General features: G+C 40.1%; 48 protein-coding genes (1 of these 48 running past the window's edge). 22 read left to right on the top strand and 26 right to left on the bottom strand.

Annotation, left to right across the window (positions count from 1 at the left end; genetic code table 11):
* Window positions 1–293: 293 nt before the first annotated feature.
* From PTT44_RS06265 to ftsY, 4 genes are all read right to left on the bottom strand, one after another.
* Complete coding sequence (locus PTT44_RS06265; RefSeq protein ID WP_168159188.1) at window positions 294–956, bottom strand: DUF2057 family protein; 663 nt, start codon at window positions 954–956, stop codon at window positions 294–296.
* Window positions 957–1,153: 197 nt separating this feature from the next.
* Window positions 1,154–1,747: a nitroreductase family protein gene (locus PTT44_RS06260; RefSeq protein WP_168159189.1), complete on the bottom strand. Its 594-nt coding sequence runs from the start codon at window positions 1,745–1,747 to the stop codon at window positions 1,154–1,156.
* Between the two features lie 173 nt (window positions 1,748–1,920).
* The gene (locus PTT44_RS06255) at window positions 1,921–2,607 is read right to left on the bottom strand and encodes a nitroreductase family protein (protein WP_168159190.1); all 687 of its coding nucleotides are present in this window, start codon (window positions 2,605–2,607) and stop codon (window positions 1,921–1,923) included.
* A 194-nt stretch (window positions 2,608–2,801) separates the two neighbouring features.
* A complete protein-coding gene (gene ftsY / locus PTT44_RS06250) occupies window positions 2,802–3,908 on the bottom strand; it encodes a signal recognition particle-docking protein FtsY (protein ID WP_273795561.1) in 1,107 nt (368 codons plus the stop codon).
* A gap of 195 nt (window positions 3,909–4,103) precedes the next feature.
* On the opposite strand from ftsY, the gene PTT44_RS06245 reads away from it, so the two are divergent.
* Window positions 4,104–5,483: a M16 family metallopeptidase gene (locus PTT44_RS06245; protein WP_168159192.1), complete on the top strand. Its 1,380-nt coding sequence runs from the start codon at window positions 4,104–4,106 to the stop codon at window positions 5,481–5,483.
* Complete coding sequence (locus tag PTT44_RS06240) at window positions 5,483–7,075, top strand: M16 family metallopeptidase (RefSeq protein ID WP_168159193.1); 1,593 nt, start codon at window positions 5,483–5,485, stop codon at window positions 7,073–7,075. Before PTT44_RS06245 ends, PTT44_RS06240 begins: the two co-directional genes overlap by 1 nt.
* Before the next feature lie 376 nt (window positions 7,076–7,451).
* On the opposite strand, the gene PTT44_RS06235 is transcribed toward PTT44_RS06240, so the two are convergent.
* Window positions 7,452–7,811 (bottom strand): hypothetical protein, encoded by a 360-nt coding sequence (locus PTT44_RS06235; protein WP_004697078.1) that lies wholly within the window; start codon window positions 7,809–7,811, stop codon window positions 7,452–7,454.
* 217 nt (window positions 7,812–8,028) lie between these two features.
* Here PTT44_RS06235 and PTT44_RS06230 point away from each other — a divergent pair, with 217 nt between their 5' ends.
* The 3 genes from PTT44_RS06230 (at window position 8,029) to PTT44_RS06220 (ending at window position 9,346) form a co-directional block, all read left to right on the top strand.
* Window positions 8,029–8,262, top strand: coding sequence for a hypothetical protein (locus PTT44_RS06230; RefSeq protein ID WP_004697075.1), 234 nt, complete (start codon window positions 8,029–8,031; stop codon window positions 8,260–8,262).
* Between the two features lie 140 nt (window positions 8,263–8,402).
* Window positions 8,403–8,783 carry a DUF2750 domain-containing protein gene (locus tag PTT44_RS06225; protein WP_004984635.1) on the top strand — a complete coding sequence of 127 codons (381 nt, stop codon included), beginning with the start codon at window positions 8,403–8,405 and terminating at the stop codon, window positions 8,781–8,783.
* Between the two features lie 131 nt (window positions 8,784–8,914).
* A complete protein-coding gene (locus tag PTT44_RS06220) occupies window positions 8,915–9,346 on the top strand; it encodes a CBS domain-containing protein (protein ID WP_168159194.1) in 432 nt (143 codons plus the stop codon).
* A 128-nt stretch (window positions 9,347–9,474) separates the two neighbouring features.
* Here PTT44_RS06220 and trpB read toward each other — a convergent pair whose 3' ends face one another.
* The 9 genes from trpB to PTT44_RS06175 form a co-directional block, all read right to left on the bottom strand.
* Window positions 9,475–10,683, bottom strand: coding sequence for a tryptophan synthase subunit beta (gene trpB / locus PTT44_RS06215; protein WP_168159195.1), 1,209 nt, complete (start codon window positions 10,681–10,683; stop codon window positions 9,475–9,477).
* Between the two features lie 43 nt (window positions 10,684–10,726).
* Window positions 10,727–11,914, bottom strand: a complete 1,188-nt coding sequence (locus tag PTT44_RS06210) for a vWA domain-containing protein (protein ID WP_005401232.1) — start codon at window positions 11,912–11,914, stop codon at window positions 10,727–10,729.
* Window positions 11,915–11,927: 13 nt separating this feature from the next.
* Window positions 11,928–12,779, bottom strand: a complete 852-nt coding sequence (locus PTT44_RS06205; protein WP_004697065.1) for an AAA family ATPase — start codon at window positions 12,777–12,779, stop codon at window positions 11,928–11,930.
* 22 nt (window positions 12,780–12,801) lie between these two features.
* Window positions 12,802–13,185: a hypothetical protein gene (locus PTT44_RS06200; protein ID WP_125274856.1), complete on the bottom strand. Its 384-nt coding sequence runs from the start codon at window positions 13,183–13,185 to the stop codon at window positions 12,802–12,804.
* Between the two features lie 22 nt (window positions 13,186–13,207).
* Window positions 13,208–13,516 (bottom strand): YcgL domain-containing protein, encoded by a 309-nt coding sequence (locus PTT44_RS06195; RefSeq protein ID WP_004984643.1) that lies wholly within the window; start codon window positions 13,514–13,516, stop codon window positions 13,208–13,210.
* A 129-nt stretch (window positions 13,517–13,645) separates the two neighbouring features.
* A complete protein-coding gene (locus PTT44_RS06190) occupies window positions 13,646–14,788 on the bottom strand; it encodes a ribonuclease D (protein WP_168159196.1) in 1,143 nt (380 codons plus the stop codon).
* 206 nt (window positions 14,789–14,994) lie between these two features.
* Window positions 14,995–15,591 carry a recombination mediator RecR gene (gene recR, locus PTT44_RS06185; protein WP_004697052.1) on the bottom strand — a complete coding sequence of 199 codons (597 nt, stop codon included), beginning with the start codon at window positions 15,589–15,591 and terminating at the stop codon, window positions 14,995–14,997.
* A 16-nt stretch (window positions 15,592–15,607) separates the two neighbouring features.
* Window positions 15,608–15,937, bottom strand: a complete 330-nt coding sequence (locus tag PTT44_RS06180) for a YbaB/EbfC family nucleoid-associated protein (protein ID WP_125281492.1) — start codon at window positions 15,935–15,937, stop codon at window positions 15,608–15,610.
* Between the two features lie 28 nt (window positions 15,938–15,965).
* Window positions 15,966–17,153 (bottom strand): O-succinylhomoserine sulfhydrylase, encoded by a 1,188-nt coding sequence (locus tag PTT44_RS06175; protein WP_168159197.1) that lies wholly within the window; start codon window positions 17,151–17,153, stop codon window positions 15,966–15,968.
* Window positions 17,154–17,295: 142 nt separating this feature from the next.
* On the opposite strand from PTT44_RS06175, the gene PTT44_RS06170 reads away from it, so the two are divergent.
* On the top strand, window positions 17,296–18,387 hold the full coding sequence (locus tag PTT44_RS06170) for an alpha/beta fold hydrolase (RefSeq protein ID WP_168159198.1): 1,092 nt from the start codon (window positions 17,296–17,298) through the stop codon (window positions 18,385–18,387).
* Between the two features lie 15 nt (window positions 18,388–18,402).
* Window positions 18,403–19,275 (top strand): NAD(P)-dependent oxidoreductase, encoded by an 873-nt coding sequence (locus PTT44_RS06165; protein WP_168159199.1) that lies wholly within the window; start codon window positions 18,403–18,405, stop codon window positions 19,273–19,275.
* Window positions 19,276–19,340: 65 nt separating this feature from the next.
* Here the strand turns inward: PTT44_RS06165 and PTT44_RS06160 are convergent, their stop codons facing one another.
* Complete coding sequence (locus PTT44_RS06160; protein WP_168159200.1) at window positions 19,341–20,054, bottom strand: transglutaminase-like domain-containing protein; 714 nt, start codon at window positions 20,052–20,054, stop codon at window positions 19,341–19,343.
* A gap of 207 nt (window positions 20,055–20,261) precedes the next feature.
* Here PTT44_RS06160 and PTT44_RS06155 point away from each other — a divergent pair, with 207 nt between their 5' ends.
* Window positions 20,262–20,567: a putative quinol monooxygenase gene (locus tag PTT44_RS06155; protein ID WP_168159201.1), complete on the top strand. Its 306-nt coding sequence runs from the start codon at window positions 20,262–20,264 to the stop codon at window positions 20,565–20,567.
* A gap of 73 nt (window positions 20,568–20,640) precedes the next feature.
* Here PTT44_RS06155 and PTT44_RS06150 read toward each other — a convergent pair whose 3' ends face one another.
* On the bottom strand, window positions 20,641–21,360 hold the full coding sequence (locus PTT44_RS06150) for an SDR family NAD(P)-dependent oxidoreductase (protein ID WP_168159202.1): 720 nt from the start codon (window positions 21,358–21,360) through the stop codon (window positions 20,641–20,643).
* A 695-nt stretch (window positions 21,361–22,055) separates the two neighbouring features.
* On the opposite strand from PTT44_RS06150, the gene PTT44_RS06145 reads away from it, so the two are divergent.
* From PTT44_RS06145 to PTT44_RS06135, 3 genes are all read left to right on the top strand, one after another.
* Window positions 22,056–22,325 (top strand): YARHG domain-containing protein, encoded by a 270-nt coding sequence (locus PTT44_RS06145; RefSeq protein WP_004697032.1) that lies wholly within the window; start codon window positions 22,056–22,058, stop codon window positions 22,323–22,325.
* A gap of 30 nt (window positions 22,326–22,355) precedes the next feature.
* Window positions 22,356–22,769, top strand: a complete 414-nt coding sequence (locus PTT44_RS06140) for an HIT family protein (RefSeq protein ID WP_004697031.1) — start codon at window positions 22,356–22,358, stop codon at window positions 22,767–22,769.
* 272 nt (window positions 22,770–23,041) lie between these two features.
* The gene (locus PTT44_RS06135) at window positions 23,042–24,094 is read left to right on the top strand and encodes a porin (RefSeq protein ID WP_010326783.1); all 1,053 of its coding nucleotides are present in this window, start codon (window positions 23,042–23,044) and stop codon (window positions 24,092–24,094) included.
* Between the two features lie 104 nt (window positions 24,095–24,198).
* Here PTT44_RS06135 and PTT44_RS06130 read toward each other — a convergent pair whose 3' ends face one another.
* Both PTT44_RS06130 and PTT44_RS06125 read right to left on the bottom strand, forming a co-directional pair.
* Entirely contained in the window at window positions 24,199–24,819 is a 621-nt protein-coding gene (locus PTT44_RS06130) for a YidB family protein (RefSeq protein WP_168159203.1), read from the bottom strand.
* 108 nt (window positions 24,820–24,927) lie between these two features.
* Entirely contained in the window at window positions 24,928–25,395 is a 468-nt protein-coding gene (locus PTT44_RS06125) for a DUF6231 family protein (RefSeq protein ID WP_004697025.1), read from the bottom strand.
* A gap of 34 nt (window positions 25,396–25,429) precedes the next feature.
* Between PTT44_RS06125 and PTT44_RS06120 the strand changes: the two genes are divergently transcribed.
* Complete coding sequence (locus PTT44_RS06120; RefSeq protein ID WP_062032770.1) at window positions 25,430–26,299, top strand: DUF2797 domain-containing protein; 870 nt, start codon at window positions 25,430–25,432, stop codon at window positions 26,297–26,299.
* An 82-nt stretch (window positions 26,300–26,381) separates the two neighbouring features.
* On the opposite strand, the gene PTT44_RS06115 is transcribed toward PTT44_RS06120, so the two are convergent.
* The 3 genes from PTT44_RS06115 to PTT44_RS06105 form a co-directional block, all read right to left on the bottom strand.
* On the bottom strand, window positions 26,382–28,247 hold the full coding sequence (locus PTT44_RS06115; protein WP_168159204.1) for a SurA N-terminal domain-containing protein: 1,866 nt from the start codon (window positions 28,245–28,247) through the stop codon (window positions 26,382–26,384).
* A 131-nt stretch (window positions 28,248–28,378) separates the two neighbouring features.
* Window positions 28,379–28,651, bottom strand: coding sequence for an HU family DNA-binding protein (locus PTT44_RS06110; protein WP_004697018.1), 273 nt, complete (start codon window positions 28,649–28,651; stop codon window positions 28,379–28,381).
* A gap of 168 nt (window positions 28,652–28,819) precedes the next feature.
* Complete coding sequence (locus tag PTT44_RS06105; RefSeq protein ID WP_168159205.1) at window positions 28,820–29,287, bottom strand: phasin family protein; 468 nt, start codon at window positions 29,285–29,287, stop codon at window positions 28,820–28,822.
* A 193-nt stretch (window positions 29,288–29,480) separates the two neighbouring features.
* On the opposite strand from PTT44_RS06105, the gene PTT44_RS06100 reads away from it, so the two are divergent.
* The 8 genes from PTT44_RS06100 (at window position 29,481) to fdx (ending at window position 35,669) form a co-directional block, all read left to right on the top strand.
* Window positions 29,481–30,128: a hypothetical protein gene (locus tag PTT44_RS06100; RefSeq protein WP_087013627.1), complete on the top strand. Its 648-nt coding sequence runs from the start codon at window positions 29,481–29,483 to the stop codon at window positions 30,126–30,128.
* A 113-nt stretch (window positions 30,129–30,241) separates the two neighbouring features.
* Complete coding sequence (locus tag PTT44_RS06095; RefSeq protein ID WP_004697011.1) at window positions 30,242–30,715, top strand: Rrf2 family transcriptional regulator; 474 nt, start codon at window positions 30,242–30,244, stop codon at window positions 30,713–30,715.
* Between the two features lies 1 nt (window position 30,716).
* Window positions 30,717–31,934, top strand: a complete 1,218-nt coding sequence (locus tag PTT44_RS06090) for an IscS subfamily cysteine desulfurase (RefSeq protein ID WP_004697009.1) — start codon at window positions 30,717–30,719, stop codon at window positions 31,932–31,934.
* A gap of 104 nt (window positions 31,935–32,038) precedes the next feature.
* Window positions 32,039–32,425 (top strand): Fe-S cluster assembly scaffold IscU, encoded by a 387-nt coding sequence (iscU, locus tag PTT44_RS06085; RefSeq protein ID WP_004697007.1) that lies wholly within the window; start codon window positions 32,039–32,041, stop codon window positions 32,423–32,425.
* 36 nt (window positions 32,426–32,461) lie between these two features.
* A complete protein-coding gene (gene iscA, locus PTT44_RS06080; protein WP_004697006.1) occupies window positions 32,462–32,782 on the top strand; it encodes an iron-sulfur cluster assembly protein IscA in 321 nt (106 codons plus the stop codon).
* A gap of 119 nt (window positions 32,783–32,901) precedes the next feature.
* Window positions 32,902–33,417 (top strand): Fe-S protein assembly co-chaperone HscB, encoded by a 516-nt coding sequence (gene hscB / locus PTT44_RS06075; protein ID WP_148825999.1) that lies wholly within the window; start codon window positions 32,902–32,904, stop codon window positions 33,415–33,417.
* A gap of 37 nt (window positions 33,418–33,454) precedes the next feature.
* The gene (gene hscA / locus PTT44_RS06070) at window positions 33,455–35,314 is read left to right on the top strand and encodes a Fe-S protein assembly chaperone HscA (protein ID WP_148825998.1); all 1,860 of its coding nucleotides are present in this window, start codon (window positions 33,455–33,457) and stop codon (window positions 35,312–35,314) included.
* Between the two features lie 16 nt (window positions 35,315–35,330).
* On the top strand, window positions 35,331–35,669 hold the full coding sequence (gene fdx / locus PTT44_RS06065; protein ID WP_004697000.1) for an ISC system 2Fe-2S type ferredoxin: 339 nt from the start codon (window positions 35,331–35,333) through the stop codon (window positions 35,667–35,669).
* A gap of 75 nt (window positions 35,670–35,744) precedes the next feature.
* Here the strand turns inward: fdx and PTT44_RS06060 are convergent, their stop codons facing one another.
* From PTT44_RS06060 to PTT44_RS06045, 4 genes are all read right to left on the bottom strand, one after another.
* Complete coding sequence (locus PTT44_RS06060; protein WP_168159206.1) at window positions 35,745–37,208, bottom strand: adenylate/guanylate cyclase domain-containing protein; 1,464 nt, start codon at window positions 37,206–37,208, stop codon at window positions 35,745–35,747.
* 58 nt (window positions 37,209–37,266) lie between these two features.
* Window positions 37,267–37,701: an HIT domain-containing protein gene (locus tag PTT44_RS06055; RefSeq protein WP_004696995.1), complete on the bottom strand. Its 435-nt coding sequence runs from the start codon at window positions 37,699–37,701 to the stop codon at window positions 37,267–37,269.
* Window positions 37,702–37,932: 231 nt separating this feature from the next.
* The gene (gene mfd, locus PTT44_RS06050; protein ID WP_168159333.1) at window positions 37,933–41,391 is read right to left on the bottom strand and encodes a transcription-repair coupling factor; all 3,459 of its coding nucleotides are present in this window, start codon (window positions 41,389–41,391) and stop codon (window positions 37,933–37,935) included.
* A gap of 140 nt (window positions 41,392–41,531) precedes the next feature.
* Entirely contained in the window at window positions 41,532–41,897 is a 366-nt protein-coding gene (locus PTT44_RS06045; protein ID WP_081408263.1) for a hypothetical protein, read from the bottom strand.
* Between the two features lie 1,218 nt (window positions 41,898–43,115).
* Here PTT44_RS06045 and putP point away from each other — a divergent pair.
* On the top strand, window positions 43,116–44,639 hold the full coding sequence (gene putP, locus PTT44_RS06035) for a sodium/proline symporter PutP (protein ID WP_168159207.1): 1,524 nt from the start codon (window positions 43,116–43,118) through the stop codon (window positions 44,637–44,639).
* 63 nt (window positions 44,640–44,702) lie between these two features.
* On the opposite strand, the gene PTT44_RS06030 is transcribed toward putP, so the two are convergent.
* Entirely contained in the window at window positions 44,703–45,197 is a 495-nt protein-coding gene (locus PTT44_RS06030) for an Lrp/AsnC ligand binding domain-containing protein (protein ID WP_087528326.1), read from the bottom strand.
* A gap of 117 nt (window positions 45,198–45,314) precedes the next feature.
* Here PTT44_RS06030 and putA point away from each other — a divergent pair, with 117 nt between their 5' ends.
* On the top strand, window positions 45,315–47,541 hold the 5' portion of the coding sequence (gene putA, locus PTT44_RS06025) for a trifunctional transcriptional regulator/proline dehydrogenase/L-glutamate gamma-semialdehyde dehydrogenase (protein WP_168159208.1). It continues 1,529 nt past the right edge of the window; only the first 2,227 of its 3,756 coding nucleotides appear in the window; the start codon lies at window positions 45,315–45,317; its stop codon lies beyond the right edge, outside the window.

Below are 47,541 nucleotides of genomic sequence, written 5' to 3'. Positions count from 1 at the left end.
AATCCACACAAGTTGTTCTTCATAATCTCTTAATGATCTTCTTGCTGATTCGTCATCAGCAAGACCTTCGCTTTAAGTTATTCACTACATTGCGTTGGTGTGCTGCGTATTCTATACAATTTTATTTGCAGCGCAAGTGCATTTAAATAAATAATTCAAAAAAAACCATTCGACTGGTTATTTTTAAAACAAAACATACGTTTTGGGTTAAATTATAGTCAAGTTATCTGCCATGTAAATGCGCTATCTAAATAAAAAAAACAGCTAACGCTGTTTTTTTTAGAATGTACAAGCTACTGTGCTTGTTCAGCAAGCCAAGCCATAAAGGCTTGACGTTCAGATTTAGATGCACTTTTCCAAGTATTAATTAATTGTTGAGCATTACCAGAACTTGTTAAATCTTTTTGTTTATCTGTCCCAACTTTCGCAACAACAGCTTGTGACGTATAGACCGGTGCAGGTTGTACCACTGTCGTTGCTTTTTGAGTTAGATCGGTTGGTGCATCAGTAAATAGATTTTGAAGAATACCTGCATTTTGAGTTTTACTGCCCTTTTGCTCAACCAGTAACTGATTTTTGGCATTGTATAGACCAAAGATCGGCTGCTTAGCATAAGCCTTGGCATCATCATGGTTTTGCGGAGGATTGATCAGCGCCAAACGGTAAGACTGTTGGTCTTGTAAAATTGGAGTCTTAATATTCACAATCCCTGAGCGAACGATATCGTGTGAGCCAATACCCGGATGCTCTTCAAAAAACTGGGTGTAGCGAACACTGATAATATTTTCACCAGCATCAATCTTATATTTATTGTCAGAACTGAATAAACGACTCTTAACCTCTTGCCCATTTAAGCCTTCAATTTTTATTTCCTCCGGTGCAGTAATAGTTACTGCTGAAAATACTGAAGTACTCAACATCAATGCTGCTGTTGCAAGGGTTATGCGTAAGGTCATTTTTACACTCTATCGATGGTTTATTAAAGTTTAGTTGCACTATGCAGTGTATAAATGACAATTTTATGACAATTTCTGAGCTTAGAACCAACTCAGCACTACAATATATAGTGCTAAGCTTTGATATTTTAAAGATAAATCACTAAACAAAAAAAGAGCAGACTTACTCTGCTCTTTTTCATTTTAATGACTAGCGATTAATTAAATGTTTTAAAGCGATCCGCTTCCGCCATAAATGTTTTCTCACCCGCAGGTGCTTCAATCGAACCAAAAACAAGTTGTGCACGAAGTTTCCAATTCGCAGGGATATCGAAGATCTCTGCAATCTCAGCATCTACGATTGGATTGTAATGCTGTAATGACGCACCAATATTTTGTTCAGATAACGCAGTCCATACGGCAAATTGAGCAATTGCAGAAGAATGTTCAGACCAAACTGGGAAATTATCTGCATAAAGCGCAAATTGTTCCTGCAATGATTTTACAACATCTTGGTCTTCATAAAATAAAACCGTACCATAGCCTGCAGCAAAGCTATTAATTTTTGCATTTGTGCCTTCAAAAGCAGCTTCTGGAACAATTTTACGTAAAGTTTCACGCACCACATTCCAAAACTGTAAATGTGACTCACCAAACAAAGTCACAATACGAGAAGTCTGTGAGTTAAATGCAGAAGGACTGTGATTTACCGCTTCTTTAATTACAGATTCAATTTTTTCTGGTGTTAATGCTACATTTTTACCAACAGCATAAATGGTACGACGTTGTTTGATGTGGTCTAAAAATGACATGTTATTTTCCTCAGCGATCTCACGATCTTGTTATATGCAGATTCATATTCATCATAGCTATAATTTCAAATTTGAACACGCTTAATTCAGCGACATAGTGTCTTAAAAATAGAACAATATGCCATAACATTACAAAACTTGATCTAGAAACCACTAAAGACTATGTCGTGTCATTATGCATAGATCATAAAGCGCTCTTCATCTTTATAATGTTCTTTTTCAGCGACTTTTTCCTCTATCGAACCAAAGACCAATTGCGCGCGTAACAGCCAATGTTTTGGAATCTCAAAAACCTTTGAAATGTCAGCATCAATACTCGGGTTATAATGTTGTAATGACGCACCCAAACCCGCATCTGCTAAACAAGTCCATACAGCATATTGGGCCATACCAGAAACTTGCTCTGACCAAACTGGAAATTCTGCCGCATCGAAAGGAATTTTCTTTTGTAATTGTTGGATGATCTGCTGATCTTCATAGAATAGAACTGTACCAAATCCTGCCGAGCATTGATCAACCTTCAGTTCTGCACCAGCAAAAATATGCGCGGGGACTAACTTGCGCTGCACTTCTTTTACTATATTCCAAAAGTGATGATGCGCGTCACCCATTAAAATCACAATACAAGTACTTTGTGAATTATGTGCCGAAGGACAACTTCGCACAGCCTCTTGGATCAATTCAGCTAAATACACCTGACTTAAATGCACACGCTTCCCTAAAACATAAATACTACGGCGCTTTTTTAGTTGATCGATAAATGTGGTTTGTTTTAGGTCTTCTTCGTGATTATTTTTAAATTTTAAGTCTTTGGTTAAGTCCGTTGTTAGAACTTGTCCAATTTTATGTAATAAAGCCATACCGTGTTCCCCAAAATGTACAGTGATGCCTATTGTGTTAGGTACTAGTGTAATCTCAGGAGAATCACTTATATCCATTATGTGATTTCTAAATGCTTGTTTTTAAAACAAACAAATTGAATAAAAAAATAAACTCCGCATTTAGCGGAGTTTATGTGACTGATCTAACACTTTAAAAACAGTATTGTTGAGTCTTATTTCTCTGTTTCGAACAAAGCAGCAACAAAGGATTTTGCAGAGAAAGGACGTAAATCGTCAATTTTCTCACCAACACCAATGAAGCGAATTGGAACATGCGTACGACTGGCAATATTAAATAGTACACCACCTTTCGCAGTGCCATCGAGTTTAGTAATCGTCAGGCCTGTCAAGCCAACTGCCTCATCAAACATTTCTACTTGATTAATCGCATTTTGACCCGTTCCTGCATCGACCACCAACATAATTTCGTGTGGCGCGGTCGCATCGATTTTTTGCATAACACGTTTTACTTTGGTCAACTCTTGCATGAGATGACCTTTGTTATGTAAACGACCTGCGGTATCTGCGATCAAGACATCAACACCTTTCGCACGCGCACTTTCAAACGCATCGAAAATGACAGAAGCGCTGTCAGCACCATGGCCTTGGGCTACTACGGCAATATTATTACGCTCACCCCAAATTTGAAGCTGCTCAGTCGCTGCCGCACGGAAAGTATCTCCCGCAGCAAGCATCACTTTCTTGCCTTCACCTTGTAAACGTTTTGCCAATTTACCAATGGTTGTTGTTTTACCCACACCGTTTACACCCACCACCAAAATCACATAAGGCGTTTTGTTCGGATCGATGTGTAAAGGTTTCACACGTGGTGCAAGTAAAGCCACCAACTCTTCTTGAAGCGCTTTATAGAGCGAGTGCGAGTAAATTAAATCGCCACGTGCAGTACGTTCAGTCAAGTTAGTAATAATGGTTTTCGTTGCATCTACACCGATGTCGGCTACTAGAAGCTGCTCTTCAACTTCTTCAAGCAGTTCGTCATCAATTTCCTTACCGCCGATCAAAATATTGACCATACCATCGGCAAGGTTTTTACGGGTTTTGGTTAACCCTTCTTTCATGCGGCTAAAAAAACCACCTTTTGCAGATGTATCTGCTTCTTCTACGTTTGTTTCAGCAACCACAACTGGACTAACAACTGTTTGCTCTTTTGTTTCAACGATTGGCACATTGACCACAGGTAAACTTGGTAGTGTGACATCGTCATCCCCGATATCAGCATCAATCAAAAATTTGTTCTGCTCATTAGATTGCTGTTGCATGCCGAATCCTTGAAAAGCACTGCGTTAAAAAAGACGGATTCTACCATAAAAGATAGGCTTCCGCTTAGCAACAATACTTTATGTAAACACTTAACAAATCAATACTTCTGGCGCTTGATCTACTTCGCATTTTTCTTAAGAATGGTTATTTATTGAAATGCTTTAACTTCACTTCAACCTGAGCCCAAATTTTATATGCATCACTTATTAGTCACGCATTCTTATAAAAGAAGTTTAGTTGCACTGGGTTTTACTCTATTTTGTTTACCTATAACTACCCATGCACAAATACGCAGTGAACTTACCCGCAGTAGTTTTGAAACTACTTTAAGCAATGGCTTGCAGGTGATTATCCGTGAAGATCACCGCTCCCCGATGGTCATGACCCAAATTTGGTACAAAGTCGGTAGCACTGATGAGTCTGGAAATATAACGGGTATTTCGCATGTACTGGAACATATGATGTTTAAAGGCACATCCAAAGTTCCCAATGACGAATTCAGTCGCTTAAGTCGAATCTATGGCGGTACAGTAAATGCCGCAACATTTACCAATTACACCAATTACTATCAGCTTTATCCTAAAACCTACTTCCCGATGGCTCTAGAGCTTGAAGCAGATCGTATGCGCAATCTCTTACTACGGAGACAAGACTTTGACCCTGAAATTAAAGTGGTGATGGAGGAGAGACGCCTGCGTACCGATGACAACCCACGCTCACTCGCTTTCGAACGTTTCAAATGGATTTCGTATCCCACAAGTCACTATCGTCAACCCGTCATTGGGCACATGAAACACTTGCAAAACATCAGTCTAGATGACGTGAAGCAGTGGTATCAAAAATGGTATAGCCCAAACAATGCGATCTTGGTGATTGTGGGTGATGTCAATGCAGAATCCGCCCTCAGACAAGTTCAAAAATACTTTGGCGACATCAAAAGTCATCCAACACCTGTACGCAATGATGTGACTGAGTTTGAGAACATTGGTTACCGTCACATGGAACAAAATACCAATGTTGAAGTGCCAAATTTATATATGGCTTGGAATGTGAAATCGCTTGCAACAGCAAGCAATCCAGAAGATGTTTATGCACTCACACTTATTCGAAGCTTGTTAGATAGCGGGATCAGCTCTCGATTACAACAGCGCCTTGTACGCGACAAAAAATTAGCGACCGCACTGAGTGTCAGTTATGACCCTTATAACCGTGGAGATAGTCTATTTAGTATCTCCGCACTTCCTGTCACTGGCGTGGAACTTCCCGAACTACAAAAAGCCATTGAACATGAAATTGAGCGACTCCAAACAGAACTTGTTCAACCACAAGAGCTAGAACGGATAAGTACACGCTTCGTTGCAAACTTAATTTATGGTCAAGATGACATTATCGGGCAAGCAAAGATGATTGGAAACTTAGCCGTGAATGGCTTGAATTATCGACTGATGGATCAGCTTCCACAGCATTTTGAAGCGGTTACACCTGAAGATATTCAGCACGTTGCTCAAACTGCTTTTGTTCGTAATAACTTAAGTACGTTGTACCTTCAACCAGAAAAGAAGGCCACAAAATAATGAAAAATCAAAAGACCATCTTTCACCTATTATTTATTACCATGTCTACCTTTTGCACTACCAATGTAATTGCAGATGTAAGTACAAGCAGTATTAGCAATGATGACCCACGTACATTACAGTCTGTTGCTTCTCTACAAAGCTTAAAACAAGTTCAAGCCAGCGACTTTTATACAGCACCACATGTACACGAACTTAAAAACAAATACAAAGTTCGAAGTCTATTTGTCGAGTCACCCGCCTTACCTATGGTGGATATTCAACTTACCTTTAATGCAGGCTCTGCACGAGATATAGAAGTAGAAAAAGGCCTATATGGTGTTGCCAATATGGCGGCACAACTCATCGATGAAGGCACCACGCAACATGATGCAGTTGAAATCGCGAATGCCTTTGAACAAGTCGGGGCTCGTTTTACTGTAGCTGCACACCGTGACATGTTTGTGGTTCGACTGCGTTCGTTGTCTGACCCTAAAAAACTAGATGCTGCGGTAAGTACGATGCTTGAAGTATTAAAAGACTCTACTTTTAAAAATAACAGTATTAGTTTGATGGTGAGCAATACCCAAGTGGGTCAGAAGCAATTGAAAGAAAGTCCGAGTCGATTGATGAGTATTCGCTTTTATCGCGCGCTCTACGGTTCGCACCCTTATGCGGAACCGATTACAGGCACCAATGGCAGTATTAAAAAAATTACGACTCAGCACTTAAAAAAATTCAGAGATGAGTTTTTGGTTAGTCAAAATATGAATATTGCACTGACAGGCCAACTCAGTGTGAAACAAGCACAGAAACTGGCTGAACGAATAAGTGCAGCCATCCCACAAGGTGAAGCAGCAAAGCCACTTGCTATACCACAAGATAAACCTAACTTTGATATTCAACACATTCTGTTTAATTCAACTCAAGCCCATGTCACCATGGGACATCTATCAACCACGCGGGATGATCCGGATCGTTTAGCACTCGAACTGGCTAACCGTATGTTGGGTGGGGGGGGATTTAGCTCCATTTTAATGAAAGAACTACGTGTTAAACGTGGATACACCTATGGAGCAAACAGTGCTTTAACATTTAGCCAATCGGCTGGAAGTTTTAGTCTAAGTTATTCAACCCAGCAAGATCAGCTCATGGACAGCATACAAGTGGCGCATAAAGCCCTAGTTGACTTTGTCCATCAACCAATTGATGCACAGCAGTTAAAAGAAACTAAAGCCGGTATGTTACGCAGCCTACCTAACAGCTATAGCAGCAATGCAAACATCAATGCACAACTTGGCTCTATAGGGTTTTATCAGCAAGATGCGAATTATTTAGCCGACTACCCAAAACGTTTAACTGCGATCACGCCTTTAGATGTTCAAAATGCGATACGTAAACACATTCACCCTGAAAGTCTTACCCTTGTGATTGTCAGTAATGCTTTAGATAAAGAGCAACTTCGACATATTTTAGAATTGAATCTTGACCCGAATATTAAGCAAAGCATGCCGCATCCTGATCAAATTCCTGCGATTATTGAACCTCCGGAGCCAATGCCGGAAGCTGCTTCGCCCTATTCTGCTCAAACTGATGAGCCTGCATTAATCTAAAGTAATCAATATAGGAAATCTGGTTTTCCAAAACCAGATCTTGAGCCATCTCTTGTGTTTCTGGGAAAGTCGCTTGATGAGATAAGCGACTTACATTTTCAAATTGGCTTGGAGAAATGGGTCGAGATAAAGCAATACTCGATAAAATGACAATAAGCATAATGATCGATGCCATCAGACCATTATAAATTTGTACAAGTGTAATCTGTGATTTTAATTTAAGAATTTTTTGGATCGCAATGTGCATAACCTACCTCTAATGAAACTAGTGTAAGTAGCGAATTGCATAATCACAAGTTGAAATGCTGAAAAATGCCCCCATTAATGCTAAAGAGGACATAATTTCAGCAAGTCAGATTGTTTGTAAAGCAGAAGTCTAACCAACAATGCTACGAATAACTGCAAAATAGAGCACCAAGGCAATTACCCCCAATGCAATCATAATGGCGAAAGCCCCAACACCATTTTCTGCATCTGCAGGGTGTGCAGGATCGTCATCTGCAATACGTCTTAGCTCCCCATTGTATGTTTCATAAAAATCAGCCCGTTGATTTTCATCAAGCTGACGTGTGAAATCATAAACTCGTTTACGTTGTGCCAAACAAAAATCCCCAAGATGAATTTCTTGATGGAAAACTGCTTCATCTAATAGTGTTCGGTGATATTGCGCCAACGCTACAATTTGAGAAACAGTTGGAGGCATATCAAAATCAAAACCGTCTAATGTATTTGTCATGTTATTCTCCTTATAAAATACAGTTTCCTGTTTTATTATCATATTCAATCTTTTGATTGTTCATTGTTTAATCATGTAAACAAAATAAGATGAAGAATACTCGACAATATATTTGACAATTCCAGCAATTTGTAATAAATATTTAACATTAGCGTGATATTTATATCTAAAGGTAAAAATACCTTTAAGTGATCATAATTAGAATAAGGAGCTTAATATGATTCAACAAATCTCTCATCATGACTTAGAACATGCGTATGCGGATGCAGTAAACACCATTCAATCACAAATGAACTTCGTAGAAGCAGTACAACAGTTAGAAAGCGTTGCACGCGCAGGCCACGGTAAAGCAGCACTGTTTTTAGCAGAACTTTATTATCAAGGTTTCCGCGTAGAACGCGACTCGCTTAAAGCACAATACTGGCAACAGCTTGCCACCATGAAAGCATAATAAAACGTCACCTAGGTGGCGTTTTTTTTGAGCCTAACATTTTGATATGACATATTTATTTACATAGTTATGCAAAGCTTACACTGAACTTTCATCTTAATTATTTAAAATAGCGTCATGTTCCTTAATGACATAACGCTATGTACAAAATTTTGAAACTACAACCGATTTCAAATCATTTATATTTAAAAATCAATATTCTAAGAGGCATGATGTACTGCGGTATTCTTTGGGGGCTTTACAACGCTGAACAGCAAGGCTGGGCGATGACCTCAGATCACGATGACTATGTTTTCCCTTTTTGGCTCAATGGTTTACACGCACACCAATATGCTCAATTGCACTGGCCAAACTATATTCCTAAAAAAATCACGCCACAAGATTTCCAAAGCGCATTACTGCCTACTCTGTCACGCTTAAAAGTCACCCCCGCGCTATGTAATGGCACAAAGCGTATGAAGCTCAGTACGTCTCAAATGCGTCACTTTTTTTTCAATGACCGTATTCTGTCGCCAGCTTAAGGCTCATTAAGAACAATAAGACGTAATTAACTTATTATTTTATTGAGAGCTATGACTGTAAAGTATTTGCTTTTTTTTAAAATCGCGCTAATTTAAATATAAAACAATAACCACAACCGAGGATATGCCCTATGACCAATGTTGCTCAAGTATTAAAAGATAAAGTACATCAAGCAATCTACACCATCAGCCCTGAAGCCACGGTTCTTGAAGCAATTTCACTTATGGCAGATAAAGGCATTGGTGCACTTGTGGTCACACACGAAGAACGCGTTGTAGGTATATTGTCCGAACGTGACTATATGCGCAAAGTCATGTTGATGGAACGTAGTTCGAAGCAAACCACAGTCAATGAAATTATGACAGCCAAAGTACTGACAGTCACAACAGCCGTTACGGTTGAAGAATGTTTAGACCTTATGACAGACCGCCACCTACGTCACTTGCCTGTGGTTGAACAAGATAAATTATTGGGACTCATTTCGATTGGTGACTTGGTTAAAGCGGCAATGGATGATCAAAAGAAACTGATTGAGCAACTACAACAGTATATTTCAGGTTAAGTTTTAATGTTTAGGTGTTCAACCATAAACATATACTCAGCATTGGCTATTAATGATAAAAACAAGATCATAAAAAATCCCTGCTCTAAACAGGGATTTTTTATATGTAAATATGAAAAACTTGAACCTTAATTCAGACCTATTTTTTCAGCGACATAGTCTGCATCTTTGTCGCCACGTCCAGATACATTCACCACAATTTTAATATCTTTGGCCAACTTTGGAGCTTCACGAAGCGCCCATGCTACGGCATGTGAACTTTCAAGTGCAGGGACAATCCCTTCAACACGTGACAACCGCATAAACGCATCCAAGCACTCTTGATCAGTCGCAGTGGTATATTCGACACGACCCAAGTCTTTCAGCAGACTGTGCTGAGGCCCGACGCCAGGATAATCTAGACCTGAAGCAATCGAGTGTACTGGTAACGGTTCACCCTGATCATTTTCAAGTACATAACAGGCCATACCATGAATCTGACTTGGTTTACCTAAAGTTAAGGTTGCCGAGTGCATGTCGGTATCTAGACCATGACCTGCTGGTTCGACACCAATCAATTTCACATCTGCATCGTTCAAAAATGCGGTAAAAGCCCCCATAGCATTTGAACCGCCACCGACACATGCAACCACATAATCTGGGTTCGCACCAAAGCGCTCATGGGTTTGTTCTTTAATTTCTTTACCAATAATCGACTGGAAGTCGCGCACCATCATTGGAAATGGATGTGGCCCAACAACCGAACCAATAGCATAGATATAATGGGTTGGATCTTTTAAATACTCTTCAAAAGCACTGTCCACAGCATCTTTCAATGTTGCGGTACCACGTGTCACTGAAATGAGTGTTGCTCCAAGGATTTTCATTTTGACGACATTGGGATGTTCTTTTTCAATATCCACCTGCCCCATATGAATTTCACACGGAATCCCGACCAAAGCACAGGCTGTTGCTAATGCAACGCCGTGTTGGCCTGCCCCCGTTTCTGCAATCACTTTGGTTTTACCCATATATTTTGCAAGCAGCGCTTCACCCAAACAGTGATTAATTTTATGTGCGCCTGTGTGGTTTAAGTCTTCACGTTTAAGATAGATCTGCGCCCCGCCCAACTGTTCAGATAACCGTTTTGCATAAAACAACGGACTTGGACGACCAACATAGTGCGCAAACAGTTCAGCAAGTTCAGTTTGAAATTCTTCTGTTGCACGAATTTGCTCGTAAGCGACTTTAATGTCATCCATTGCCGCTTTTAAGTGAGGTGGAATAAACTGACCACCATAGTTACCAAAAAAGCCCGCCTCATTCGGCAAAGCAATACCATTAATTTGATGATCCATTCTTTTATGATCCTTATTCTTAAAATGTGCTTTCTTTCCAGCTTTATCGTGCTAAATACTTAGTCATATCCTCAACGCCTTTGAGGGTCATTGGGTACATATGGTCTTCAAAAATTTGCTTAATCAAACCAATCGTATGGGTGTAATGCCAATAACGATCTTCTTCTGGGTTCAACCATGCTGTTTTTTCAAAATGATTGCGTAAACGCTGTAGCCAGACATTGCCTGCTTCATCATTCATATATTCAACCGAACCACCCACAGAATTGAGTTCATAAGGTGCCATAGAAGCATCCCCAACCACAATTACACGATAGTCGCGTCCATAAGTATTGAATAAATCCCATGTATTCATTCGGGTGCTTGAGCGACGTACATTGTCTTTCCAAACATAGTCATATAAACAGTTATGGAAATAGAAATACTCTAAGGTTTTAAACTCAGTTTTCGCAGCACTAAACAGTTTTTCGCATTGCGCAATGTGTGAATCCATCGATCCACCCACATCAAACAACATCAGCACCTTAATACGATTACGACGTTCTGGCACGAGCTGCACATCAAGTATGCCTTGCTTCGCGGTTTCACGAATTGTACCGTCGATGTCTAACTCTTCAGCAGCACCTTGTCTCGCAAATTTACGCAAACGACGCAATGCCATTTGCATTTGGCGCGTCCCGAGAATTTGATCATCATCCAAATTCTGATATTTACGTTGTTCCCAAACTTTTACAGCAGAACGTTTACGTCCTGGCCCACCAATACGCACCCCTTCAGGATGATCACCATAAGCACCAAATGGAGACGTTCCTCCAGTGCCGATCATCTTGTTTCCACCCTGATGTTTCTTATGCTGCTCGCGCAAACGCTCTTCCAGCATTTTCATGAGTTCTTCTAATGAGCCAGCTTTCTTTAATTCTTCACGCTGCTCAGGGCTTAGATGCTTTTCTAAGAGTTCTAAATCGAACCAGTCTTTCGGTAACTTTTGAACTTTATTGAGTAAATCATCTAAATCAAAAGTTGAAATCCCATCAAAATAGTCTTTCATCCCTCGGTCAAATTTGTCAAAGAAGCGTTCATCTTTCACCATAATGGTTTTGGCGAGTTGATAGAACTCTTCTTGATCGGCAAAGACCAGACCTGAAGCAACAGCTTCATTCAGATCGATCAGTTCACGCGTCGAGACGGGAACACCGTATTTGCGTAAGGTATAAAACAAGCGCACAAACATGCGTGTTTCTCCTTTAGCGACGGGACATGAAGGCTAAACGTTCAAGCAACTGTACATCTTGTTCGTTTTTAATGAGTGCACCATATAAAGGTGGAATGGCTTTAGACTTATCATGATTACGCAGTACATCTTCTGGCATATCATCGGCCATGAGCAAGCTTAACCAGTCAATCAATTCAGAAGTTGATGGTGGTTTTTTTAGACCCGGAACTTGACGTAATTTGAAGAAAACTTGTAATGCTTCATTGACCAATGCCGTTGAAATTTGCGGGAAATGAACATCAATAATTTCACGCATGGTTGCGTCGTCTGGAAATTCAATATAATGGAAGAAACAACGACGCAAGAATGCATCTGGAAGTTCTTTTTCATTATTTGAAGTAATAATCACAATAGGACGTTGTGATGCAGTAATGGTTTCGCCCGTCTCATATACATAAAAAGACATCTTATCCAATTCATGCAACAAGTCGTTTGGAAACTCAATGTCCGCCTTATCAATTTCATCAATCAATAAAACACAACGTTCTTCACTGGTGAACGCTTCCCACAATTTACCCGGTTTAATATAGTTTTTAATGTCATAAACACGGTCGTCACCCAGTTGGCTGTCACGTAGACGTGAAACTGCATCATACTCATATAAACCTTGCTGGGCTTTTGTGGTTGACTTGATGTGCCAAGTCAATAATTTTAAGCCTAAGCTTTCAGCCACTTGTTCAGCCAGTAAAGTTTTGCCTGTACCCGGCTCACCTTTGACCAACAAAGGCTTTTGTAAGCTACGTGCAGCTTTTACAGCAAGTTTTAAACTATCGGTAGCGATGTACTGATCTGTACCCGTAAATTGTTGTGTTTCAACAGACATGATTAAACCTTATTTTTATTAATTACAGCGGTGAATGATTGTTACTGACAACTACTTTGGTTTTATTAGCCACATATTTTGACCAAAAGAAACCGATCACAAGCCCCACACCCATGACAAAGAGAATCAGTGACAAATTTGACCAAATGAGTGCTGATTCTTTCGTTAACACACCGAAAAGCAAGCCAAAAATAGCAGGTGCAATCGATGAGTTTGGCCCTTCGGAAACCGTTGGCGTCAATAAAATGGCAAAGATCATCATCCATGTGATGCCACCCAACAGCTTCGGAAGGCGTGTGGCAATCGAATACCAACACCACAAAATTAGCAAACTGCCCAAAAGGTAAACTGTGACAGCAATACTGTCTTCAGGAATTGAATCGAGCATTGAAAGAAAACTATCCACGGTGCAACTCCTGAATTATGCTTTATGCGCCACGAAGGCCTTCTGGTGCCGCAGCGTTCGGATTGATTAATCCTTCTGGCGGCATTTGTAGGAAGAAGCCCTGAGTTTGAATCGAATCCATGACATGCAATACATTTACACGGGCCAATTTACGCGCTTCACTCAGCTCTAACGACATCACAAAAGTCGCTCGACCAAATGCAACACGAACAGCTTCAGGTAAAACATTCAATGGGCTAAAATCTTCAGCGGCTTGATCAGCTTCAGTTGGACAAGCAATATAAAGATACATTTCATCTTTTTTGCTTGATTTATAAATAGAACATTGCATATCTAAAACAGCACTCAAATAACTCAAGCCACAGGATACATCAAATAAAAGCAGCTGACATTAGTCATGATTAACGCATCAGTCGTGATTTTGTATAAATATTCAAACTTCAGACCAATTGACTAATTATTAATCCATGACTTTCATTTGCGTTGAAAGATAGCTTTCATCACGGCGTAGGAGTTGAATTAAAGGTTGGGTTAACAAATCATAGCGCCAACCTAATAAATAATCAGGCAAGTCTTGCTCATCATTATGAAAAACCACATGTTGATGCAGCGCGTTCATCCACTTTTTGCGCATCAACACTTCTTTAGGAATGCTGGTTTCATTGACCACATTTTGAATTAAGTGATCAATCTTCTCCCCCACATCTTTTGAAGAATGACGGATCGGACGTGCCATACGTAGTGGCCAATCTGCTTGCTCAGGCAAGAATTTCACCAAATCTAAAATGGTTTTACCGTGCTCGCGGACGACGTTTTGACGTATGTCTTTTACACCCGATAACTGAAAAGCATTTTTTGGATTTTTCTCAACCAAATCAATCATGCTTGAGTTTTTCAAAATGAAACTACGTGGTGTATTTAGCGCTTTCACCATGTGCTCACGCCATACAGCCAACTGCTGCAACTGCATTAACTGACGACGTGAATGTCGATAGTTACCAATATCTTGATAGAGTAAATGCAAAGGCGTTTCTGTCGCGATCTCTTGCGTCAGATGCTGACAGTCCTCAAGTGCAAAATTTAAGAGTGACTGTGAATCAAGTTCTTGTTTAACTTTTTCTGAGAGATTCATCAAGTACAGCACATCGTTTGCCGCATAGCTCAGTTGTGCAGGGCTCAATGGACGCGCCAACCAGTTTGAGCGGGTTTCCCCTTTATCGATATCGACATCCAACATTTGTTTCAGTGCATTTTGATAGCTCACTTGTAGACCATGTCCTAAGAAAGACATGCCCACTTGGGTATCAAATACATTGTTTAAGGTTTTATGCTGTGCATAGTGATAAATCAGGTCGATATCTTCACTACAGGCATGAAAGACATTTTGCTGTGCGCGAAAAAGTTTATTCCAAAATTCAGTTAAATCGAGTGTCGTACCATCGAGTAAATAGACATTGTTTTCGACATTGATTTGAAATACGCCTAACTTTGGCCATAAGGTATCGACTTTGATGAATTCTGTATCGAGTCCATAGACTTCGTTACGATCCATTTTTTCTAAGACTGGTGTTAAGTCTTGTTGCTGCTGAATAAACTGAAACATATCCTACTGCGTCTAATGCTAGATGCTCTTTGGGCTATCTTACCTGAATAAGATCATTTAGCTATCAAGATTTCTAAGGGTTTTTTAATTATTTGCCGTTTTTTGTGATTTTTTTATACAACTAGATTCAAATTAATATTTTTTTTATCTTACTCAAGATTTCAATCTTGTAGCTCAACTAAAAAATGAAACAAGTATCGAAATACTTATTTCATTCGCATTCTGTTATGTACAGCTTGGCTTAAGGTATGGCTATCGACATATTCAAGTTCGCCACCCTGTGGTACGCCTTGTGCAATACGCGTCATTTGGATCGGTAAATGTTTCGTTGCCTCAACCAAATAGTGCGCTGTGGCTTGACCTTCTACCGTTGCATTGGTCGCCAAGATCACTTCTGTTACTTTACCGTCGCCTAAACGCTGGATTAGATAAGGAATGCCGATCTCTTCAGGCCCAATACCATCAAGTGGAGATAAATGCCCACCTAATACATGGTATTTACCGCGGAAACTGCCACTTTGCTCAATCGCCATCACATCTGCGGGTGACTCAACCACACAAAGAAGTTGATCGTCACGTTCATGCGAGACGCAAATGTCACAAACTTCGTTTTCGGTCAGTGAGTGACACAAACTGCATTCGTGAATATAGCTGGTGGCTTCGTTCAAAGCATGTGCAAGACCCACAGCCCCTTCACGATTTTTCATAATCAGATGAAGCGCCATGCGCTGAGCCGATTTCGGCCCAACACTTGGCAAAATACGTAAAGCTTGTACCAATTGATCAAAACGATCGCTAAACACTATACGTATTCCTTAATTAGAATAAACCAGCAAGACCCGGTGGTAAGCCTGCACCTGAGTTCGCAGCTTTCATACGCTCTTCAGTGATTACTTCGGCCTGACGTGCAGCATCATTCATTGCCGCAGCAATTAAGTCTTCAATCATATCTGCATCATCTTGCAATAATTCAGGATTGATTTCGATACGTTTTACCACATTACGGCAAGTCATCGTCACTTTAACCAAACCACCACCAGCTTCAGCATGCACTTCAGTTTGTGCAAGTTCTTCTTTGGCTTTTTTAATGTTGCCTTCCATGTCTTTTTGCATGCGTTGAGCTTGCTGCATTAACATATTAATGTTCATTAAAATCTCCGAACATAAAATTAAAAAATTAGATTAAGTCTAAACCACGTGTGATATCGCGAATAATATCATCAATATCTTCCAAACCAACAGAAACACGAATTAAACCTTCACGAATTCCTGCGGCTTGTTTCGCTTCTGGTGAAAGTTTGCCATGTGTAGTCGTTGCAGGATGGGTAATGGTCGATTTAGCATCGCCCAAGTTGCCTGTAATTGAAATAAATTGGGTATTATCAATAACAGTCCAAGCCCCTTCGCGCTCGCCTTTCACTTCAAAAGAAACGATCCCACCAAAGCCTGTTTGTTGCTTCACTGCAAGTTCATGCCCAATATGCTCTGGTAAACCTGCGTAATACACTTTTTCGACTTTCGGGTGTGTATTTAAGAATTCTGCTAGCTTTTGCGCACTTGCTGAATGCTCACGCATACGTAAACGTAAAGTCTCTAAGCCTTTTAAGAATACCCATGCATTGAAAGGACTCATTGAAGGCCCTGTAGTACGCACATAACCAAACACTTCTTCGAGTAGTTTATGACTACCCACTACTGCACCACCAAGAGCACGACCTTGACCATCCAAATACTTCGTCGCTGAATAAATCACCAAGTCCGCACCAAACTCAATTGGACGCTGTAATACTGGCGTACAGAAACTATTATCAATTGCTAAAAGTGCGCCATTGGCATGTGCGATATCAGCAAGTGCTTGAATGTCTGCCACTTCAGCCAAAGGATTTGACGGAGACTCAACAAAAAGTAATTTAGTTTCAGGCTTAACGGCATTTTTCCATGCATCTAAATCTGTTAAATCGACAAAGTCGACAGTTACACCAAACTTAGCCACATATTTTTCAAACAAAGATACGGTCGAACCGAATACCGCACGTGAACAAATCACATGATCGCCTAGTTTTAAAAATGACATTGCCACGGCCATAATTGCGGCCATACCCGAACTGGTTGCCACTGCACGTTCAGCACCTTCTAAAGCTGCAAGGCGTTTTTCAAACATCGCAACAGTTGGGTTGGTAAAACGCGAGTAGATGTTCCCTGGCTCTTGACCTGAAAATTTTGCTGCGGCCTCTGCTGCATTTTCATAGACAAATGATGAAGTTAGAAAGATAGGTTCGCCATGTTCTCCCTCGAAACTACGCGTATGCCCAGTACGAATGGCTAAGGTATCTAATTGGTATTCAAATTCGTCTTGTAGGCTCATGGCTCTGGTTCAGTCGACGGACTGCCTTTGTAAAGAATTGCCAACATTTTGAGCGTCTAGGCTATTTAAGGTCAAGGTAAAATACGCGAATATTGATTAGACTTCGATCAAACTTTCTGCTTATTTGAGATCTAAGACCTATATGCACTCTTTAAAAACTAAAATTTCAACGCATCAAAATAAACTAAAGAATCTTTCTACGCGCATTTTTAATGGAAAGTCACTCATTTTGTCACAAAGCACACCTTATGAAGTGATTGAAACATTTGATCTGACCCAAATTCGCTATTACGCACCTGAAGTCCGTAAGTATAAAGAACCCTTAGTTTTTGTGGTCCCGCTAGCCATCAATATGTCTATTTACGACCTGTATCCTTATCGCTCACTGGTGAAGTACTTCCAACAGCAAGGCTTTGCCGTATATGTGATTGATTGGGGGAAATTAAATATTCATAACCGTCATTTTAACTTTCTGACGTTTATTGATCATTATATTCCACTCTGTATACAAAGCATTTTAAAACATAGCCACAGCGAGCAAATTTCTCTGCATGGGTGGAGTATGGCTGGCATTTTCGTGACCTTGTATACCGCCTTACATCAACCCAATTTTGTGAAAAATTTAATGGTTTTGGGGAGTCCAATTGACAGTTATAAATCTGGGCGAAATGGACAGTTCTTTGCATATCTCAATCGAATCATTTCAAAAAGCAAAGCATTACAACAGCAAATTTATCAGGGCAAGATACCGAAGCGTCTGCTTCATACCTCTGGGGGCTTAAATACTTTTGGTTTTAAAATCATTGATCCTATCGGCTGGCTTCAAAGTCATAAGAACTTACTGCTTAATTTAGATGACCATGAAGCCTTGTATGAACATGCCACCATTGGCGGTTTTCTCAATCGTATGATTGATTATCCCGGAGGCATCAATCAAGATATGCTTTTTAATGTTTGGCTGCGTAATCCACTCAAAACTGGACTAATCACATTAAATGAGAAAAGCATTGCTTTAAAAAATATACAGTGCTCATTGCTTGTGGCTGCGGGCACAACAGACCAACTTGTTACAGCAGAGGCAGCTCAACCATTAACCCAATTGACAAGTAGCACCGATGTCACGTTTACTCTTATCCCAGGGGGACATTTAGGACTGATGTCGAGTAAGCGTAGTGCCGATGAATTTTGGCCACAACTGGCTCAGTGGTTAAGTGAACGTTCAAGTAAAATTTAAATACTAAGGTTTGACATGATTCAGTCAGTTGCATTTATCGGTCTAGGCGCCATGGGTTATCGCATGGCATCACACTTACCTAAACACTTTGAACACGTGTGGGTATGGAATCGCAATTTTGATAAAGCAAAACAACATGCAGAAGCCTATGGCACGCAGGCGGTGGAACTTGCGCAAGCCGTTCAGGCCGATGTAGTCTTCTCTTGCCTTCCAACCAGTCAAGATATTGAAGACTTACTTGCACAAGTTGAACTTAAAGCAGGCAGTATTTGGGTCGATTGCACCAGCGGTGTACCCTCTTCTGCAAAAAAAGTAGCTGAACAGCTTAAACAACACGGTGTGGACTTTTTAGATGCACCTGTGAGTGGTCAAACTATTGGTGCTGATAATGCAACCCTTACGGTTATGATCGGTGGTGATACAGCTGCTTTTGAACGCGCATTACCAGCGATTCAAGCATTTGGTAAACTGATTAAACACGTGGGCGAATCAGGTACTGGTTTTGCAGTTAAAGCCGTAAACAATATGCTTTTGGCTGTGAACCTCTGTGCTGTTGCCGAAGGTTTTACCACCCTAAAAGCCCATGGCGTAAACTTAAACGAAGCATTAGATTGCATTAATGCGTCGAGTGGTAAAAGTGGCGTAACTGAAACTGTTTTACCACAGCGCATTCTCAACCGCAGCTTCCCGCTTACTTTTGCACTCCCTCTATTAGCAAAAGATACGGGCATTGCAGTGGATTTAGTCCGCGAAGCAAAACTATCCGCACCTGTGATTGGACTGGCTCAAAGTTTAATTCAAACTGCTAGTGATTTATCTGAAGCAGACAGCGACTTTTCTTCCGCAGTTAAACTATATGAGTCATGGAGCAAAATCACTTTAGAGTAATGCTTATCATAGTCAGTCATACTTTAATCATAAGTTAAGCTATTCCTATGGCCGAACAAAAAGCCTCATAAAGAGGCTTCTTGTATATTTCTAATTTTATCGACATTTTGATTCATTAAGTGTCTGACTACATATTTAAAAGCCATACGCTGTATCGGACTAAGTTCTTGTTGATGCATATTATACAAATCATCTGGGTTATCAAATAAACCGAAATCTTGATTAATCCCCTTGTCTTGAATAAAAGTATCATTCAAATTCCAATCAATAGCTGGATTTTCAAAATTCTCGGTAAATACCCCAAAACCACAAAAGGTTGTTGTTTGATGCTTATTTATACTTTGTAATTTTTCTAGATAGAGTCGATCAAGAATTACACCCTCCAAAATATACCATTGTTCATTCACATGCACTTCGACCCAACTATGTAAAATATTCTTGGGCGATAACTTATACCAAATGCCTTGGATGGCACCTTTTTGTAAGGCTTTATCGATGGTAAACCCATGTATCCGAGTGGCTACACCCACCGCTCGGAGTAACGCCATCAATAACGTTGCTTTGGTATTACACTGACCATAACCGTCCCTTAGGACTTGAGATGCCTGTATCGTATCTCCCGTGTTATAGCCAAATTGAACTTCATCACGAACAAAGTTATAAATATTCCTCACCTTATTAACTTCATCAAGATCTCTCCATTTGCGTTGTTCAATCAAATTTTGAATCGATGGATGGTGATAATCTAAAATCGGCGTCTGTTCTAATAGCCTTAGCATACTCAGCTCTCCAGTCTAGTCATTTTGATTTAAAACTATGGAGTTAATCCAAGGTCAATATTTTTACTGCCCACTTTTATAATGAATTAAGACTAAAGATTGTTTTGAGTTTGATTAGTTTTATAGTAGAGCTCTGTATACTCAATTAATTCAGCACATATAGCTTTCTGTATAAAAAAACCGAATTAAATTTAGGATAAACAATTTATGCTCAAAGTCATTGCTCAGGATTTTATTAAACTAGAACATCTTGATAGAGTCATGCCTTTATATCGCGAACTTGTAGAAAAAACAAAAGCTGAACCAAGATGTATATCCTATGAGCTATTTATTGATCAGAAAGATGCTGGGCATTTTATATTTATTGAAGAATGGCCTGATCGAGCTGCGCTAGATGCGCATTGCGAAACGGAGCATTTTAAAAGACTAGTGCCGCTGATTGACCAATACCAAAGAGCTGCAGGAACGTATATATTGATGGATGAGTTTTCACACCAAAGTAGCTTCACCTAAATCGAATATGGCATCGAAAAATAAAATTATCCGATAAATACGTCCATGTAAAATTACAGCGAAACATCTCGATTTAAATATTTTCATCTTTCATTGCAGGCATGAGAATTTCTTTAACACAAGATGCATTACTGGTGGAGATGATAAATTTTATAGCTAAAATAACATCGAACAAAGGAATTAAAGCATGATTGGTCTCTGCCAATACAGTTGCGGTTGGAACATCTGCTTCATATTCTGTCGCCAAATACCCTAGATTTAAAACACTCACCCCAATCAGGTCGTTACGCAAAATCTCCCGCAATGATTGAGCAATTCCACGCAAAGCATATTTCGTTGCAGAAAATACCAACTCTTTGCCATTATGATTATCTACACCCCATGTAGAACCAATCAATATGACTTTAGCCTTATCCGATAACTTTAAATTTTCTATCAAGGACTGAAGAGACTGAATACAGGTATTAATGTTTGTATTTAGAATGGTATTTAACTCAGCAGATGAAACCTCTTCAAAGTTATAATTCTCTGTAAAAGCATTATTTTCCCAGATTCCAACATTATAAATAAGAACATCTATTTTCTCTTCTTTGACTGCTTTTTTTACTTTATCCACAGCATCTTCAGGAGTAGATAAATCTGCACAAATCCAATTCAATTGAGCATTATTTTTAGGCATATTACGGGAGACACCATAAACTTTGTCCTGAGCTTCAGGCACTAAGTTTACAATCGCTTTACCTAAGCCTCTACTTGCGCCATAAATTAGAAATGTTCGACCTAAACCATTCATATTTTAATTCACCCTTTCATAACCAACTGCATAATGATTTAAACTTAAGTTAAGTTTAAATCAAGCTTTATTCATCATTTTATATTTTACTCGATGGTTTATATTTAGCTCTTAAAGACTATAATTCTCTAATCCACAGAAAATAAATTACATTTCCATAATTTATTTTCCACCCACTTATTTCAAGTAAATCCCCAGCATAAGGCATTCAATAATTAAATAGTAATAAATAAAGCTTTTAGACTGTCTAAAATAAGCATACAAAAGAGTCCATTTAAGACAGCAAAATATCATTAACCGATAATGATACATAAGCGCTTAATTCACAAAAAATGAATAACTTAAAAAATTCATTGCTAATCGTATAAAAATGCCTGAAATAGAATTTGAGATGAGGCGAACATTAAAGGTTTAAAAAGCTGACGCACCGAAGCACTGTGACCCTCTCAATGAAATTTAAAAATGTTAGAGCCTAAGAAAAGTTGTAAAAATAGACTAAATTACATAAAAAACTTAAATATCCATTTCTATCTGTCATCTTAAAAGCTATTGATATATATAAATTTTATGTATTATATGCAGCAATGATGAAGTAAAATTACAATTGAGTAAGAACTCACCATTGAATAAACAGAACAAACCCCTATAAAGTAATAGCGTGACTACATACAATGTTACAAACTGAGGAAATTCTCATGAAAAAGTTGACTGTAGCGGTTTTTGCCAGTCTTGCAACATTAATCGGGGCGCAAAGTTTTGCGGCATCACCTGAGCAAGAGTGTCAAAAATTAAAAGATGATCATGATGTCATTTATGCATCTAAAGGTTTCTGTTTTAAGGACCCTGAAGCGAAAGCAAAATTTGGCAATGATAATTGCTACACCACTAAACCGAAATTCTCTGAAAAAGAGCAACAACGTCTTGACGCCATTAAAGAACGTCAAAAAGAATTGAACTGTAAGTAAATCAGTTTAAGCGAAACTTAAGGAATAGACATGGCTTACGATGAGCAAAACATTTTTGCACGGATTTTACGTGGTGAACTTCCAGCCATTAAAGTATATGAAGATGACCAAGTTCTTGCATTCATGGATATTATGCCTCAAGCAGACGGTCATACTTTAGTCATACCCAAAACACCTGCGGTGACCTTACTCGACCTCCCTGCCGATGCTGCTGCCTACACCATTCAAGTGGTACAAAAAGTAGCAAAAGCCATTGAAGTCGGTTTGGATGCCCAAGGCATTGTCCTCATGCAACTGTCTGGAGCTGCTGCTGGGCAAACCGTCCCCCATGTACATTTCCACCTCATTCCGAGTTCGGTACATGAACTAGGTAAGCATGCCTTACAAATGGGTGATCAAGAAAAAATCAAAGCACAAGCAGAAAAAATTCGCGCTGCTTTGTAATTCCATCCATTAAATCAAGGAGCTTCGGCTCCTTTTTTTAGGGCTAAAAATAAATAAGATCAATAATCTAAGTTCTCAAAATCAAGCTTAACAATTTATCGCGGAAATGCATTTGACATTGACTTGTTTAATATTTTTGTAATATTCCCTTAATATTAATGACTTATTTGTAATCAATAATGAGCGCCAAGAGACAGAAGTCTGATGAATAAAAAGACGACTGAATAACCTTTTATAGACGAATCAACAAAAAGTCTTTCTTGGAGCTACACATGAAAAAAACACTTTGCGCATTAGCAGTTGGGGCAACTTTACTTACACCAGCTTTAGCGATGGCTGCTGACGTAAAAATTTATGGCCGTGCGCATGTTTCTTTAGACTATCTAGATGATGGCGCTGACTATAACGAAGTTGGAATCTCTTCAAACTCTTCACGCTTAGGCTTCAAAGCTGAACAAGAGCTTGAAAATGGCATGACTGTATTCGGCCAAATTGAACAAGAAATCAATTTCGCAAGCGGTTCATCAAATAGCGACCTTGAGTTTGCAACACGAGATACTTTTGTAGGCTTAAAAGGTGACTTCGGTCAAGCACGTGTGGGTCGTTTTGACAGCCCATTCAAGGCTGCACGCGGTCCAATCAACTTCTTTGGCGACATGGTTGGTGACGTACGTAACGTAACACGTGTAGGTAACTTGAAGTTTGATGAGCGTAATGCAAATACTATCGAATATAAATCACCTAAATTTGGTAATGGCTTCAATGTATTAGGTGCACTTTCTTTACATGAAGCAAATAGCCCAGATGCAACAAAAGATGGTGCTAAAGACAAAGATAAAGCTTATGACTTAGCTTTAACCTATAAAGAAGGTAACGTCGACTTCGCTGCTGCATACGAACACTATGAAGAAGAAGCAACTAGCGGTGAGCGTGATGGTTTCCGTATCGCTGGCGCATACAAAATCACCCCTGACTTTAACTTAGGTGGCATGTACCAATTCCTACAACATGACAACTCTACAGTTACTCCTGATGCACAAGTCTTTGGTGTAGCGGGTGAATACAAGTTTGCTCCAAAAACTTTAGTACGTGGTGAAGTATTCTACCGTGATGTCGATGCAGATGATGCAAACTCAACATTACTCGCTGTTGGCCTTGAGCACCGCCTAGACAAAGCAGTTCGTTTATACGGTAACTTGGCAACGGTTATTAATGATGACAAATCAAACCTAACCCCTTGGAAAGAAGGCCGTACAAACAGCGTAAGCGGTGTAGCGGGTGAAAACAGTCTTGGTCTTTCTCTAGGAATGCGTTACGACTTCTAAGTTAGCGCTCCCCTAAAAATTAAAAAACACGCTTCGGCGTGTTTTTTAATCTAGAATTTCAAGTAATAAAAAAGCCATTCTAGGATGGCTTTTTTATTGTGAATTTAGCGTTTTAAAAAACCCGAAACCAAGTTCAATACCTGTTGGATATCCGCGTTGGCTTCTTGAGGGTTGGTTTGTCCTGCTTGCGGGGTGAGTGAATCAATAATTTGCGGTAACACTTGTGAAATAGCACTATATACATCTTGTTTAGGTGCATTCGCTTGCTCTGCAACTTGCTCCACCGCGGCATCATCAAACAAGTTTTGCACTTGCTCTGGATTTACACTGGCGTTTTCTCCTGGCCCTGTAGAAACCCAGTCCTCAACCTGACTGCTTAAACCTTGCCCTTTGAGTTTATCTAAAGCTGCCTGCAAACCACCTTGCTGTTGAATCCATGCCAAAATCAAAGGCAATACCGCAATCAATAAACTTTTTCCACCGCCTGCGAATCCTGAGTTCTGCGAGTTTGGCACCTGTTGTGACTGTCCACCAGTCAAACCGCCCAACACCGAACCTAAAATATCGCCCAGACCACCCTGTTGTGTTTGGCTCGTACCACCCGCCCCGAGTTGTCCAAGCACTGAACCCAAAATCCCACCCAAACCACTTTGCTGATTTGACTGTTGCTGACCGCCCATGGCCTGCTTTGCTAAAATTTCTATAATATTATTCAGGTTCGTCATCACTTTATCCTTTCTAGGTTTTTTAAACAGCATACGATGTTTAAAAAAACCCTATAGAAATAAATTGTTAATTTTTGCTATGAATGGAAAAATACAGTCGCAGTCGAATCACCAACGGAATTTATTCCAGTTTTCAGGATTCGCCCAAAATTTTGAATTGAACCAGTCAGGCACATGCTTATAGGTCAAAATATTAAATTGCCATAAAGCAAAGTCTTTACCATGCGTCGTTTTATCGATCAGTTGAGTAAAACCTAAAGCACGAAGCAGTTGTTCATCCTGCAATTGACTCACCACCACAATACGCTTTGCCATCAAATCTCTTAAACGTACCAATAGTTGTGATTTTTGTTGTGAGCTTATATTTTGCATTTCTGCCGTGTCAAAAAGCACAAAACCTAAATCATAGCGCTGGGTAAAAGGCAGACTTAAAAAGTCAGATACGCTAAAATATTGCCATTGAATAGATTGATGATGATTTGGGCTGAGATCCTGCCCAATGCACAATGCAGTTGAAATAGGCTGTTCTTGAGATAAATCGTCTAGCATAGAAGTAATGACGTTCAGTTCAGCCATAACCGCATCCTTAATATTGAGTGAGTAATTCTGTATGGAACTTCAAGGCATTTGCCATAAAATGCATGCAGGTCTTAAGGACCTTAGTGTAACTGATCAACATACACACAAGGCAAATGTTGAATATAAATTTATCCTAGATCGTTCAGAAGTTGACCTTCCTTTTAACTTGGGTCAAGAAATCGAGATTGAATGGACTGGTAAAATCTTCTGTGTTTCATGTGGTACGAAGACTTCTAAATCATTTTCGCAAGGCCATTGCTTCAAGTGCTTTAAAACCAAAGCCTCTTGCGACATGTGTATTATGAAACCTGAAACCTGTCACTACCACTTAGGCACCTGCCGAGAAGACAGCTTCGCGCATGAAGTTTGCTTTCAGCCTCATATTGTTTATTTAGCCAACTCAAGTGCCCTAAAAGTTGGGATTACAAGGATTAGCCAAATGCCAACCCGTTGGCTCGATCAAGGTGCAACCCAAGCCCTTCCAATTATGAAAGTCGGTTCGCGCCGTCTTTCAGGCCAGCTCGAAATTATGTTTGGCACACAAGTGGCAGACAAAACCGATTGGCGCAAATTACTCAAAGGCGAAGCTGAACCACTCGACTTGATTGAAGTTCGCGAACAACTCATCGAAGAATTTGCACCTAAAATCCAAACCATTCGTGAGGAATTTAGTCAAAATCTTGAATTCAATGAAACGGTTGAGCTTTTGGAAACTGAACTGCCACGCGAGTTTGTTTATCCCGTTGAGCAATATCCTGAGAAAATTAAATCCCACAATTTAGATAAAACTCCCGTGATTCGCGGCAAGTTACAAGGGATTAAAGGTCAGTACCTGATTTTAGATACAGGCGTGATTAATATTCGTAAATATTCAGGTTATGAGCTCAAAATTCGTGCCTAAGCTTGTTTATCCTTAAATAAAATTTGTTTATCTACACACATAAAAAAACCTGCACGAATGCAGGTTTTTTTATAGCGTGCGATTATTTAATTTTCGCATGTGCTTTTAAGTATTGCACATAATCTTCAGCTTCTTGCTGACCACGAAGTTGTTGATATAACTTCGAAAGCTCAGCCAACTGCTCATCCGTCAATGCACTAGACGTCGTCTTGTTTACGTTTGATACCGCGACCACCACCATTTCTGTTGGCAATAATGCTGTTGTTACAGACCACTGTCCTGTTTTTGGTGCCGCTTGGCTAAACGCCGCACGCTCAACTGCACGTGGTAAGCCTTGTGAACGAATAAACACTTGCGGTGCAGTAAAGGTCAAACCGCTCTTAGCAACTACTGATGCCGCTGGTTGAGTTTTAAAGTCTTTTAAGCTTTGAGCAATTTTAGCTTTAGCAGCATCATAAGCTTTTTGTTCAACCAATTTTGCTTTCACACGTGGTGTTGCTTCTTGGAGCGTTTGGACACCTGCCGCATGATAATCACGTACTTTTGCCCAAACTACATCCCCATTTGGAAGTTGAATGCTACTGGTCGCGTTACGATCACCATTTTTAACGTCATCGTTAAACAGTTTCACTTTCACAGCAGCATTACTTAATACAGGATGCTGTGTAGATAAGGTCATGCCTTTTACAGTTTGAACTTGTACACCTTTAACTTCTTGAGACACCACATCTAAAGCATCTGAGTCTACAACCAGTTCATTTAAGCTGTTTACAGCATCAGAGAATGCATTGGCTGTTTTATTCTTCTGAACTTCCGCAGTCAAACGAGCTTTTTCATTTTCAAAAGATGGCAACTTCACAGCTGGCGCATCAGTTTCAATGACATGGTAACCAAATTCAGTTTTTACAGGCGCTGACACTTGACCTGATTTAAGTGATGCTACAGCTTGGTCAAAAGCATCACCAAAAGTGCCTTTGTTATAAACTGCTAAAGTACCACCATTCGCTTTAGATGCAGTATCTTCAGAGTATTGAGCCGCAGCTGTTGTAAAGCTTGTGCCTGATTTAATTTTTGCAACAACTTCTTCTGCACGTTTTTTCGCTTCAGCATCTGTACGTGCATCTGTCGTAATCAGAATATGTTTAACCAAAGGCGCAACATTATCTTTTTGTGCTTCAACAAACTGTGTATAGGCTTGCTGCAACTCCGCATCTGTAACAGGTGAAGCAGCAGCCGGCACATTGGCTGGTGTTAACAACACATAGTCAACATCTACACTTGCCACTTGTTTAAACATGGTTGGGTGTTGCTTGTAATAGTTTTCAATCTCTTGTGCTGAAACCTTGACGTTCTTTTTATATTCATCAAGATTTACATTGGCAAACTGCACAGTACGCTGTTCTGTTTGTAAGTTAGCAATTTGTTGAATATCTAGTTTACTCACCAATGCATAATCAACAAAAGTCGAACGCATCATTTTTAATGCATGGTCTTGACGTAAGTTTGCAACGAGCGCATCACTACTCATACCCACAGACTGCAAATAGCTTGAATAACGCGTTTCTGAAAATTTTCCATTTTCTTGAAAACTTGGCTGTTGAGCAATCATCTGTTCAATTTGAGTATCACTGAGTGAAATGCCCAGCTTTTCAGCCTGTTGCAATAACAAAGTATTAGCAATCAGTTGGTTCATCGCTTTATCTTTAATAAAGCTTTGGTTGAGTAAAGTTTCATCCCCATTGGCATAAGCTAAGAATTGTTCTTTAAAGGAAGCGGTTAAGGTCTCTAATTCCTTTTCAGAAATATCTTGGCCATTGACTGATTTCACAGCGTCTTTTGATCCGCTACTAAAATATCCTTCAATACCTACAAGTGCTAAAGGGGTCAAAAACAAAATGAGCAAAGCCTTGCCCAACCAACCCTTAATAACTTTACGAAAAGATTCCATAAGTATTCCAATATTTTATTTGCCCGAGATTTTAACTGAAAAGCAGCAATGAATGAATGTGTTATCGACACATTTTCTAATGTTTAATAAAAAACGCGCCGAAAAGGCGCGTTTAGTATTTATTTAAAAGATTAAGCAACAGAATCTTTTAAACCTTTACCAGCTTTAAAGCTTGGTACTTTGCTTGCTTTAATTTCTAAAGTAGCACCAGTTTGTGGGTTACGGCCAGTACGTGCAGCACGTTCTTTCACGTTGAAAGTACCAAAACCAACAAGTGTAACTGTATCACCAGACTTAAGCGCTTCAGTGATTGAAGCAATTGTAGCGTCTAAGGCCTTACCAGCATCAGTCTTAGACAATCCCCCTTTCTCTGCAATTGCATCAATTAATTCTGATTTATTCATGTGGATCGCGTCCTCTTAATATCGTTTATTTAAGGTCCAAAAATTTAGTATAAATTACCGTAACGCCTTTATAGCAATGCTTTAGGTGAAAACGCAATACTCTGTATATGCTTTTTTGGAAAATAAATCACAAAAAAACGTTGAAAAAGGTACAAAAGCACAACCAGATCACTTTTTATTCACTTTTTCGTTTAACTTCTTATTTTCTTCAATCAAAACATCGATTTTATCATTCAGTTGAAGAATCAGGTTTTCTAAGTACTGAATGTCTTTCACCGTGACCAATCCAATCCGGTTTAAGGAGTGATTTACACCACGATCCACAATCTTCTCAACCTTATCTTTAGTATCTGTCACCGATTCACGTGCTTTCTCAGATACCTTTTCAACCGTTTGGTCAGCAATTTCAGTGGTTTTAGATTCTAACTCTTCGCCGACTTGGACCAACGAGTCAAATAATTTATTCCCCTCTTCCTCTGCACGTGAAAAAGCGCCCAAACCCGCTAACCAGATTTGCTTGGTATACTTTCTAAAATCCAAACTATTTTTACGGTGAAAATGATGCTTAGTTTTTGTTTTTTTTAGTGTTTCATCTTCTTTCGAAATATCATCTAACTCTATATCTGCTTTTTCCATTAGCACCATCTCCTGCATGATTTATGTGCAAAAACATCCAAAAAATCTTATAGATTGCACTATACTAGCAAATATTAGACTTGATCGATTTGTAAAACTGTTCTACAAAGCATCTTTATTACATTTTTATTTTTAAGTCTGAAGTTTTTGCGAGCAGGATGCTCATTTCAGGTCAGGATTTAGGTTACTACTTATGAGTGATTCTCAAAAAGAACACAATCAAACACATATGCTACTCACTATGGTGATGATTGTTCTTGAGACGATCTTTTCTCTTATTTTAAAACACGACCGCGTGGTTGCACTTCACTGTAAAAAGTTTGTTGAGCAAAATATTGCGATTAAAATAAATAGCTACCTGCCTTATTTTGACTTCTATATCACCTTTACCGCTCAAGGTGTTTTATTTGACGCCAAAGCCCCCGAAAAACCAGTCGACTTAGATGTACGCACCACATTGATGGATTTAATTAAAATTTTCGTCTTTGGAAACCGTCGTAGTATTAAAACCATGCGTATTGATGGTGACATCACCTTAAAAGATGAGTTCCGAGATTTAATTTTACATTTTAGTGCACCTAAAGTTCTTGCCGATTGGAAAAACTGGTTAACTGAACCAACTGATCCGCAAAATGTGGTTGCATCCAAAAAGCGTATTGCACCACTTTTAGAGAAAATTGAAGAACAACGTTCTAAAATCAACACTCTACAGGTTGAAGTGAAACAATACAAAAATCGTATTCGCCGTATCGAGCAACGTCAAAAACGTATAAATGTCACATTTTTTGTGTTTTCTATACTTTTGATTAGCTTATTGGTATATAATATTTGGCTTGCATAACTACATAATATTTCAAGCAAATTAAATACGCACAATCCCTATTAAAAAAACTTGACTATTTTAGTCAGGATTCTTAAAATCGGCACATCTAGTCTAATCATGTGTATCGAATCATGCGCTTAACAACTCGCGGACGCTACGCAGTGACTGCTCTACTTGATTTAGCTTTGCAGCCAACTGAACAAACGATCACGCTTGCAGAAATTGCAGCTCGTCAAACTATCTCTGTTGCTTATCTTGAACAGTTATTTGCGAAATTAAAGCGCCACGGCTTAGTTTCTAGTATTCGTGGTGCCAACGGTGGTTACCACTTAGCTCGTCGCGCTGATGAAATTACAGTATTAGCAGTTATTGAAGCTGTAAACGAAACAGTTGATGCCACTCGCTGTGACCATAAAGGCAACTGCCAAAATGGCGCAATGTGCTTAACTCACGATTTATGGCAAGAACTCTCCCATCACATTGCCGACTATCTCGCTAAAATCACTCTTGCTGACCTTGTAGCACGTGACAACGTTCAAAAAGTTGCCATTCGCCAAAACACAGCACCTTCAGATTCAGCCCTTTTATCGGTAACAGGTATTTGACATGAAACGTCCAATTTATCTTGATTATGCAGCAACAACTCCTGTAGACCCGCAAGTCGCTGAACGCATGATGGAATGCCTGACATTTGACGGCACATTTGGCAACCCAGCATCTCGCTCTCATGCTTACGGCTGGCAGGCAGAAGAAAAAGTAGAATATGCACGTGAACAAGTTGCAAACTTGATCAAAGCAGATCCACGCGAAATCGTTTGGACTTCTGGTGCAACTGAATCAGATAACTTAGCTCTTAAAGGCGTAGCACAATTCTATGCCTCTAAAGGCAAGCACATTATTACAAGTAAAATTGAACACAAAGCTATTTTAGACACTTGCCGTGAGCTTGAGTCTGAAGGTTTTGAAATCACTTACCTTGAGCCACTTCCAAACACTGGCTTAATTACCCCTGAAATGGTTGAAGCAGCTATTCGTCCAGACACTATTCTTGTTTCACTTATGATGGTAAACAACGAAATTGGTTCTGTGACTGATGTTGCGGCAATTGGTGAAATTACTCGTGCACACAAGATCTTCTTCCATGTCGATGCGGCGCAAGCTGCAGGTAAAGTTGAAATTGACCTTTCAACTATGAAAGTTGACCTTATGAGCTTCTCTGCTCATAAAATTTATGGCCCTAAAGGTATTGGCGCACTCTATGTACGTCGTACTCCACGTGTTCGTTTAAAAGCGCAAATGCATGGTGGTGGTCATGAACGCGGTATGCGTTCTGGTACACTTGCAACACACCAAATCGTTGGTATGGGTGAAGCATTTGAACTTGCAGGTAAAAACTTAGCTTCTGAACAAGCACGCATTCGCGTACTTCGTGACAAGCTTTGGAATGGCTTACAAGACTTAGAACAAATTTTCTTAAACGGCCACCCAACACAAAACGTTGCGAACTACTTAAACGTAAGTTTCAACTTTGTTGAAGGTGAATCGTTAATGATGTCGTTGAAAGACGCTGCTGTATCTTCGGGTTCAGCTTGTACTTCAGCAACATTAGAACCTTCTTATGTATTACGTGCACTAGGTTTGTCTGACGAACTTGCGCACAGTTCAATTCGTTTCAGTTTTGGTAAATACACCACTGAAGCAGACATTGACCATGTACTTACAGTGACGCGTTCTGCAGTGGAGAAACTTCGTGAACTTTCTCCACTTTGGGACATGTACAAAGACGGTATCGACCTTTCTACAGTTGAGTGGGCTGAGCACTAATTTTTCCCATTGAAGTCATTCACATACTGGATGACTTCATTGAAAAATCAAGTTTTGACCCCATATTTAATATTAACGCTGACCCCGAGGTTTGGAGACGCATCATGGCTTATAGCGAAAAAGTAATTGACCATTACGAAAACCCTCGTAATGTAGGTGTATTAGACAAAAATGCTGAAAACGTAGGTACAGGTATGGTCGGAGCACCTGCATGTGGCGACGTTATGCGTTTACAGATTCAAGTAGATGACAACGGTGTGATTGAAGAAGCACGTTTCAAAACTTATGGTTGTGGTTCTGCTATTGCATCAAGCTCTTTAGTGACTGAATGGCTAAAAGGCAAAACTTTAGATCAAGCTCAAGCGATCAAAAACATTGATATCGCAACTGAACTTGCGCTTCCTCCAGTAAAAGTACACTGTTCTGTACTGGCTGAAGATGCTATTAAAGCTGCTGTTGAAGACTACCGCAGCAAAAAATCTAAAGCTTAATTGCTTCGCATTTTAAAGAAAGATTAGGGAGTTTTCATGATCAACTTAACTGAAAATGCTGCAACTCATATCAGCAATTATTTAAAAAATCGCGGTAAGGGTGAAGGTATTCGCGTTGGCGTGAAAACTTCAGGCTGTTCTGGTTTGGCTTATGTGCTTGAATTTGTCGATTCAATTGATGCACATGACACCACCTTTGAGCAGTTTGGGGTGAAAGTATTTGTAGACCCAAAAAGCTTGGTTTATCTCGATGGTATGGAGATGGACTACGTGAAAAATGGTTTAAACGAAGGCTTTGAGTTTAACAACCCAAACAAAAAAGGCGAATGTGGCTGTGGTGAATCTTTCACCGTATAACAGTTCATTAACTTGCTTTTCAACATTAAAACAGTGTGTATCACACTGTTTTAATTGCATTTACATAGAGTGTTTTTGCTTTCGCAATGACCCCCAATTTAGCGCGGAATCCCTCTCCTATGAATCATTTTGAGTTGTTTAACCTCCCAGTAGCACTCGATATTGATTTAGCAACCTTAAAATCAAAATTTTTAAAGTTGCAGCAACAATATCACCCAGATAAAGCTCTCGATAAAGATCAAGCCCTCATAAAATCAAGTGAGATCAATCAAGCATTTAAAGTTTTATCTCAGGTTGATAGCCGTGCAGGATATTTATTAGGATTAAAAAAACAAGATTATCATCTTGATCAATCCATCAATGATTTTGAATTTCTCCAGTCTGCCCTAGAAATCCGTGAACAACTTGATGAAGCACGTTCAGCAGATGAATTACAATCACTCAAATTAGACGTTCAACAATGGATTGATGGTTTAGTCCGCGAATTCAAAATTGATTTTGAAGAGGAAGATTGGGCTGAGGCACGTGATGATGTCCGCAAACTTCGCTTCTTTGTAAAAGTCATGCATGACATAGATAAAGCTGAAGATCGTTTTGAAGATGATGATAGCTTTGATTTAGATGATGAATTTTAACTTATTTTTAATTTTTGACGCTCAAAGGATGTAACACATGGCTCTCTTGCAAATTGCAGAACCTGGACAATCAAGTGCGCCACATGAACACCGTATTGCCATTGGTATCGACTTAGGTACAACTCACTCTCTAGTTGCCACTGTACTTTCAGGCAAAGCAAAGGTTTTGCATGATGAACAAGGTCGTGTCTTACTCCCATCGATCGCGCATTATGGTGTAAACCAAACCCAATATGGCGACGAAGCGAAACCATTTTTGACTGCCGATCCTAAAAACACCATCGTTTCAGTCAAACGCTTTATGGGACGCTCTAAAGCCGACATTAAATTTCAACACCCCTACACTTTAGTGGGTGAAGATAATCAAATGCCTGCTTTTGAAACTGCTCAGGGCCGCAAAACCCCTGTCGAAGTGTCTGCTGAAATTTTAAAGCAACTAAAAGATCGTGCTGAAGCGAGCTTAAAAAATGAAGTCAATGGTGCAGTGATTACCGTTCCTGCATACTTCGATGAAGCTCAACGTCAAGCGACACGTGATGCCGCACAACTTGCGGGTTTAAATGTACTACGACTTTTAAATGAGCCTACTGCTGCTGCAGTTGCGTATGGTCTGGACCAAGAAACCAATCTTGCGCATGATCACAACTATGTGATTTATGACTTGGGTGGCGGTACCTTTGACGTTTCAATTTTACGCTTTTCACAAGGCGTGTTTGAAGTGTTAGCAACGGGTGGTCATACCGCATTAGGTGGTGATGACCTTGACCGTTTAATCGTAAAATGGGCGAAAAAAGAACTCAACATTGAGCAGTTCGATGACACTGAATATGCACACGTTTTAGTTGCTGCACGTAAAGCTAAAGAAGCTTTAACCGATGCAGAAAGCGTTCATTTACAAGTCCTAGAGCACAGCTTGACTCTTGATCGCACGACATTTGAAGGCATTATCAAAGTTGCTTTAGATAAAACGATTAGTGTGTGCAAACGCGTCCTCCGCGATGCCAAACTTGAACTCAGCGACATTCAAAACGTGGTTTTGGTCGGTGGCTCAACTCGCTCTTATGCTGTACAAAACGCTGTACGAGATGTATTTGCTCAAGAGCCATTGTGTACCATCAACCCAGACGAAGTTGTTGCTATCGGTGCATCGATTACAGCCAATCAGCTGATTGGAAACACAGCCGATGGCGCATTACTGCTTGATGTAACTCCGCTTTCTCTTGGTCTAGAAACCATGGGTGGCTTGATTGAACGTCTTATTTCACGTAATACTGCAATCCCAGTTGCACGTCGCCAAGAGTTCACCACCTACCAAGATGGCCAAACCGCGATGCTGATTCATGTGGTTCAAGGTGAGCGTGATTTGGTTGAGCATTGCCGCAGCTTAGGTCGTTTTGTCCTTCGCGGTATTCCACCAATGACTGCGGGGCAAGCACGCATTGAAGTGACCTTCCAAGTGGATGCCGATGGCCTACTGACGGTTTCAGCTAAAGAAACAACCTCTGGCGTACATGCACAAATTGACATCAAACCATCATATGGTTTGGCTGATAGTGACATGGAACGCTTACTGCTTGATGGTTACAAGTTTGCTGAAGAAGATAAAAATCTTCGTCACTTACAAGAAACCAAAGTTGAAGCAAAACGCGAACTCGAAGCTTTAGAGCAAGCCCTAAAAGTGGATGCTCACCTGCTCACGAATGAACAACAAGTTGCATTAAATGCGGCCAAAACTTCATTAGAAGCAACACTTGAAACAACAGAAATCAAAGCAATTGAATCTGCTGTTGAACAGCTTAAAATACACAGTGATGCTTTTGCAGCAGCACGTATGAATCAGCATATCGATGCAGCGCTGAAAGGCACAAAACTCGACGACTGGTCAAACTCAAACTAATTTATAGGTAAAGACTATGCCACGTATTAAAGTTCTCCCACATGCGCAAATCTGCCCAGAAGGTGCTGAGTTTGAAGTTGAACAGAATGCAAATCTTTGTGAAAGCTTACTGAAAAATGGGATCAAGATTGAACATGCGTGCGATATGTCAGCCGCATGTACAACCTGTCACGTTGTGGTACGTAAAGGCTTTGACAGCTTAGAAGAAATGAATGATGTTGAAGCCGACCTTCTAGATCGTGCTTGGGGCTTAGAACCTGACTCTCGCTTGTCTTGCCAAGTGAAGTTAGTGGATGAAGACTTAGAAGTTGAAATTCCTAAATACACGATTAACCACGCGTCTGAAAATCACTAATTTTCAAAGCGTAAAAAAGCCACTCATTGTAGTGGCTTTTTTACGACTCTTACTTTTGTATCTCACACCATCAAGTTAATGATATTCATTTTTCTGAACAGACTCTATTACTTCATCTTCAAGATTGAGTTTGACGATACCTTGTGAGTTGGTCATCTTTTGTTGGGTTTGAATGCGTTGAATCATTTTTTCCAAGACTTGAATCAACTGCGGATATTCAAAATTCTGCACTTCATCTAAGTTCAGCAATAAATGAAACCCTTTATATTCATAATCAAACCAGCGTTGATAGTCTGATTTTTGCGAGGTATATTTTTCAACGACTTGCCACGTCTTCACAGCACCTTTAATCCCCTTAAGGAAAATTGGTGCTTTCGGCGCACAAAGATAATCATTTTTTACTAAATTATGTGTATCGTCCGAAATTAAGATTTCATCCACTTGTGCTGCACTTTGTAAACGTGCAGCAAGGTTTGCATCACGACCAACAATGGTATAAGCCATACGGTGCGATGCACCATAGTTCCCTACGTGGCAATACCCTGTAGAAATCCCCATACGAATATGCAATGGCGGATAACCCATTTTCACCCAACGCTCGCGCAGAATTTTCATTTGCTGACGCATCGCCATGGCCATTTCCAAACAGTTTTGAGCATCTCGCTCTACACCTTCGGAATTAGGGTCACCAAAGAACACTAAAATTGCATCGCCCATGAATTTATCCACAGTACCTTCATATTGCTTCGCAATCTCGGTCATGTGTTTTAAATAATCATTGAGTAGGAATGCTAAATCATCCGGAATTAAGCTTTCAGAAAGCTCTGTGAAACCCTGAATATCTGAAAAGAAAACTGTCAGTTTTTTACGTTTGTATTCAATTTTCGCCTCAGACTCACCTTTCATGATCGATTGCCACAATTGAACTGGTGCATAGCGACTCAGCTGATTGGCAAACTCCATATAACGGTTCATCTGATCGAAATAGTGATTTTTGCGGCGATATATGTCTTGCATTTGATTGCGCTGATAATAGCTACCCACGCCAAAATAAGTAGTGAGGCACAAAAAGCCCAATACGATCAGTTCTGTACTGGTAGCCTCGAAATACTCACCAAAACCAAAGACAAAGATAATCGAGATATAAAAGACAACCACCCCAATCAGGCTGGCCAAAGACACCATCAAAAAAGAAATTTTATTGCTAATAGCCGTGTAAAGCATAGCAAAAATGGTTAAAAATGTGAGTACGATACTGAGATGTACAGCGGCTAAAATGATTGCTGTAATGACAATATCAATAACAAACATCACACCGCGTCGCATCGTATTATTGAAGCGATAACCTAACCATCTGGAAAATGGCGGTGTGATCAATAACACAATGAGCAACAACAGCGGCACATAAATCTGATATTGCGTATCTGCCATCGTATAATGATAGACGATGGTTATTAAAGACAGCATGCCATATCCCATCACACGATGGAAATACTCAAATTGTTTGGGCTCTTTAGATAACCAATCGTCTAATGGCACTGCTCGTTCCCCATTATGCGCACGATCAAATCATCCCTGATTTGATTTCTCACGTGTATTAGTCCATACGCCAATCGAATGGCATATCACCTTGACCACGTAGTGCAAGCATTAAAGTTTGACGCATATGCGCAAGCACTTCATTGCTATAAGGAACAGCGGGAGTACCCCAAACTGGTTTTGGCCATGCGACGTCGTTTTGATAACGTACAACATGGTGAAAATGGAGCTGCGGAACCATGTTACCTAAAGCAGCAACGTTCATTTTGTCAGCACGGAATACACGAGCCAATTGGCTTGATAACCAGCTTGACTCACGTAAAAACTGTTCTTGATCGGCTTGACTGAGTTCATATAACTCAGTGATGCCTGGCACGCGTGGAATTAAAATTAGCCACGGGAATTGCATATCATTCATTAAGCGACATGTTGAAAGTGGAAAGTCGCCTACAAAAAACGTATCTTGAGCAAGTTGTGGATGCAAACTAAACATATCTTTATAAATGATGCAAATTAGAATAATGGCTAATACTATCACATCCAATCAGAGGTGAATATTGCAAGCAATGTGTTTCAACACAAATAAACTACGTTTTACTTTGAACTACATCACATTTATTACTTTAATAAATTTCATCAAAAAATCAAGTCTTTCTTTTTATAGCGCAAGTCCGCAAGAAAGACCTGATATCTGTATGAAATCACAGCAAATTAAAGCTAAATTTTAATGCAATTCTTTCAACAAACTTTCCAATAAGTCATTGATAAATTGAATCCGTTTTTCATATTCCTCTAGCATCACCATGACTTTTAAGCGCTGACCACCCTCCATCCTAAAAAAGGTCGGATGTTTTTGCATCATCTGAATAATACTAATAGCCTGAACAGGAGTATCTGGTGAAAATTCAATCGCACCCCCATTGGCAGCAATATCCACTTTGGTAATGCCCAGTATTTCTGCTTTCAAACGCATCTGATGCACAGCAAAAAGCTGCTTTACAGGTTGTGGTGGTATCCCAAAACGGTCAATCAACTCCATACGAATGTTATCGAGTTTTTCCTGACTGTCCGTATTACTAATACGCTTATAAAACAATAAACGTTGATGGACATCTCCTAGATATTCATCTGGAATCAAGGCCGGCATATGTAAATTGATTTCTGCGGTCAGTGAGAGTGGCGCATCGAAGTTTGGGGTTTTGCCCTTTTGAATGGCTTTGGTCGCCTTTTCAAGCATCTCCATATACAAGCTATAGCCAATGGCTTGCATTGAACCACTTTGTTGCTCGCCGAGTAGCTCACCCGCTCCGCGAATTTCTAAGTCTTCCGTAGCCAACATAAAGCCCGCGCCTAATGTCGATGCCCGCTGAATCGCATCTAGACGTTTTTCGGCATCACCTTTTAATCCTTTGATGGATGGTACCAACAGATAAGCATAGGCTTGGTGATGCGAGCGCCCTACACGCCCACGTAGTTGATGCAACTGCGCTAAACCCAGTTTGTCTGCCCGTTCAATTAAAATTGTATTGGCATTCGGAACGTCAATCCCTGTTTCAATAATGGTTGAACAAACCAGCACGTTATATTCTTTATGGTAGAACTGCTGCATAACTTGTTCTAACTCGCGTTCACGCATTTGACCATGTGCAACAGCCACGCGTGCCTCAGGGACCAACTCTCGAAGACTCTCCGCTGCACGTTCAATCGTTTCCACTTCATTATGTAGGAAATAAACTTGTCCGCCACGTAGCAACTCACGCAAGATGGCCTCTTTAACTGAATCACCCGTATGTTCTTGCACAAACGTTTTTACCGCTAAACGTCGTGCAGGTGGTGTGGCAATAATTGATAGATCGCGCATGCCACTAAAGGCCATGTTTAAAGTCCGTGGAATTGGAGTTGCAGTCAGAGTCAACATGTCCACATCTGCACGCATTGCTTTAATCCGCTCTTTATCACGTACACCGAAGCGATGTTCTTCATCCACAATCATCAAGCCTAAGTCTTTAAACTGGACACTTTCTTGTAAAATTTTATGCGTACCAATCACGATGTCGACTTTGCCCTCGGCTAAGTCTTCAATCGTTTTCGTATGTGATTTACTGCTGCCAAAACGTGATAAAACTTCGATGCGAATAGGCCAGTCTGCAAAACGGTCTTTAAAAGACTCATAATGCTGTTGGGCTAGCAACGTCGTCGGCACCAAAACAGCCACTTGTTTGTTGTTCTGTACCGCTAAAAATGCTGCGCGCATCGCAACTTCGGTTTTACCAAAGCCCACATCGCCACAGACCAAGCGATCCATAGGTTTAGCCAATTGCATATCATACAAAGTTGCCTCAATCGCATTGGCTTGATCGAGTGTTTCTTCATAGGCAAAGCCACTAGCAAACTGCATATATTGACCTTGATCCAACTCAAAACCAAAACCTGGTTTGGCTTGACGACGGGCTTGGATATGCAATAACTCCGCTGCTACATCATGGATTTGCTCTAATGCTTTACGTTTTGCTTTGCTCCAAGCATCAGTACCCAACTTATGCAAGGGCGCCAAGTCTGGGTCACCTCCACTATAACGACTGATCAAATGTAAATTGGTGACAGGAACATAGACTTTGGCCGCATCGGCATAATCGAGCTGCAAGAACTCATAGTCTTGATCATCAATACTTAAAGTGACTAAGCCCGCATAACGTCCCACACCATAGTCGATATGCACCACCGGCGCACCCATACTCAGTTCAGTCAAACTTCGGATAAGAAACTCTTCCGAAACCTCTTGTTGGCGTTTACGACGACGCTGTACAACACGGTGCTCATACAACTGATTTTCAGAAATGATGCTAATGCTGTCTTTTAATACCAAGCCACGCTCTAATGGCGCACTGGTAATTGCAATGGCATGTAAGGATTTTTGAAATTCAGCAAAATTCTCAACATTAGGAATCTCTCCCAATGTTGCGCGCAATGCATCTTTTAAAGTTTCACGACGCCCCGCACTTTCAGCAACCAGTAATACCGGATGATTAGCAGCATCAATATACTGTTTAACCGCATGAAAGGGCTTTTCATGTTTAGGATCGACCGCTAAACGTGGTGGAAGTTCAGTGTTTAAATTGGTCACACCCGCTTTTAGATCAAAAGCCTCGACTGATGCAATAATACGGGGAAAGGTATTGAGCTGTTCTAAAACTTGATTGGTCGAAATAAAAAGCTGGTTAGGGGCTAAAATTGGCTGATCAACATTATGGCGACGGTCTTCATAACGTCGATCGATTTCTTTCCAAAAACCATCTAAACCATCATCAACTTGCTTATCTGTAATGACAATAGAATGACTTGGTAAATACGAAAGCAGTGTACTTTGGGTTTCCATCTGCGCTGCACTGAAAAATAGTGGGAAATAGAACTCAATTCCTGGCGATGCAATTCCTTCTAACACATCCTGATAAATTGGATTTTTCTTTGGATTTGCCGTCGGAAACATTTCTGCATAGCGATCACGAAATATGCTGCGTGCCTCTTTCAGCGGAAACTCTTTAGCTGGCAATACGGAAAATTGTTTTAAGTTTTGCGTAGTACGCTGCGTTTCAGGATCAAAAAATTTGAGGGTTTCAATTTCATCATCAAACAAATCTATGCGAATTGGTGCAGCTTGACCTGAGGCATAGATATCCATAATGCTACCCCGAACCGCAAATTCACCATGGTCATATACTGTGTCGACCAAATGATAGCCTGCTTGAATCAAACGCTTCTTTTGCTGTTCCAATTCAAACTTTTGACCAACGTGAATATCAAAGTGTTCTCCCAAAACCCACGACGTCGGCGCTACACGCTGCGCCAAGGTCGAAGCCGAAATCAATAAGACGCCTGTTTGCGGCATATTGGATAAAATTGCGAGACGCTCAGATACAATATCTTGATGAGGAGATAAACGGTCATAAGGCAGAATTTCCCAGTCTGGGAAAATGGTCGGTCGAATACCGTAAAATTCAAATTCACTTTCGAGTTGTGCTAAGTGTTGATTATTTTTTGCCACAACCACAAAAAGCTTTTTATTTTGTGTGCTTAACGTTTGAATGAATAATGCAGCTGAAGAGCCGAGCAAATTTCCCAGCCAACGTTTTTCGCCTGCTTTTAATTGTTGCACATTCAGTTGGGAGATTTCTTCTTGGAACATGGACATGGCTTTAGCGTTTAAAAACATGCGTCATATACTAGCATGATGTCCTCTCGCTGCATGTTATTTTTCACGACAACAACAACATCAATCTAGCGCTAAGTCCTTTTTACAACTCAAATTTATGGCTTTCAAAAGACTTATTTTTTGTCACGTATAAACTGGTAATAATAGTCATTAAGTAGCTTAATCATTCGCTTTAGCTCAGTTAAGTTTTCTAGATTATTACCTAAACGTGCGACAAATCGTTCATTGGCAATTTCTAAGTCGATTTTCTCATTGATTAACATAGCACTATAAAAAAGTGCATTGAGGTCATCAAACTGACTAATTCTACGATTTGAAAAATAGACCAAACGTTCAGCATGTATGGCATTTAGCACAATACCTTCAATGATAAAGCCTTTTTCATCATTATATTCAATCTGATGCTGCTGCAAAAAAAGTTGTTCTGGCGCATCTTTCTTTAATTTAAATAATTGGCTTAATTTACTCAGCATAGACATCTAATCATGGTTCTTTACTCAAGCTTATTGTAGTTCTAACTGCTACCTTTTGTTAGCGTGTATCGGCTAAAAAGTATAAAAGCAGCGCATTGACTACTTTTATACCTATATATAGTTATAAATGTTCTAGCTAAATTATGCTAAAGATACAACCTTAGGCGTCACCTCAGCTGCCAAGTTTCAAATGAAAAAATGTGACCCAAGGGTTATTAAGTCAACAACCCTTTCTCCAATACCACTCACTGAACTGTTTTGTTTTCCGCAATACGCTGTTTACTCATTTCGTCACATTTCGCGACCTAAAATTCGATCAAACAAGATCACCATATCAGCACTACGCATGACTGCATCAAAGTGTACGTTTTCATTAGCTGGAATACATTTGGTATTTAAGGCTGCAATACCATTAATAAGTGACCAAAACGTAGCGCCATTGGATAGACATTATTGGTCGATTGAGATTGATTGACAAGGTCATTTGGTTGAATAACCTCGTATTTACCTTAAGAAAGGAATACATGCTTTAATGCCAGATTGGCCAGCACTTTGTTGCTATTCATTTAATTGAAGTGCCCGCTCCACCTTTATAGACATTTATAGGTCTAGCGTATGTCCAACTTTCAGTAGTTTGGCTCAATTGCTCACATGCCCCCGCAATGGCCTGCACAATTTCAGGAGAAATTTTATCAAATTTGCAGGTAATTGATACCGACTCTCTTTCCACTTGTTCCAAAGCAAGCAGAAAATGCCATTGAATTCCTATTTTCTAATTAGAAATTTGAAAGTTTTCCAATGCACTCAAAGTATGAATGCCTTAACAAAATTAGTTCAATGGTGAAATATTCGTCTTTTCTACCTATTTCACGACTGTAAATACATTTCATAAATGAAACACTTTATATGTAAATACACCTATTTTTCAGGCAATGTAATTTTTCGTAAGCAATAAAAAACCATAAATTATAACTAGCCCGCTGATTTTACGAAATAAATGCTTAGAATTTCATTCACCCAATAAAAAAGAATAATAATTGACCAATAAACAACATATTTTCAACAACTTATTGTTTAATTTTAAAAAACAATTAATAATTACACAAAATATACAAAAACACCTCACAACTGTTACAGAGTGTAATTTTATTTTTATGCTTGAATCGCCGTCTCAAACAAAGCGATTAAAAAATCTCCCAAGTCGGATTTTGCCAAGGAATGCCTATGAGTCAAATTAACCCCACCCTCGTCACATTTTTAGTTTATATCATTGCCATGGTTGGCATCGGTTTGTATGCATACAAGTCCACAAACAACTTTGATGATTACATCTTAGGTGGGCGTAGTTTAGGAAGTGTGGTTACTGCACTTTCTGCAGGTGCATCAGACATGAGTGGCTGGTTACTGATGGGCTTACCGGGCGCAATTTATTTGTCAGGTTTGTCTGAAGCGTGGATTGCTGTAGGTCTGATCATTGGTGCATGGCTCAACTGGTTATTGGTTGCAGGACGTTTACGTGTACACACTGAGGTCCAAAACAATGCCCTCACCCTGCCTGATTATTTCACAGGTCGTTTCGCAGATCGTAAACGTATCTTGCGTATGATATCAGCGATCGTCATTTTAGTATTCTTCGCGATTTACTGTGCTTCCGGCATGGTGGCTGGCTCACGTTTATTTGAAAGCATCTTTGGCTGGGACTACACCACTGCTCTTTGGATTAGCGCAATTGCAACCATCAGTTATGTATGTATCGGTGGCTTCCTTGCAATTAGTTGGACAGATACCTTCCAAGCAGGCTTAATGATTTTTGCTTTGCTGCTTACCCCAATCATGACTTACCTTGCGATTGATGGTAATGCTGCACAGTTCACAGTCCTGCTTGAAACTGCTCGCCCACAAGCAATGCACATTGCCTCTGAACTCAGCACTGTTGCCATCCTGTCATCACTTGCATGGGGCTTAGGCTATTTTGGTCAGCCACACATTTTAGTGCGCTTCATGGCTGCAGACTCTGTGAAAACAATTCCTGCTGCGCGTCGCATTGGTATGACATGGATGATTTTATGTCTAGGTGGTGCGGTAGGTGCTGGTTTTATTGCTATCGCATATTTCCAACAACACCCTGAACTGGCGGCTGTGGTTTCTCAAAACCCTGAAACTGTGTTCATGGAGTTGACCAAAATTCTCTTCAATCCATGGGTTGCGGGTGTAATTTTAGCTGCAATTTTAGCGGCGGTGATGAGTACATTAAGCTGCCAGCTACTGGTTTGCTCTACAACATTGACAGAAGACATGTACAAAGCATTCATCCGTAAAACCGCTTCTCAAAAAGAATTGGTCTGGGTGGGTCGTTTCATGGTTCTTGCAGTTGCTGTTCTTGCAATTTGCTTAGCTAGCAACCCTGACAGTAAAGTTCTAGGCCTTGTAGCTTATGCATGGGCAGGTTTTGGTGCGGCATTTGGTCCACTGATTATCTTGTCTTTGTTCTGGAAGCGCATGACTTTGAATGGTGCTATTGCAGGTATTATTGTTGGTGCGGTAACTGTGATTGTATGGAAAAATGCATTAGGACACTTAGGTCTATATGAAATTATTCCAGGCTTCATCTTCTCTTGGATCAGCATTGTAGTTGTGAGCTTAATGGGTAAAGCCCCTGAAGCTGAAGTGGTACAACGCTTTGAACAAGCAGACAGCATGTACAAACAAGCCATGGATGAAATGAAAGAAGAATCTACACAACGTTAATTGAACGTGTAGACCAACAAAAAAGGTGCTTAAAAGCCCCTTTTTTGTATCTCATGCACTCAATTATTTCGACAATGGTTTGTACTTAAGTTGAATACGTGAGCTTTCTTTGATGACTTCCATCACGGGATAACTGCGCGTTTCTTTAACGCCCGGCAGTTGCCACAAGACTTGACCTGAGATTTTTCGGAACTCATCCATACTGGCACAACGAATCTTCACCACAAAATCAAAGCCCCCACTGGTCATATGACACTCCACAATTTCATCATGCTGTAGCACGGCATGGCGAAAATCATCCAAGACATGTGGTGTGGTTTTATCCAAAAGTATCTCAACAAAAACTACAAAACTGGCATTTAGCATGTTTGGATTTAAGCGTGCCTCATAACTCAGAATAAAGCCTTCCTTGGTTAATTTTTGCACCCGAGCCAAAGCAGCCGTCGCTGATAAGTTCACTTCTTCGGCAAGTTTAATATTCGATATTTTTCCATCTCTTTGAAGAATATCTAATATTTTGATATCTGTTCGGTCCAAGCTAAAAATTGGGCTCGTCATCTGAATTAATCTCTAAATAGCATACAAATTATAGTGAGTTATTCGGCATTCTTTCTGTAATCATAAATTAATTACTATAGATCTCTCAACACATTATTGTATGCACAGGATGTAGGCATGAATATGATGGAAAGCAATACGCATTTCAACGACGCTCAAACTCAATTTGAATATATTACCGAATTCAAAGAAAAAAGTGAGCTTGAAGTTGAAATCAATACCGCTTGGCGACGTGCCGAAACTGACTGTGTTCAAAATTTATTAGACCACAGCAAAATCTCTGATGAGATGAATCAACGCATTCATGAACTTGCGTTTGATTTGGCTCATACTTTACGTGAACGTAAAAGCGGCAGCGGTAAAGCAGGTATTGTACAGGGTCTCTTACAAGAATTTGCACTGTCTTCTCAAGAAGGCATCGCGTTGATGTGTTTAGCTGAAGCTTTGCTTCGTATTCCAGACATGGCGACACGTGACCTATTGATTAAAGACAAAATCAACCAAGGCAACTGGAAAGAGCACGTTGGTCAAAGTAACTTGATGTTTGTCAATGCGGCAGCATGGGGTCTCATGCTGACTGGCAAACTGATGGAAACACCAAAACAAAATAGCTTATCAAGCACTTTAACAGGCTTATTGGCACGTAGTGGGCGTGGCATCATCCGTAAAGCAGTTGATGTGGCTATGCGTATGATGGGCGAACAGTTTGTGACTGGCGAAACCATTGCTGAAGCATTACAACACGCTGAACGTCTTGAAGAAAAAGGCTTCCGTTATTCATACGACATGTTGGGTGAAGCAGCACTGACCGATCATGATGCTGATCGTTATATGAAAGACTATACCGATGCCATTCATGCCATTGGTCAAGCGTCAAAAGACAAAGATGTTTATGACGGCCCAGGTATTTCAATTAAATTATCTGCTCTACACCCTCGCTACCAACGCGCGCAAGTTGCACGTATGCATGAAGAGTTGTACGGCAAAGTCTTTACTCTTGCTAAATTAGCACGCGGCTATAACATCGGCTTAAATATCGATGCAGAAGAATCTGAACGTTTAGAAATTTCTTTAGAAATGCTCGAACGCCTATGCTTTGAACCAGAACTCAAAGACTGGAAAGGCATTGGTTTCGTTATCCAAGCGTATCAAAAACGTTGTTTCTACGTGGTTGACTACATCGTAGACTTGGCTAAACGTAGCGAAAAACGCTTAATGATTCGTTTAGTGAAAGGCGCGTACTGGGACAGCGAAATCAAGAAAGCACAAATCGAAGGGATGACTGACTACCCTGTATTTACCCGTAAAGTACATACAGACTTGTCGTATATCGCATGTGCGAAAAAATTATTGGCTGCACCAGAACAAATCTACCCACAGTTTGCAACGCACAATGCGCAAACCTTGGCGACCATTTATGAAATGGCCAACCCAGAGAAATACTATGTAGGTCAGTATGAGTTCCAATGCTTACATGGTATGGGCGAGCCACTTTATGAACAAGTGGTCGGTGAAAAGCAAGATAAAAAACTAGGTGTACCATGCCGTATTTATGCGCCTGTTGGTAACCATGAAACACTATTGGCTTATCTTGTACGTCGTTTACTTGAAAATGGTGCAAACACCTCTTTTGTAAACCGTATTGCAGACAAGTCACTTGCAATTGATGATTTGATTGAAAACCCAACTCAAACCATTTTAAGCAGTGCAAAACGCGAAAATATCGTGGGTCAAAAGCACCTTTCGATTCCACTTCCTGCTGAGCTTTATGGCCAACTGCGTGCAAACTCTAAAGGTTTAGACCTTGCAAATGACTCTGCATTAGTTCAGCTGAACCAAACAGCTCAACAGTTTGCTAAGCACCAATGGTCTGCTGTACCAATGGGTGAGCACATTCAGACCAATGACGCCGTTGCTCCACAAAGCATTATCAACCCAGCACGTCACTCAGATGTTGTGGGTTATGTACAAGAAGCAACAACTGAACAAGTTGAGCAAGCATTAAACAATGCGCAGGCTGTTCAAGACATTTGGGCACGTACGGCTAAAGACACCCGTGCAAGTTACCTACTTCGCGCTGCTGACTTAATGGAAGCTCGCTTAGAAGAACTGATGGTTTTACTTTGCCGTGAAAGTGGTAAAACGTATGCCAATGCTATTGCAGAAGTTCGTGAAGCTGTAGATTTCTTACGCTACTATGCAACGCAAATGATTGATCTAGATGCAAACGCAGAAGTTGAGCCTTTAGGCACGATGCTATGCATTAGTCCATGGAACTTCCCATTGGCCATCTTTACAGGTCAAGTCGCTGCTGCATTGGTTGCGGGTAATACCGTGATTGCTA

The sequence above is a fragment of the Acinetobacter sp. Gutcm_16 genome, assembly GCF_028649355.1.
GTDB classification, from domain to species: Bacteria; Pseudomonadota; Gammaproteobacteria; order Pseudomonadales; family Moraxellaceae; genus Acinetobacter; species Acinetobacter johnsonii.
The sequence above is the reverse complement of the archived record's forward strand: the minus strand, read 5'-3'. Positions and strand labels throughout refer to the sequence as shown.

Bases quoted from the DNA above. Each gene is read 5' to 3' on its own strand.
- PTT44_RS06160 (WP_168159200.1), bottom strand. From the start codon at position 20,054: ATGCTAAGGCTATTAGAACAGACGCCGATTTTAGATTATCACCATCCA.
- PTT44_RS06140 (WP_004697031.1), top strand. From the start codon at position 22,356: ATGGCTTACGATGAGCAAAACATTTTTGCACGGATTTTACGTGGTGAA.
- PTT44_RS06195 (WP_004984643.1), bottom strand. From the start codon at position 13,516: ATGCAATGTTCTATTTATAAATCAAGCAAAAAAGATGAAATGTATCTT.
- PTT44_RS06260 (WP_168159189.1), bottom strand. From the start codon at position 1,747: ATGTCATTTTTAGACCACATCAAACAACGTCGTACCATTTATGCTGTT.
- iscA (WP_004697006.1), top strand. From the start codon at position 32,462: ATGATCAACTTAACTGAAAATGCTGCAACTCATATCAGCAATTATTTA.
- PTT44_RS06190 (WP_168159196.1), bottom strand. From the start codon at position 14,788: ATGTTTCAGTTTATTCAGCAGCAACAAGACTTAACACCAGTCTTAGAA.
- PTT44_RS06145 (WP_004697032.1), top strand. From the start codon at position 22,056: ATGAAAAAGTTGACTGTAGCGGTTTTTGCCAGTCTTGCAACATTAATC.
- trpB (WP_168159195.1), bottom strand. From the start codon at position 10,683: ATGGATCATCAAATTAATGGTATTGCTTTGCCGAATGAGGCGGGCTTT.
- PTT44_RS06265 (WP_168159188.1), bottom strand. From the start codon at position 956: ATGACCTTACGCATAACCCTTGCAACAGCAGCATTGATGTTGAGTACT.
- mfd (WP_168159333.1), bottom strand. From the start codon at position 41,391: ATGTTCCAAGAAGAAATCTCCCAACTGAATGTGCAACAATTAAAAGCA.
- fdx (WP_004697000.1), top strand. From the start codon at position 35,331: ATGCCACGTATTAAAGTTCTCCCACATGCGCAAATCTGCCCAGAAGGT.
- PTT44_RS06105 (WP_168159205.1), bottom strand. From the start codon at position 29,287: ATGGAAAAAGCAGATATAGAGTTAGATGATATTTCGAAAGAAGATGAA.
- PTT44_RS06045 (WP_081408263.1), bottom strand. From the start codon at position 41,897: ATGTCTATGCTGAGTAAATTAAGCCAATTATTTAAATTAAAGAAAGAT.
- PTT44_RS06090 (WP_004697009.1), top strand. From the start codon at position 30,717: ATGAAACGTCCAATTTATCTTGATTATGCAGCAACAACTCCTGTAGAC.
- ftsY (WP_273795561.1), bottom strand. From the start codon at position 3,908: ATGCAACAGCAATCTAATGAGCAGAACAAATTTTTGATTGATGCTGAT.
- PTT44_RS06115 (WP_168159204.1), bottom strand. From the start codon at position 28,247: ATGGAATCTTTTCGTAAAGTTATTAAGGGTTGGTTGGGCAAGGCTTTG.
- PTT44_RS06210 (WP_005401232.1), bottom strand. From the start codon at position 11,914: ATGTTTGTGCGCTTGTTTTATACCTTACGCAAATACGGTGTTCCCGTC.
- PTT44_RS06240 (WP_168159193.1), top strand. From the start codon at position 5,483: ATGAAAAATCAAAAGACCATCTTTCACCTATTATTTATTACCATGTCT.
- PTT44_RS06230 (WP_004697075.1), top strand. From the start codon at position 8,029: ATGATTCAACAAATCTCTCATCATGACTTAGAACATGCGTATGCGGAT.
- hscA (WP_148825998.1), top strand. From the start codon at position 33,455: ATGGCTCTCTTGCAAATTGCAGAACCTGGACAATCAAGTGCGCCACAT.
- PTT44_RS06120 (WP_062032770.1), top strand. From the start codon at position 25,430: ATGGAACTTCAAGGCATTTGCCATAAAATGCATGCAGGTCTTAAGGAC.
- hscB (WP_148825999.1), top strand. From the start codon at position 32,902: ATGAATCATTTTGAGTTGTTTAACCTCCCAGTAGCACTCGATATTGAT.
- PTT44_RS06155 (WP_168159201.1), top strand. From the start codon at position 20,262: ATGCTCAAAGTCATTGCTCAGGATTTTATTAAACTAGAACATCTTGAT.
- PTT44_RS06175 (WP_168159197.1), bottom strand. From the start codon at position 17,153: ATGAGCCTACAAGACGAATTTGAATACCAATTAGATACCTTAGCCATT.
- PTT44_RS06165 (WP_168159199.1), top strand. From the start codon at position 18,403: ATGATTCAGTCAGTTGCATTTATCGGTCTAGGCGCCATGGGTTATCGC.
- PTT44_RS06030 (WP_087528326.1), bottom strand. From the start codon at position 45,197: ATGACGAGCCCAATTTTTAGCTTGGACCGAACAGATATCAAAATATTA.
- PTT44_RS06100 (WP_087013627.1), top strand. From the start codon at position 29,481: ATGAGTGATTCTCAAAAAGAACACAATCAAACACATATGCTACTCACT.
- PTT44_RS06125 (WP_004697025.1), bottom strand. From the start codon at position 25,395: ATGGCTGAACTGAACGTCATTACTTCTATGCTAGACGATTTATCTCAA.
- PTT44_RS06110 (WP_004697018.1), bottom strand. From the start codon at position 28,651: ATGAATAAATCAGAATTAATTGATGCAATTGCAGAGAAAGGGGGATTG.
- iscU (WP_004697007.1), top strand. From the start codon at position 32,039: ATGGCTTATAGCGAAAAAGTAATTGACCATTACGAAAACCCTCGTAAT.
- PTT44_RS06220 (WP_168159194.1), top strand. From the start codon at position 8,915: ATGACCAATGTTGCTCAAGTATTAAAAGATAAAGTACATCAAGCAATC.
- PTT44_RS06180 (WP_125281492.1), bottom strand. From the start codon at position 15,937: ATGAACATTAATATGTTAATGCAGCAAGCTCAACGCATGCAAAAAGAC.
- PTT44_RS06055 (WP_004696995.1), bottom strand. From the start codon at position 37,701: ATGTTTAGTTTGCATCCACAACTTGCTCAAGATACGTTTTTTGTAGGC.
- PTT44_RS06150 (WP_168159202.1), bottom strand. From the start codon at position 21,360: ATGAATGGTTTAGGTCGAACATTTCTAATTTATGGCGCAAGTAGAGGC.
- PTT44_RS06170 (WP_168159198.1), top strand. From the start codon at position 17,296: ATGCACTCTTTAAAAACTAAAATTTCAACGCATCAAAATAAACTAAAG.
- putP (WP_168159207.1), top strand. From the start codon at position 43,116: ATGAGTCAAATTAACCCCACCCTCGTCACATTTTTAGTTTATATCATT.
- PTT44_RS06095 (WP_004697011.1), top strand. From the start codon at position 30,242: ATGCGCTTAACAACTCGCGGACGCTACGCAGTGACTGCTCTACTTGAT.
- PTT44_RS06225 (WP_004984635.1), top strand. From the start codon at position 8,403: ATGTACAAAATTTTGAAACTACAACCGATTTCAAATCATTTATATTTA.
- PTT44_RS06245 (WP_168159192.1), top strand. From the start codon at position 4,104: ATGCATCACTTATTAGTCACGCATTCTTATAAAAGAAGTTTAGTTGCA.
- PTT44_RS06205 (WP_004697065.1), bottom strand. From the start codon at position 12,779: ATGTCTGTTGAAACACAACAATTTACGGGTACAGATCAGTACATCGCT.
- PTT44_RS06130 (WP_168159203.1), bottom strand. From the start codon at position 24,819: ATGACGAACCTGAATAATATTATAGAAATTTTAGCAAAGCAGGCCATG.
- PTT44_RS06135 (WP_010326783.1), top strand. From the start codon at position 23,042: ATGAAAAAAACACTTTGCGCATTAGCAGTTGGGGCAACTTTACTTACA.
- PTT44_RS06255 (WP_168159190.1), bottom strand. From the start codon at position 2,607: ATGGCTTTATTACATAAAATTGGACAAGTTCTAACAACGGACTTAACC.
- PTT44_RS06235 (WP_004697078.1), bottom strand. From the start codon at position 7,811: ATGACAAATACATTAGACGGTTTTGATTTTGATATGCCTCCAACTGTT.